Raw genomic sequence first — 57671 nt, 5'->3', positions numbered from 1 at the left:
GGGACAGCAGGATATTTACACCGCCGCCGTGAGCCGGGATCAGGCGCGTATTGTGTTTGATGATGCCCGCCAGATGTGCCTGTTATCCAAACCCCTCAAGAAACGGGTCGCTATCCAGCAACACAAAGTGACTTATGCAAAGAGTAACAGCCTGCTAAAGCCACTGGCAGCCAAAGCCTCAACGATTGAAGGAACCAACCCCAGTCTGGCTATTGTCGATGAGTACCATTTGCACCCGGATAATGCGGTTTACTCTGCCCTTGAGCTGGGGATGGGCGCACGTCCCGAAGGTATTCTGTTTGCCATTACTACGGCAGGCAGTAACGTGATATCCGCCTGTAAGCAGCACTATGATTATTGCTGTCAGATACTGGCAGGCGAAGAGCAAAACGCTTCCCTGTTCGCCCTGATATACGAACTGGACGACGAGAACGAGATTGATGATGAATCACTCTGGATAAAAGCCAATCCGAATCTCAATGTGTCAGTCGATAGCGCTGCGCTGCATGACACCATTCAGAAAGCACGGGGCATCCCGTCACAATGGACAGAGATGTTAACCAAACGCTTTAATATCTGGTGTCAGGGTGAAACGCCGTGGATGGGCGACGGCGCATGGAAAGCCTGCCAGACAGAATACGATGAAAGCGACCTCAAAGGTTTGGAGTGTTACGCTGGGTTAGATTTGTCCTCAACAGGCGATATCACCAGCATTTGTTACACGTTCCCCGTGGACAATAAGCTGTTATTACTGACCCGCCACTACCTGCCCGAAGCACAGTTACAGAATCCGGCCAACAAGAATCGGGCAATCTATCGGCAATGGGCACAAATGGGCTGGATACGCATAACACCGGGCGATTGCATAGATTATGACCGTATCCGTGATGATATTCTCAGCGACAGCCAGCACTTTGATATCAAACTGGTGGGCTTCGACACATGGAACGCCACACACTTACGCACTCAGCTACAGGGCGCAGGGCTGGACGTTGAGCCGTTCCCGCAAACCTATATGCGGTTTAGCCCGGTAGCGAAATCCGCTGAGGTGTTCGTGAATCGCAAAGTCATTCGTCACAACGGCGATCCGGTGCTGGCATGGGCGCTGTCTAATGTGGTGATGGAAACCGATGCTAACGCCAATATCAAGCCGAACAAAAAGAAGTCTGCGAATAAGATAGACCCGGCAATTGCATTCTTGATGAGTTTTGGTACATGGCAAGCCGAGCATGAAGACTTTGCATTTACCTTAAGTGATGAACAGCAGCAGCGACTGGCTAACTTTGATGGGATATAACGTAAAAAGGTAAGCGCTTTTACTGATTCGCATATTGAACCCGATAAACCAATCAGTTAAAGTAGCCATGCCATTAGCAAAATCTAATGGTCAAGGCGTCGCGGCCTTGTTAAGAACCATCCACTGGTAGGAAGTTTCTGCCAGTGTGCTTGCTATCGCCCTTTCAATGGCGGTTCAGGTAGGGAAGGCTAACGCCTTGCCGGAAGATGGTTCCCGGTCCGCGAACCCTGCCTTGAATCGCCACCATCAATATTAATTAATGGAAGGGGTAGCAGGAATGAATAACAACATCAGAAATGACTGGCATCAAGCCGATATTATTGCTGCATTACGTAAACGTGGTACAACCTTAGCGGCTGTTTCTCGTGAAGCGGGACTCAGTTCATCTACACTGGCAAATACGCTTAGCCGTCCGTGGCCTAAAGGCGAATGGATTATTGCTAACTATCTCGAAATACATCCCTCTGAAATATGGCCTAGTCGATATTTTGATATGGACGGTCAGCTTATTGAGCGTAAGGTTCGAGACAAATCATAAAAATAGTCAGTTCTCACTTGCAAATCACCGGGAAGATAGCCGTAACGGGGTATCTTCTCACTGGCAGTAACATTCTCTCCTGTCACCTCGATAGCTCCCGCCGAAGTGCGTTGCAATCTCTCACAAGGCCAGAACTCTTAGTTTATTGCTCCAGTTTTATTGATCACAAATTCACTTTCATTCTTTCTTTTCTTTCACAGTGTTTTTATCTTATGCTTTGTTTATAGGTTTGTTCAGTGTTCTATGTATAAACAATTATATAAACAAACGAAAACAAACGCGTTATAAAATGAGGATTATTTATTCAATATCAATCAGTTGTGTTTTAATTACAAGTATAGACTATATATAATTACTCAAGGCTGTTTTCATGGCGTATACTGATGCGCTATTTCGTTTTTTGTTTAGTGGATTGACGCGGTATACATGGCTGGAAAAAAACCAACTAACAACAGTATGGCTGAACCAAAAGATCGCCAAATGGAAGGGCTGAAACTTCCACCACACTCTTTGGAAGCAGAGCAATCCGTGTTGGGCGGTTTGATGCTGGATAATGAACGTTGGGACAATGTTTCTGAGCGGGTTACCAGCAATGACTTTTTCAGCCGACCACACAGGCGTATTTTTTCTGAAATGCAGCGTTTACTCGAAACGGGTAAACCTATCGACCTGATTACGTTATCGGAATCTCTTGAACAGAATGGCGAGCTTGATAAGGTAGGTGGATTCGCCTATCTGGCAGAGTTGTCAAAAAATACCCCAAGTGCTGCGAATATCAACGCTTATGCCGATATTGTCCGCGAACGTGCGGTGGTGCGCGATATGATCGCGGTGGCAAATGAAATTGCAGATGCGGGTTACGATCCGCAGGGGCGGACTAGCGAAGAGCTCTTGGATCTGGCTGAATCACGGGTATTCCAGATTGCAGAAAACCGGGCAAGTAAAGATGAAGGCCCGAAAGGTATTGAACAGATCCTTGAAGAAACCGTTGAGCGAATTGAACAACTCTATCAGCGTCCGCATGATGGTGTGACAGGCGTTTCTACAGGCTATCAGGATCTGGATAAAAAAACGGCTGGTTTACAAAAATCAGATCTCGTTATTGTGGCAGCGCGTCCTTCAATGGGTAAAACTACCTTTGCGATGAACCTGTGTGAGAACGCAGCGATGATGCAGGATAAGCCAGTCCTGATTTTCAGCCTTGAGATGCCCGGTAATCAGATCATGATGCGTATGTTGGCATCCCTTTCTCGCGTGGATCAAACGCGCATTCGTACCGGTCAACTTGATGATGAAGATTGGGCACGGATTTCCAGTACCATGGGGATTTTGCTGGAAAAACGTAATATGTATATCGATGATTCATCCGGTTTGACGCCGACAGAAGTACGTTCCCGTGCGCGACGGGTTTTCCGTGAGCATGGCGGGCTTAGTTTGATTATGATCGATTACCTGCAATTGATGCGAGTCCCCTCTTTATCTGATAACCGGACACTGGAAATTGCCGAAATATCACGCTCATTGAAAGCATTGGCAAAAGAACTCCAAGTGCCGGTTGTTGCTCTCTCCCAGCTTAACCGTAGTTTGGAACAGCGAGCTGATAAACGTCCGGTTAACTCCGACCTGCGTGAATCAGGCTCTATCGAACAGGATGCTGACTTGATCATGTTTATCTATCGTGACGAAGTTTATCACGACAACAGTGAACTGAAAGGCGTAGCAGAAATCATTCTTGGTAAACAGCGTAACGGTCCGATAGGGACGGTAAGGCTGACGTTTAATGGCCAATGGTCACGGTTCGATAACTATGCAGGGCCAAACTATAGCGACGAATAATTCTGGTGCCTATCGTTCATATTCAAATGACCTGAAATAAGCAGCGTCCAAAATAATGGGGATAGGCTTTTAATTACCACTCTTGATCGGAAAATCATAAAAAGGGGACGAAATGAAAGCGGCAACTGCTGTTATCGACCGCCGCGCTCTGCGACATAATCTGCAACAGGTTAGAGTACAAGCTCCTGACAGTAAACTGATTGCAGTTGTGAAAGCAAACGCCTATGGACATGGTTTATTAGAAACTGCGTACACAATGGAAGACGCTGATTGTTTCGGCGTTGCCCGGATTGGGGAAGCTCTCGCGCTGCGTAGTGGCGGGATCGGCAAGCCGATTTTGCTATTGGAGGGTTTTTTTGAGGCGGCAGATTTGCCCGTTCTGGTCGTCAACCACATTGAAACTATAGTCCACAGCATTGAGCAGCTCGAAGCATTAGAGCAGGCGGATTTGCCCCATCCGATTAAAGTGTGGATGAAACTGGATACAGGCATGCACCGTCTGGGCATCAGGATTGATGAAGCAGAAGAATTTTATCAACGCCTGAGCCGTTGCCATAACGTCGAACAACCCGTGAATATCATCAGTCATTTCAGCCGTGCAGATGAACCTACCGTAGAAACTACCCAACATCAAATTGATTGCTTTATGACATTTATTGCGGATAAATCTGGTGAAAAATCCATAGCCGCATCAGGTGGAATTTTATTGTGGCCACAAGCCCATTTGGATTGGGTTCGCCCTGGTATCATGATGTACGGAGCTTCGCCGATAGAGGGTAAAACAGCGGCTGATTTCAATTTAATTCCTGCTATGACACTAAAATCCAATTTGATTGCCGTGCGTAAACATAAAGCGGGTGAATCAGTGGGATATGGTGGTACGTGGAATAGTGAACGCGATACTTATCTTGGTGTCGTGGCGATGGGATATGGTGATGGTTATCCCCGTAGCGCACCCGCGGGTACGCCAGTATTCATTAATGGCCGGGAAGTACCACTTGTTGGGCGTGTTTCCATGGATATGATTACCGTAGACTTAGGGCCAGAGTGTCAGGATAAAGTAGGCGATGAAGTTACCCTTTGGGGGAATGCCCTGTTAGTTGAAAAAATAGCCCAACATTCAGGGACTAGCGCTTATGAGTTGATTACGAAACTGACTTCACGTGTTGCGATGGAATATCTAGACGAATAATTCGGTAAGTTATATTGTCTGTCAGTACATTTTCTTATATATACCCACTGTATTTTAAGATGTAGCGCGACGGCGAGGGAATGAATCCCCAGGCACATAGCTAACTGTGTGGTTGAGGTGAATAATCCAGCTCAATAAAACTGCAACTTGGAAGACGACGGGTATATTCAATAACAGGGAGTATGAAAAGTGTTCCAGAATGTTGATGCGTATGCAGGCGATCCTATCCTGTCGTTGATGGAAAAATTTAATAGCGATTCCCGTGCAGAAAAAATTAATTTGAGCATTGGGCTTTACTACGATGAACAAGGCATAACCCCACAATTGCAGGCTGTTGCAGTTGCTGAAGAGCAAATGTGTGCTCTGCCATCATCTGCTTCTCTTTATCTCCCAATGGAAGGATTACTTGCCTATCGTGCGGCAATTCAGGAATTGTTGTTCGGTAAAGATCACCCCTTATTAAATCAGAAACGTGTCGCGACCATTCAAACCGTGGGTGGTTCAGGCGCATTAAAAGTGGGGGCTGATTTTTTACACCGTTATTTCCCTGATTCTGAAGTGTGGTGTAGTGATCCAACATGGGAAAACCATGCCGCTATTTTTGCTGGTGCAGGGATCAAAGTGAATTATTACCCCTATTTTGATGATAAAACTAAAGGGGTAAAATTTGATGAAATGTTGGCAACATTTAAACAATTGCCGGCAAAAAGCATTATTTTGATGCATCCTTGCTGCCATAATCCAACGGGGTCTGATTTAAACAATGACCAATGGGATCAGGTAGTGCAAGTTGCCAAAGAGAAGGCATTGATTCCCTTCCTCGATATTGCTTATCAGGGATTTGCAGATGGCATGGAGGAAGATGCTTATGCAATCCGGGCAATGGCAAATGCCGAATTACCTTGTTTGGTCAGTAATTCATTCTCAAAAATATTTTCACTGTATGGTGAGCGTGTTGGTGGTCTATCCGTTATTGGTGATGATGCAAAAGTAACTGAACGTATCTTGGGCCAATTAAAGGCGAGTGTGCGACGCATTTACTCCAGCCCGCCAAATTTTGGTGCTCAGGTTGTAGCAAGAGTATTAAGTACCCCTGAATTAAAAACTCAGTGGCTGGAAGAAGTTGAACAGATGCGCTTGCGTATTCGGGAAATGCGGACAGTGTTGGTCGACGCATTGAAAAAATCCTTGCCAGAGAAAAACTTTGATCATTTGCTGAAACAGCGCGGTATGTTCAGTTATACCGGATTCAGCCAGGAACAGGTCGATCGACTGCGTGAAGAGTTTGGTGTCTATCTGGTCGGTTCTGGTCGTGTTTGCATGGCGGGCGTGAATCATCATAACGTACAGCGCATCGCAGAGGCGTTTGCTGCGGTGAGTTAGTCATTTTATCGTCTGTAAGATTTATAAATTTCCCTTGTTCTAATGATGGGCAGGGGAAATTTCACCAAGTACGCGAATCAAGCAGGTACTACTTGTATACCCTTCGTCTTTCAAGTTGCCTCTTTGTTGGCTGCACTCACTCACCCCAGTCACATAGTTATCTATGCTCCTGGGGATTCGTTCCCTTGCCGCCGCGACGCAACTTGAAATCCATTGGGTATAGAAGGTAAAGAATATCCCGCATAACGATAGAAAATGAGTTTCTATATTACAGATATCTCTGTTATAGCCTAAAATAGAAGATTTTTATTGGTTATTTTTGCTTGAAGTTTGTTCGCCATGTCAATTAATGATGGTTTACTATATAGTGATCAACTGAATTTTTAATACTTCCCTTTCACCTTAATACCTAATCCACTTGAATATTTAACTTAATCTTTTAAAGCCAAAAGATTAACTGAATGGAAATAAAGAAAATGTAATACCCACTCTTGAGCTCTTTCATCAGTTATTAGGATGAACATTAACCCGTAAAGACGCAATTGCGTTTTTATTGCGATAATTATTAAAAGAGTCAAAGCATTATGGATATGCAATCAAGAAAGTATGGTAGAACGTTCCATTACCCGTTCTCGCCAGGCACGACCAGTGACGATCGTATTAATCATCATTGGTGGCAGGATATACAAAACATTAAGCAGCTTGTTCACACAGAAAAGCTGGACGGTGAAAATAATTGCCTGAATAAATATGGTGTATTTGCCCGTTCGCATGCTGCACCAACGCAATCGGCATGGACTCAACAAATTCGCCAGCGTTGGCAGTTGCTGAAAGGTGACTTAGGTGATATTGAGATCTTTGGCGAAAACCTTTATGCCATTCACTCCATTGAATATCGCTATCTTGAAGAATACTTCTTCGTATTTGCTGGGCGCATTAAAGATATCTGGCTCAGTTGGGAAGAAGTAAAATTTTATGCAACATTATTTGATTTTCCGACTGTGCCTGAAATCAACATTCCTGAAATAAGGAATGAATCAGTATTTATGCAAAACATTATTGAAATGGCAAAGCAGGGAAGTTGTTTTTCTTCATGGGATACACAGAACAAAAAATCATGTTCAATGGAAGGCATTGTTAGCCGCGATGCGGGGGAATATTTGGTTACTGATTTTCCACATCATGTCTTTAAATATGTGCGAAAAAATCATGTCAAAACAGATACCCATTGGAAAAGGAACTGGCAAAGAGCACCTCTATATTTTGAATATCTTTCTAATTCGAATAAATGCAGTACGGAAGGAGGAAGGAAATGAGTGGGTTATTCAGCCACAATAAATCGTGGGAAGACTTATCCTCTGCTTTCTCTTTTATCGCTGATATGGATGGGGTTCAGCAAGATCCCATCCATCATGCGGAAGGTGATGTCGCGATCCATACCCAAATGGTATTGTCTGCATTGGAACAATTGCCGGAATATTCCTTACTGACGGCGGAAGAACAGGAAATTCTCTGGACGGCAGCACTGTTACACGATGTAGAGAAACGCAGCACTACACGGGTGGATTGGGACGGACGCATTATTTCTCCGGGGCATGCCCGTAAAGGGGAGCTGTCGACCAGACAAATTTTGTTTCAGCAAATACCTACACCATTTGTAATACGGGAACAAATTGCCGCGCTTGTACGTTTTCATGGGTTACCATTGTGGTTAATGGAAAAACCCAACCCACAAAAGGCATTATTGGCAGCTTCATTGCGTGTTGATACTTATTTGCTGACTTTACTGGCAAAAGCTGATGTATTGGGGCGCATATGTCACGATCCGCAAGAGTTACTCGAGCGTATTGAACTGTTTGAACTTTATTGCCGTGAGCAAGGTTGCTGGCGTAAGCCCCGGGCATTTTCTTCTGGTGAAGCACGATTTCATTACTTTTCCTCTGACAGCGAACAGCCAGACTATCAACCTTATGATGACTACGGTAGCCAAGTGACATTGTTGTGCGGATTGCCGGGTATGGGTAAAGACCACTTTATTCAGCAGTATGGTAAAGGGATATCAGTGATCAGTCTGGACGCGATTCGTCGAGCGCATCAAATTAATCCGGAAGATAAAAATGCCAATGGTTGGGTCGTACAGCAAGCGAAACAGCAAGCCAGAGAAAAACTACGTAGCAGGCAAGATTTTATCTGGAATGCGACTAACTTAACGGGACAAATGCGTCAGCAATTGATCAAGTTGTTTGTGAGTTATAACGCCAGAGTGCGGATTGTTTATATTGAGCAAGATTATAAGCGCTGGCGTCAGCAGAACAATAATCGCCAATATGCGGTACCGGATAAGGTGATGGATAGGATGCTTGATAAACTGGAGGTTCCTGTGCCTGAAGAAGCACATGAAGTCTGCTATTTTATCGATTCTGTGATGTTGAGCTGATAACTTCGAAAAGTATTTCTGAGAGTTTTGTCGAAATTAGAAGGCTGCTGGAATACCGCAGCCTTACTATTCTTATGGCTTTAATATGCAAGGATTATTTTTGCAGTAATTGATAGAACGTTGGGTTGTCATCACATTGTCCGCCGCCACATTCCAATATGGTAGAAACCAGATTAGCCGCGATTAACAATGCGAACAAACCCATGGCAATTTTGCCTAATGTTGGTGGGGTGTATCTTGCCATATCAGTATTGCCGGATTTCAGCGGCATGATAACTGCGATGGCAATAATGGTCAGAATAGATAGGATTGCAGCCCAGGTATAAAAATGTAATCCGAAGAACGTTGAACCATATCCCGTATCTCCCGGCAGGATATGAAGGGAAACCTGACGCATAGCAACGAACCCAGTCACAATACAGCCAAGTATTGAAAGGCTATAATGACCATTTTTTATGCCAAAATAAATATTAAATAAAAATCCGAAACCAATCATGATGATGCCCGCGCGTTGCAATAAGCATAATGGGCAAGGGAGTTCAAAACGTGCTAATTGGTAATAAAATGCGACTATTAAAACTACACTGATACCGAATAGACCAAGGATATTCAAGGCCATCGCTAGGTTAATATTACGTGGTGCTGACATTGTATTATTCATTGTGGCCTCCGATTCAGAAAGAAAGATTCAATGCATCAGTGGCATGATATTTAAACCAGAATACCATGATGATGAATAAAGCGAACCAAAGTACATACGTCAGCTTTTTTTTGCCTGTAATGACGGTGGCAATGATAACCAGTGCGACTAAGAACGGTAAAAACATATACATGTTTAATCTCCATTATGAATTTAAAGCATATGTTATGACATTATGGCATTAGTGCATGAAAAATGTGATTAGTAATAATATTAGATCAACAATAGGATGCTGATTCACGAAAGGTTATTTCGTACGGATTGACTGCCAAAAAATTTTGTTTGGCAGTCATGGGGGTTTTATTGGTTAACAATTTGGTTGAAGGCAGATAAAAACTCCCCACGGCGTGGGGAGGATAGTAAATTATTTTAATTAAGGAAGTAAACTAATCACGTTCAAGTATTGGCTTCAAAAAACGAGCAGTGTGAGATTTCTGACAATTAGCAACTTCTTCTGGTGTTCCCGATACCAGTATTTCACCACCCCCGCTGCCACCTTCAGGGCCAAGATCGACAATCCAGTCAGCGGTTTTGATTACATCCAGATTGTGCTCAATGACGACGATGGTGTTTCCCTGATCCCGCAGTTGATGCAAAACGGACAGTAACTGTTGAATATCTGCGAAATGCAAACCGGTTGTTGGCTCATCAAGGATATACAGCGTTTGGCCTGTACCTCTTTTAGATAATTCCCGTGCCAGTTTTACCCGCTGAGCTTCCCCGCCAGAAAGTGTTGTTGCGGATTGCCCCAGACGAATATAGGAAAGACCGACATCTATCAAGGTTTGCAGTTTACGGGCAAGTGCTGGAACCGCATCGAAAAACTCCCGTGCCTCTTCAATAGTCATACTCAGCACTTCATTAATATTCTTGCCTTTATATTTGACTTCCAGCGTTTCACGGTTGTAACGCTTGCCCTTACATTGATCGCAAGGCACATAAACATCAGGTAAGAAGTGCATCTCAACCTTAATTACACCATCACCTTGACAGGCTTCACAGCGTCCGCCCTTAACGTTGAAACTGAAACGTCCCGGAGTATAACCACGAGCACGGGATTCAGGAACGCCGGCAAATAACTCCCTTACCGGTGTAAATACACCAGTATAAGTAGCAGGGTTTGAACGAGGGGTTCTGCCGATCGGACTTTGGTCGATATCGATCACCTTGTCAAAATGCTCAAGCCCTTGAATATCGATATAAGGCGCTGGGCTAATGTTTGTAGCTCCGTTCAACTGACGCTGTGCGATAGGGAACAACGTATCGTTGATCAGCGTCGATTTACCTGAACCAGAAACGCCCGTAATACAGGTAAACAGGCCAACAGGCAATTTTAATGTCACTTTTTTCAGATTATTGCCTTTTGCACCAATCAATTTCAGCATCTTGTCTGGATCGGCTGGTACACGCTGTTCAGGGATCGCAATTTGGCGTTCACCGCTCAGGAATTTTCCTGTGAGGGATTTCCTGCTTTCCATGATATCGGTGATCGTTCCTTCGGCAACAATCTCGCCGCCATGTACACCCGCACCAGGCCCGATATCAATAATATGGTCAGCCGCACGGATGGCGTCTTCATCGTGTTCGACCACGATAACGGTATTACCCAGATTGCGCAGATGCAGCAAGGTTTCCAGCAAACGCTCATTATCCCGTTGGTGCAGACCAATGGAAGGCTCATCCAGCACATACATCACACCGACAAGGCCAGCGCCAATTTGGCTGGCTAAACGGATACGCTGGGCTTCGCCGCCCGAAAGGGTTTCTGCTGATCGGGAAAGAGTCAGATAATTCAACCCGACATTGACCAAAAATTTCAGGCGATCATGGATTTCTTTCAGGACTTTTTCAGCAATTTTCGCACGTTGTCCACTCAGTTTGATATTTTGGAAAAACTCCATCGCATGACCGATGCTGAAATCTGAAATCTGCGGCAGCGTAGTATTTTCGATAAAGACAAAACGTGCTTCTTTGCGCAATCGGGTTCCCTCACAGGAAACGCAAGAACGATTGCTGATATATTTTGCCAATTCTTCCCGTACTGCACTGGATTCAGTCTCTTTATAGCGGCGTTCCATATTATGCAGAACACCTTCGAAGGGATGATTACGAACGGTTACATCGCCACGATCATTGGTGTATTTAAATTCAACAGATTCTTTGTCTGAGCCGTATAAAACCACTTTCCGAATGGCTGGGCTTAACTGATTGAATGGTGCTTCAATATCGAATTTATAGTGTTCTGCCAGTGATCTCAGCATTTGGAAGTAATAGAAATTACGGCGATCCCAACCACGAATAGCGCCCCCTGCAAGGGAAATATCTTCATTCTGAACAACACGATCAGGATCGAAAAATTGCTGAACCCCTAAGCCGTCACACGTTGGGCAAGCCCCGGCGGGATTGTTGAAAGAAAACAGGCGTGGTTCCAGTTCGCTCATGCTATAGCCACAAATTGAACAGGCAAAATTGGCAGAGAAAACCAATTCTTCGGCTTGCTCATCATCCATATTGGCAATCACAGCCGTGCCGCCGGAAAGCGCCAACGCAGTTTCGAATGATTCTGCCAGTCGCTGAACGAGGTCGGCACGTACTTTGAAGCGATCGATGACTACTTCAATAGTATGTTTTTTCTGCAATTCGAGTTTAGGTGGATCAGAAAGATCACACACTTCACCATCAATACGGGCACGGATATAGCCTTGTGCAGAGAGATTATCCAACAGTTTGGCGTGCTCACCTTTGCGCTCTTTGACAACAGGAGCCAGCAACATCAAGCGTTGGCCTTCCGGTAACGCCAGAACATTATCGACCATCTGACTGATAGTTTGGGCTGCCAGCGTGATATCGTGGTCGGGACAACGCGGCTCACCCACACGTGCAAACAGCAGACGGAGATAATCGTGGATTTCAGTAATCGTCCCGACCGTAGAACGCGGGTTATGGGAAGTAGACTTTTGCTCAATAGAAATGGCGGGGGATAGCCCCTCAATATGGTCGACATCGGGTTTTTCCATCAATGACAAAAACTGGCGGGCATACGCAGAGAGCGATTCAACATAGCGACGCTGACCTTCCGCATACAGGGTATCGAAAGCCAGCGATGACTTGCCAGAGCCAGATAGCCCGGTAATGACTATCAGCTTGTCACGGGGAATTATCAAATTGATATTTTTGAGATTATGGGTGCGGGCGCCCCGAACTTCGATGTTATCCATATACCATTTCCCAGATTATTGACAGTGCAAAATTTGTAAACGCGTTATTATTGCACAAACATTGCTGAATGGATATACAGTATTTAACGGGAAATCATGCTGAAACCAAGACAATGTAAAGTACGATACGCTTCGCAAAGTATAATATAACGATGCTATGTTTAAACTTAATCCTCGCATGGTAAACTACTTTGTTTATAATTAGAGAAGTTTGTTTTTAGCAAAATTCATTTCATCAGGAGTATTCCCAATGGCCAGCAGAGGCGTAAACAAAGTTATTTTAGTGGGTAATTTGGGGCAGGACCCGGAAGTTCGCTATATGCCGAATGGCGGTGCAGTCGCAAACATTACTCTGGCAACGTCTGAGAGCTGGCGTGACAAGCAAACCGGTGAGATGAGAGAGAAAACCGAATGGCACCGTGTGGTACTTTTCGGCAAACTGGCAGAAGTGGCGGGTGAATATCTGCGTAAAGGTTCTCAGGTTTATATCGAAGGTTCTTTGCAGACTCGTAAATGGCAGGATCAGAGCGGCCAAGACCGTTACACCACTGAAATCGTGGTAAACGTTGGCGGCACCATGCAGATGCTGGGCGGCCGTGGCAATGCAGGGCAAGAAGCGCCTATGCAGCAAAGCGGCGGTTGGGGACAACCACAGCAGCCACAAGCATCTCAGCAATTCAGCGGCGGCGCTCCATCTCGTCCGGCACAGTCTCCGTCTCCTGCGCCACAGAGTAATGAGCCACCAATGGATTTCGATGATGATATTCCGTTTTAAGGAAGATTTTAGAACAATACATAATATGTAAGAAGAGGCTCCTTGAATAAGGAGCTTTTTTTAAGACAATGTCCCATCCTAAATAAGGTTGACACTTTTTATTCCCGACGAATGACCATATTTCGTCAACTTTACAAACAAATTCAATTTCAACTTCCCCCAGTGGTAAGGTCGTTACACATCGTGGCTGGAGTTTTTTAAACACGTGGTTCATTACTAAACCCTATCCCAATCAATACTCCCCTCATAAAAACTCACTAAACTCATCAGCATTAGGCATCTTTATAGATTGTTTGACTCCATTAAATCTTATTTCCTGACGTGAAAGCTGGATATCTGATCCTTGCAGCACGGCATTACCGAAATTGTAAATAACGGACTCTTCACCGCGACAAATTGCCTGATCTTGCTCTTCACTTCTGCGTTTAACTATTTCATTGCGTTTGTAGTAGGTACTGATGGAAGCGCTGCCGTGTTTTTTATCCAGCATCTGCATGGTTTTTTGTGGAGATAAAACAACGGCGCTTGCGTTATTACCGCCGAATCCTTTTGCATTAAGAATGGTGGCTTTCATATCTTCACCACGTTCACCAACAAACTTATTCCGCATCAAGATGTTTAGATTGGAGGCATGCACATCCTCGGCAATGTGATCAATCGTCGTAATTCCCGGAATCCAGCCATATTGCCAAACACCTAAAGCGTTAGCTAATAGATCTCCTGCGGCGGCGGAAATGGAGTGTCCAAGATGCGCTTTAATGGCGGTGATATCCCAATTATTGAGTCCAAAAACCTTAGCAACTTCATTAATAATATGGCTTTCGGTAACTCTGTTTTGCGGTGTTCCGGTTCCATGTGCCTGCACGTAGGAATACTGCAATTTCCCATCCAATAAATGGTTAGCAAGAGAGGCAGCTTTCATCATGGTGATGTAATTGCCTATTCCCGGTGAAGAGATTGATTTTTTGTTCGCATCTGCATTAACAAAAACATCCGGCACAGAACCAAGGATATTCGCACCACATTGCAAGGCCAAATCATCACTCATCAGCAGCACAAATTGTGTTGATTCTGCAAGGGTAAACCCAACATTGGTTGAAAATGGGCGACTGGTACGACGATGGTTAACGATATCGGTTCCATCAAGCTTGCAGAGTTGATGATCTTCGGCAAGTGCCCCCATAGCCTTAAATCCTTCAATGACTTCGGGGATGATAGGCGCTTCCGCACACCCAATTAAACAAACCTTGGCCTTGCCCTGCTTAATGTCATTGATGCCCTGTTTGAGGTTATAGAGGAAACTTGCACAGGCCCCCAAACTTGCTGCGGTAGTACCAAGGTTGTTGATAATGTAACTATTAATGAAATCAGCCGGCATATCTGGCAGAGAAAGGGGAAGCATTTTGGAACTGGCACGTGAACCATTCAATGGATTGCCGATTAATCCTGCCATTGAAAATTGATCTATTTGACCTAGTGCACTGCTGGCATAAACCGAAATCTGATCAGGTTCTACCAACGCAGTAATATCTGACCATGGCATCCCTATCGAATTTAATAAATCCGAAGCGCCATAAACGGTTAAGCGTAAGCCACGTGGATGGTGGTTGGCGTTATATAAATCGCCAATTTCAAATCCTTCTGGTAATTGCCCTGCGCTAGTGACAAAAAGAGGTGTATATGTGGTCTTCAATAATCTTTCTGAGTTATTTTCAATATCAGTGATTATCCGGTTCTTCAGCATCTTTTGGGGGTCGAACTGAGTGATTCGTCTTATCAATGTTCCGTTTTTGGCGCGTTCAATATGGGCTGCTGTAATAGATTCTGAATCTTTGATAATCCCCATCCGATTGCATAAATCAGCCCATGTGTTTTGCATGGTTTCATCTTTGAGACTATCTGACACAATGCGTTTATAGCCGTGGAATCCAGAACTTCTTCCTGCTGCATTGATGCCACCCAAACCAACAATTACAGGTAATTTACTCATCATGAACTCCAAAAGGTTTTTATTGGAGTCTATCAGTTAGAATAATTTATGAACACTGACATTCATGTCATTAAAACTCAGAATATGGTCATCATATCTTTCATTTGGAAATGAAATAGGGGTATATAGACTGGCGCAATATGTGGAGGTAAGAATGAGAATAGCGTTTGTTTTATATGATAAGGCATTGCAAAGTGGGATAACTTTGGCATCGGATATGTTAAACAGTGCGAGTAATTTGAGAAGCCGAAAACAGCAGAGAGAAGAACCTCTCCATATGTCTGTTATTGGTGATTTAACAAAAAATAATGAACAGATTACTCTGCATTCTCATTATCGGTTTTCAGATCCGGTGAGTTTTGATTTAGTGTTTCTGCCACCCATGTGGGGAAATCCACTCGCTTCTATGGCGGGTAGAGAAGATATTCTGGAGTGGTTGCGTCGACAACAGGAAAATCAGGCTGTTATCGTTGCGACAGGAACGGGGGTATGTTGGTTGGCGAAAGCGGGGTTGCTTGAAGAAAAAACAGCGACGACTCATTGGTATTTTTATGACAAATTTGAACGTCATTTTCCAACGGTAGATGTGAACCGTAAAGCAAGTATCACCTATTGTGACAATATTTATTGTGTCAGGAGTATTAATTCCCAAACAGAACTGCTTGTTTATCTGATTGCCCAGCTTTTCGGTATTCCAATTGCTGAGGTTATTGAAAAACATTTTTTGCATGAAGTATCAAATTTCCAATCAGAACCGTTTTTTCAGATTGGAGGTAATACGCAATTTGATGAAATGGTATCGATAGCACAAGACTATATTAAGCAGCATATTGATTCACCTATCACTATTAAAGATATTGCCGCTTATGTTGGTGTATCGGAAAGTACCTTGCTGCGCAAGTTTAAAGGGCAAGTTGGCGTCTCACCACATAAATACATACTGAACCATCGTTTATTAACTGCCAAACAGTTGTTAACGGATAATAGCTTAAACTTACTGCATATTGCTCTATTAGTAGGATTCAAGGATGCTTATTACTTTAGTAAGGTATTTGAGCAACACTTCAAATTGACGCCGATTGCTTATCGTAAATTGGTAAGAGCGAAAATTTTCCATGCTTAAAATCTATTCTGGTTCTTAATGGGGAACAATAGGGTTTGAAACCTGACTACCCATGCTAAATGCTCCTTAAATTATAATAATAAAATCAAGTAAATAGCATGGGGAAAAGATATATCAAATCTATTTAACCAATCGTTTTACCCAGCGATTGGCGAATATAAGAACCTGCACCCAATAATCCTGGCTTATCATGAGTAATCAGGTATACAGGAATGTCCTGCACATAACCTGTAAACCGGCCTTTGTTTTCAAATCCTTGCCGGAATCCCGATTTTTGGAAGAAATCAAGGAAACGTGGGACGATGCCACCTGCAATGTAAACGCCGCCGAATGCACCAATATTCAGTGCCAGATTGCCGCCAAAACGCCCCAAAGCTGTACAGAAAAGTTCTAACGCCTGCTTGCAGGTAGGGCAGCTTCCACTTAGTGCGCGATCGGAAATCTCTCTGGGAGTCAGATCTTCCGCTGGCTGATCGTTAAGTTTCATCAGCGAACGATAAATATTTACCAACCCGGGCCCGGAAAGGATACGTTCAGCAGAAACATGACCATATTCTTCTCGTAATACACTCAACATATGATCTTCTTCCACGCTGTCCGGCGCAAAATCTACATGACCCCCTTCTCCCGGCAGGCTCATCCACTGAGTTCCGGTGTGAATAAGATGGGCGACACCCAGTCCGGTTCCAGCACCATAAACAGCAATAGGGCGTTTAGCCTGAGGTTGTTTTCCGCCAATTTGAATGACATCATCTGCACCTAAGACCGGAATCGCGAGGGAAACGGCGGTGAAATCGTTAATCACTTCAAAACGCTTCCATCCCAGAGACGCTTTCATTTGGCTGACGGAAAAACGCCAACTGTGATTGGTCATACTGATGACATCATCCGTCACTGGGCAGGCAATGGCGATGCAGCTATCATTGATTTCGCAGTTATGTTGTTCCAGATAATGGCGGATAACGATTTCAAGTGATGCATAATCCGCGCAAGGATATAATTCGACTGCGCTCAGTTGCCCGGTATCCACATCACATAATGCCAGACGTGCATTTGTGCCGCCGATATCGCCTACCAGAGCATAAGTTGTCATGGTGTATCTCCTTAAGTCTTACGAAATGGTCTATTCCTTTCATCTTTCAAGTTGCTTCTTTGTTAGCTGTGCTGCAATTTGAAATCTATAGGTATATGTTCTAATGAACCGATCAAAACTCAAATTGAGGGGATTTTACACAAGGTTGGGCATAAAGGCCGCATAAAAATATATCGATATTGTTGAGATACCTAACACCGACAACGGTGCCAGTGTTAGGTGAGTGGTTTATTCTAAACCGAGCCCACGCAGGCCAATCGAGTTTAAGTCAGCGGCAGTGAAGCGATTTTTCCAGTTTATTTCATAGTCTTCACGGGGAAAATCTGCCGGAGATGAGCCTTTCTCAAGTGATTCTGCAACTTTATGCGCATAAGCCAGATTTCTGTCACACAGAGGAGCAGCAGGGATATACATGACATTCCCCCAGCCTTGTTGATTTTCCACAGGAGCAACGGAATGGATGAGATCACAATGCCACCAAACAGAGTCACCGGCCTGTAATGATGGAATACTACATAGCCCACGGGCGAGGTGAGGGTGCCATTTTTCGGTAGTTGGCAGTGCTTTGCCGGGAGCAACGCCACAGAGTTCATCTTCGGGCACATCATGGAGCAGGGGCCGTAACAACAAATAGGCCATCGCTTCTGGCACGGGGACAACATGCAGAAGCCCCTGATTGAGCGTCATATCTGCCAGCGCTGTCCACCCCTGAAAAGTGCGAAAAACCGAACATCGGGTGACGTTATCCAGTTCGTATTCATTCATATCCGGACGATGCGCAGCATCCCAGGGATCGTATTCTGCAAATCGGTTATTGAAAATATTTCTGAATACTTTTTGATAAGTAGGATGTAGCCAACGCTCTAAAGCGCCGGAATCCGTATGAGCGCCAAGCCCTTTGGATGTCGTACCCGGTGGCCTGCGGCGAATACGGTCGGGATAGATCATGCTGATATCAGGTTCAAACCAACGTGTTCCGGCAGATTCATATTTCCACAGGTGATTGAGAAAAGATTGTACCTTTGCAATTTCTTCACTTTGTCGGGCCTGCATCTGTGCCTGCGACCAGTAAATTGGATAAATTTCCGGGCGAGAGGCTTTCAGGTTGCTGAAATAATTATCGCCGGTGCCTTGATAAACAGTATCGAAATGGTTTCCTTCAAGGTAATCAAGCATGGATTTATCCCATGCAAGCGCGGTATCACGGGGAAAATTTTGTCTGACAATCAAACACCCACGGCGTTTAATTTTTTGTATGGTTTCTATCGGGATTTGGTTTTCGGCCAAATCACGGCAGTGGATTTCAGGCCAGGCACTCCCTGTGGTTTTTTCATCTTCCCGCGCAGCGATGAGTTCTTTTTCTATTTTGTCACAGACTTGATTGAATAGACTTTCAACATCGCCTATTTGATTGCGCATGGCCTGTTTCATCTGGCGGATTTTTTGGCGGTAATCATCTGGAAAGATTGTAGAAGTAAAAGATATATTCATCGTATACCCCGTTCGTTCAGCATGATTGGCTTATTGTTTTTATGAGCAGATAGCAGTAAATTTGTCTGTATTTACCTCCAAATCTGATGTCTTTTATAGCAGATCATTTTTGCTGATAACAATCAGGCGATGGCGGTGTACTTCGGCATCATGTCCCCAACAGAATGCTTCCCACTTTCCAATAAGTTCATCCATTGATGAAATTTGTGTTAATGGACGATCTATCTCTGTTCCATCAGAGACATAGACGTGATATTTCGTTGAAATAGACCATGCAATCATTACTTGCCAAAAGCGTTTACCATCGCCTGTTTGTTCTTCATCAGTGACAATAATGCTGTAGTTTTCTAATAGGTATTTGAAGAACTGCCTTGGGAAACCACTTACAGCATCTTGGTGTTCAGCGGAAAAAGTACGCCATACCATGATTTGAGTACATGTTTCTTTATCGATGATAATATCTTTGCGGAATGTAAGCATAACTGCGTAAACGGTTTCCGGATTATCACCTGTAGTTATCATGCGAAATTGATCTTGTTTGAGAGATTTTACAAAACGGTATCCATAAGGGGCGATGAACCCTGGAAAAGTGAAATCTTTTGCGCCATTTTCCAGAAAAGTTTTGGTATGTTCCCTATTTCTCTCAGAAGTATGTAACTTACGATTGAATTCTGCATCAGGAATCAAATAAGGCATTATTGGTTCCCCTGTTGTGTTGTTATAACTCGACATATTTTGCCCCCAATCAGTAGGACCACCAGAAAATTGTGTAGAAACGGTTTCAAGTTCATTATACATATTCTCGTAATAATTGAGTAAATATTCGTCAATTTTAACAAGTTATCCCGTAAATATACAGAGCATAAATTTTCAGTTATATTCATCTTTGATCAATATATTGATTATGACGAAAGGTTAAATATTTATTTAAGCCCAACTTTTATCCTAATAACTAATAATAAGCTGTTACCAGATAAAGTTGATGGTGTGGCAATTGCATTTAAAATCAATCGATCAAAGTGAATAGTTCCAGGGTAAAAAAAATTTATACAAATATAAGTTGTTAGATTGACAAATAGGATGGTCTTTTTGTCACCTATTTCTTCTATCAATAAAAATATCTAATCTTGAATTAGATAAATAAAAAACTGTACAAACAAACAGAATTTCCACCACAAAATTTATGATTATCGCTTGATTCTTATCCCCGATTCACTGGATAATCATTCGCCTCAAATTTTCTCACTATTTTTTTGCCTTAAAAGCCAAACGATTGCGCAAACGAATGGCTGAACCGATGAGTACAGCACGGATTTTTTTATCCGGTGACGTAATCGTTTTCGTTGGCGTTCCGTAAGGCAGGGTAGGGAGAAATGACGATAGATTTTTTAGCGAAATAGTCAACAGAAAGCAGGGGAAAAACATGTCTGGTACGCAGGCACCAACTCAATGCAAACTCGATAAGTATTTTAAGATTACTGAACGCGGATCGACGGTACGTCAGGAAGTTCTCGCTGGATTAACAACATTTTTGGCGATGGTGTATTCCGTTATTGTAGTACCGGGTATGCTTGGACAAGCCGGATTTCCCCATACTGCCGTATTTATTTCTGTCTGTTTGGTGACGGGCTTTGGTTCATTATTGATGGGGTTGTGGGTTAATTTGCCGATGGCGATTGGCTGTGCAATCTCGTTGACTGCATTTACTGCGTTCAGCTTGGTATTAGGTCAACAGGTGAGTGTTCCTGTGGCGCTGGGAGCTGTTTTCCTGATGGGATGTTTGTTTACGATCATTTCAGTAACAGGGATACGTTCATGGATTTTGCGCAATATACCAATGGGAATTGCGCATGGGGCAGGTATTGGTATCGGGCTATTTCTGTTGTTGATTGCAGCAAATGGGGTTGGGCTGGTCATTAAGAATCCACATGCAGGTTTACCCGTTGCGTTCGGATCGCTGACGGCTTTTCCTGTGCTGATGACGTTATTGGGGTTAGCGGGTATTATTGCTCTGGAGCGAAAAAAAATTCCCGGTGGTATTTTGCTGGTAATTATTGCAATCTCAATTATCGGCTTGATTTTTGATCCTGCCGTAAAATATCAAGGGATTTTTAAATTTCCTACGTTGGGGGAAGATGGCTTATCCCTGATGTTTAGTATGGATATAATGGGTGCCTTACAGCCTGTAGTGCTACCGAGCGTTCTGGCGTTGATAATGACTGCGATATTTGATGCGACAGGAACGATTCGGGCTGTAGCCGGGCAGGCGAATTTATTGGACAAGGGCGGCCAGATTATCAGTGGCGGTAAGGCATTGACCGCTGATTCTGTCAGCAGTATCTTCGCCGGTGCGGTTGGTTCCTCTCCTGCCGCAGTTTATATCGAATCTGCGGCGGGAACGGCGGCAGGTGGGAAAACCGGTTTAACTGCTTCCGTTGTAGGTATTTTATTCCTGCTGATTTTATTCCTGTCTCCATTATCGTATTTGGTTCCTTCCTATGCGACAGCTCCTGCTTTGATGTATGTCGGGTTACTGATGCTGAGTAATGTGCGGAAGCTGAACTTTGATGATTCTATTGATGCGATGTCAGGCTTGCTGTGTGCGGTGTTTATCGTGCTGACTTGCAATATTGTGACAGGAATTATGCTGGGCTTTAGTGTGCTGGTTGTTGGGCGTATTCTTTCTGGTGAATGGCGTAAGCTGAATATTGGCACGGTTATTCTTACTATCGCATTAGTGATATTTTATGCCGGAAACTGGGCTATCTGATTAAAAGAACGTGCGCAAACGATCGAAGTTTGCGCATTCCCTTCATCGTCGGACACATCTCAAAATGTGCTAATTTTTCAGCACACTCTCACCGATAAATATAAAATGAACAAATGGCTTATTGGTCATTGATTCATAATGTGATTGTTTTTTGATTTTCTTTAATAACTACAATATTTATGCTTATTAGCGCTGTTATTAAAAGTAAAAAACAGTCACAATCTTTTCACCGACGGATTTTTGGCAATTTGTAAGGGTAACATGGAAATATTCTTTACTATCTTGATTTTGATTTTGGTGGTGTCAGTTTCTGGTGTTCTTACTAAAATGATTCCGTTCCGTGTCCCCTTGCCTATAGTGCAAATAGCAATGGGAGCACTGCTCGCTTGGCCTCATTTTGGTTTACACGTTACTTTCGATCCAGAATTATTCCTCGTTTTACTTATCCCTCCTTTGTTATTTGTTGATGGCTGGAAAACACCGACTAGAGAGTTTTTCCAGCATGGACGTGAAATTGTTATTTTAGTTTTAGTATTGGTATTAGTGACGGTTGCCGGTATTGGCTATTTAATTCACTGGTTACTGCCGAGTATCTCACTTATTGCTGCTTTTGCACTGGCGGCAGTGTTATCACCTACTGATGCGGTTGCATTATCATCAATTGTTGGAAAAGGGCGTATTCCTAAAAATATGATGAGCATACTGGAAGGAGAAGCATTGATGAATGATGCTTCTGGTCTGGTGGCTCTGAAATTTGCTGTGGCAATTGCCATGGGAACAATGGCCTTTACCGTCACTGGTGCAACGATGAAGTTTTTCTTAGTTGCGCTTGGTGGACTGGCTTCTGGTATTGCTGTCACATTGCTATACAGTAAATCCCTCCGGCTGATGAGTCGCTGGAGTGGGGATGATCCTGCAACTCAAATCATGTTCATGATGTTGTTGCCATTCGCTTCCTACATGATTGCTGAACATATCGGTGTATCCGGTATTCTGGCAGCAGTGGCTGCTGGTATGACGATCAGTAAAGCAGGGGTGATCCGTAATGCACCACTGGATATGCGTCTGCGGGCTGATAGCGTATGGGGAATGCTGGCCTTCGTCTTCAATGGCCTTGTATTCATCATGCTGGGGCTGCAATTGCCGGGTATTTGGGAAACTTCTGTCGCTCAGGCTGAACTTGATCCGCAAGTTGAGACGTGGATGCTGTTCTCTGCCGTAGGTATCATTTACGTAGCGCTGCTATTACTGCGGTTCGCTTGGTTGTGGCTGATGAAAAATAGCAGCAAAGTATTAATGAAGAAGAAACCGCTGGAGTTTGCTTCTTACACAACCCGTGAATTGTGGCTGGCTTCGTTTGCTGGTGTTCGTGGTGCAATTACACTGGCGGGTGCGTTGTCTATCCCCCTCTTTTTGCCGGATGGTGATCCGTTCCCGGCTCGTTATCAGTTGATTTTCATTTCAGCAGGTGTGATTCTGCTCTCCCTGTTTATGGGGGTTATTGCTTTACCTTTGCTGCTTCGTGGCATGAAAGTGGGCGATAAATTGGCGGATCTCAATGAAATCAGAATGGCAAAAGCAGCAATGGCTGAAGTTGCGATTGTCAGTATGAATAAGATGGAAGAACGTTTATCTGCCAGTACGGAAGAGAAACTCGATGCAGAAGACATTAGTGAAATCGCTTCCCGAGTTATCGGTTATTTGCGGCGTCGAACTGCGGGTATGGATGAAATCGAACATAACTTGATGGTTGAAGAGCTGGAGCGTCGTTTCCGCTTAACGGCATTAAGGGCTGAACGAGGAGAACTGTACCATTTGCGTGCAACCCGTAAGATTAGTAATGAAACACTACAATCGCTGCTGCATGATCTGGATTTGCTTGAAGCGCTTTTAGTGGGAAATGATCAATAAATGTAGGTAAAGACCAATAAATTATGTGGCTGTTAACAATCACAACCTTTTTGTGGGCCGCTTCATTTAGCCTGATCGGTGTCTATCTCGCTGGTCAGGTTGATAGCTGGTTTTCAGTTCTTGTCAGGGTAGTGCTGGCGGCAATGGTGTTTTTGCCATTTTTGCGCTGGCGTGGTCTATCATTGAAAATTATTTCACTGTATATGGCCGTCGGTGCTTGTCAGCTTGGTGTGATGTACTTATTTGTGTTTCATGCTTATTACTACCTGACTGTGGCAGAGTTTTTGCTGTTTACCATCATGACTCCGCTTTATGTCACATTGATTTATGATTTGATGGGGCGCCAGCGGCTGCGTTGGGGATATGCTCTGAGTTCTTTGCTGGCTGTGGCTGGCGCAGCGATTATTCGTTATGACCGATTGAGTGAATCTTTTTGGATTGGTTTGGTGCTGGTGCAATTGGCGAATATTTTCTTTGCGATGGGGCAGGTTGGGTATAAGCGTTTGATGGAAGTCCATCCAATTCCACAGAAAGTGGCGTTTTCGTGGTTCTATCTGGGCGCTTGTGTTGTTGCCATCATTGGCTGGCTGATGTTTGGTGATCCGCAAAAATTACCGACAACTCAGATACAGTGGGGCGTCCTGATTTGGCTGGGAATTGGTGCATCAGGCATTGGTTACTTCATGTGGAACTATGGCGCAACCCAAGTGGATGCCGGAACACTGGCAATTATGAACAATATGCTGGTTCCGGCTGGGTTGTTGGTCAATTTTGCAATTTGGCAGCAGCATCCTGATTGGCTGAGTTTTACCATTGGAGGCAGCCTGATTGTTGCATCGCTTTGGGTGCATCACCGCTGGATGCTGAAACCCGCTTCACAAAAGGTAAATTGTCCACCGCGTGCTGGCGAGCAGAACGAATAAACGTATCAATGGCAGGTTGACGCTGTTCTCCTTCTCGGTTGGCAGCGTACAATCTGCTCCATAACCCTTCTCCTAACGTTTGGGTCACAACCAACCCCTGTCTTTCGAATGTTTCCACTGCCCAATGTGGTAATGCAGCAATACCCAAACGAGCCGCCACCATTTGGATCAGCAATAGCGTATTATCAACAGCTTTCAATGTCGGAGTGACACCGGCAGGTTCGAGAAAACGCCGCCAGATATCAAACCGTTGTCGTTGAACGGGATAAATCAATAGGAGCTCAGAAGCAAGATCTTGCGGATGGATATCTCGTTTATTTGCCAGAGGATGATCCGGTGCAATCACCAGTTTCACTTCATAATCAAACAGTGGTGTGTAATGTAGATTACTGTCCGCAATGATGTCTGATGTCAGAACAATATCCAACTCTCTCTTTTGCAGTGCAGGCTGAGGATCAAACGTCACACCGGATTTAAAATCCACGTTAACTTGTGGCCAGCTTTCACGAAAACGCTTAAGTGCGGGTGTCAGCCATTGAATACAACTATGGCATTCAATGGCAATGCGTAGATTCGCCTCTTCTGGTTCGTTACATTCACGCAGGGAAGCCGTAATCAAGGGTAATACTTGTTCCGCCAGCCTTAATAATACTTCTCCCTGAGGCGTTAATCGCAGAGGTTGGCTTTTACGAATGAATAGCTTAAAACCCAGCCGATGCTCTAATTCACTGAATTGATGAGAAAGGGCAGACTGCGTTTGATGAAGATAATTTGCAGCAGCAGCCAACGATCCACAATGGTTCAGTGCTTGTAGTGTTTTTAGGTGTTTTATTTCGATCATGAAAAACCTTCAAGTTGATAATGAATAATTTGCGCTTGTGGTTTATACACTACATGCTGATTATAGAAGTGTAAACATCTAGACGGCTAAAAATTTCACGGGTGATAACATGACGGTTTTGAATCATACATTAGGTTTTCCACGTATCGGCTTGAAAAGAGAGCTGAAAAAGGTGCAAGAAAATTATTGGGCGGGTAAGATTTCCCAACAGGAATTGCTGGAGACAGGCCGTGAATTACGCGCACGTCATTGGCAACAACAAAAAGAAGCGGGCGTTGATTTAGTCCCCGTTGGTGATTTTGCCTGGTATGATCAAGTATTGACCACAAGCTTGTTATTGGGCAATGTTCCACCGCGTCATCAAAACGAAGTTGGAAATATTGATCTGGATACCTTGTTCCGTATTGCTCGTGGTCGGGCACCGACAGGCACACCAGTAGCAGCTTCGGAAATGACTAAATGGTTCAACACAAATTACCACTATATCGTGCCTGAATTTCAGGAAGGGCAGGAATTCAAACTAGGCTGGAACCAGTTACTGGATGAAGTGGATGAAGCTCTGGCGTTGGGACATAAAATAAAACCTATCCTGTTGGGGCCGGTAACTTATTTATGGCTTGGTAAAGTGAAGGGCAAGGCTTTTGATCGCTTATCTTTACTGGCGGATATCCTGCCGATATACCAACAGGTGTTGGCAGAACTGGCGAAACGTGGCATTGAGTGGGTACAGATTGATGAGCCAGCGTTAGTGCTGGAACTGCCAGAAGAATGGCTCGCGGCGTTCCCAACGGCTTATCAGGCACTTGAGGGGCAGGTGAAATTACTGCTGACGACCTATTTCGATAGCATCGGCCATAATCTGGAGACAATCAAATCATTGCCAGTGCAGGGGCTGCATGTTGATTTAGTGGCAGGACAAGATTCCCTTGAGAGTTTGGATAACTCACTGCCGGATAATTGGTTGCTTTCATTGGGGGTTATTAATGGTCGCAATGTCTGGCGAGCAGATTTGAGTGAGAAATATCAGCTTGTTGCACCATTGGTCAGTAAGAGAAATGTGTGGATTGGTACTTCCTGTTCATTACTGCATAGCCCGATTGACCTGAATGATGAAACAGGATTAGACGAAGAAGTGAAGAGCTGGTTTGCCTTTGCATTGCAGAAATGTGCGGAGCTTTCTTTGTTGTCGCAAGCATTGAATGCACCAGAAGGCAGTAATCAGTCTGAACTGGATGCTTATAGTGCCCCAATTCGTGCCCGCCGCAGCTCCACAAGGGTAAATAATCCAGCGGTTACTGAGCGCATCGCTGCGATCAAGCCGCAAGATAGTGAACGCTATCAGGCATATCCTGAACGTGCCAAGCTTCAGCGTCAACGTTATAACTTACCGCTGTGGCCAACAACAACTATCGGTTCATTCCCGCAAACAACGGAAATTCGTGGCTTGCGTCTCGATTTCAAAAAGGGCCGGGTGGATAGTACGCATTACCGAACCAATATCAGTGAACATATTAAGCAGGCGATTCAAGAACAGGAACATTTGGGGCTGGATGTGCTGGTGCATGGGGAAGCTGAACGTAACGACATGGTGGAATATTTCGGTGAACACTTTGATGGTTATGTCTTCACGCAAAATGGTTGGGTGCAAAGCTACGGTTCCCGTTGCGTAAAACCACCAGTGATTATCGGCGATATCAGCCGCCCGGAAGCCATTACTGTAGATTGGGCGACTTATGCACAATCCTTGACTGATAAACCTGTGAAAGGGATGTTAACAGGGCCGGTGACGATTCTCTGTTGGTCATTCCCAAGGGAAGATGTCAGCCGGGAAACTATCGCTAAACAGATAGCGCTGGCTCTGCGTGATGAAGTTGATGATTTACAGAAAGCAGGCATTGGTATCATTCAGATTGATGAGCCTGCATTGCGTGAAGGGCTGCCACTTCGCAGAGAAGAATGGCAGGCATATTTGGAATGGGCGGTGGATGCCTTCAAACTGAGCGCAGCAATTGCGGAAGATGATACCCAAATTCACACCCATATGTGTTACTGCGAGTTCAATGACATCATGCCGTCTATTGCAGCACTGGATGCGGACGTGATCACCATTGAAACTTCCCGTTCAGATATGGAGTTGTTAGATTCATTCGAAGATTTCTCATATCCGAATGAAATTGGGCCTGGTGTATATGATATTCACTCACCAAACGTGCCAAGTGTTGAATGGATTGAAGCATTACTGCGTAAAGCGGCTGACCGTATCCCTGTTGAGCGCTTGTGGGTAAACCCGGATTGTGGTTTGAAAACCCGTGGTTGGACAGAAACCAGACAATCATTGGCGAACATGGTAGAAGCCGCAAAACGCCTGCGTGCTTCAGTGAATAATTATCTTTAAAATTAAGAGATAAGTTGAAAACGCCCGCCACAGAGGATGTAATGTGGCGGGTTTAAAGAGATTATTTCCCTAGCAGTTTATTTTTCAAGAGATTTATGCCAGCCGATTTTAAATCCAGATTTTCCGGCACTTCACCGTTTGGGGTGACTTTATTTTCACCGGAACTAATCCATGAGTGAATCGTCCCATCCAGACCTTGCTGGGAAAACTTATCAATTAACCCACTTATTCCTCTCTGACCTTCAACCCAGTCCATCACATGCTGAAGCTGCTGGTTTTTACCACCACTCAACATATTAGCGATTTGATCGAAAAAGCCCATCGTAACACTCCCCTTTGTTGAGGTTTTGTCTGCTTGACCAGATAAAACACTTAGTTAGGTACGTTTACAGGAATAAAGTAGTAGAAATGTTATGAAATAAAGCTAAGTGACAGATTTAATTATTACAGTAGCACAATATTTCAAAATCACCTTATTTTAGGTGGAGATGGGAGGTTGGAGTATTGAGTAATTTTTCTTATGTTATTAACACGGATATGTGAAATAATTCTTTCGGTTGCTTTTAAAAATAATTAGTTAATTCAATCCATTAAATGGATTTCTTTCCTGCGGGAGATAAATTTTTAATGTGATATCCATCGTTTTTTTGTGAATGTAACTATGTGAAGATTAAAAAGGTAACAAATTGTCACACAACACCAGGGAACCTCATGAATAATTCAATACAAAAAATAGGGGTCATAGGGCTGGGAGCGATGGGAATGGGTATCGCACAGTCCTTAGTAAGAGCAGGTATTCCGACCTACGGCTTTGATCTAAATGTAAAAGCTTGTGAGCAGTTCAAACAGATAGGTGCAATGGGAGTTGCTGATAGTGCTGTTCAATGGGGACAGGAACTGGATATCCTTTTATTGGTCGTGGTTAACGGTGTGCAAATAGAGCACATTCTATTTGGTGGAGAAAAGCCATTAGTTAAGCAACTTAAGGCGGGTACAATTGTTGTTCTACACAGTACTGTATCCGCTGAACAGGCACGGGATTTTGCCAGCCGTTTACACGAATACCATATTAAAATGCTTGATGCGCCGATTTCAGGGGGATCTTTGAAGGCTGCACAGGGGCAATTAACAATTATGGTCTCTGGCTCTTCTGAATTGTTTGACCGACTTAGGTCGATTTTCGATGTAATTGCAGAACACCTTTACTACATTGGCAGTGAAATTGGTCAAGGATCAATCGTTAAAATGATCCATCAGTTATTGGCTGGTGTGCATATTGCCGTCGCAGCGGAAAGCATGGCCTTTGCTGCCAAGGCAGGTATCGCATTGGATTTAATGTATGACATAGTAACTCATGCTGCGGGAAATTCATGGATGTTTGAAAACCGTGTACCCCACATTTTGTCAGGGGATTATACGCCTAGGTCTTCCGTAGATGTGTTTGTGAAAGATTTGGGAATTGTGCTTGACGCTGGAAGGACGATGAAATTTCCTCTACCGATGGCAGCAACGGCACATCAAATGTTTTTAGCTGCCAGCAATGAGGGACTGGGACAATGGAATGACAGCGCAGTGATTAAGACATTCAAAGGAATAACATTACCATAGGGAAAATGATGTCCATCAAATTGGGAGTAATTGCGGATGATTTCACTGGAGCAACGGATATTGCCAGCTTTATGGTACAAAATGGGTGGCAGATCGTACAGTTGTTAGGGGGCCCAGATGAAAATACATTCGTACCATATGATGTAGATGCTGTCGTAATTAGTCTGAAAACTCGCTCTTGCTCTGTTGATGAAGCGGTTAAACAATCATTGGAATCTTGTCGGTGGCTCTGGAACAAAGCTGGCTGCCGACAACTATTTTTCAAATACTGTTCTACTTTCGATTCCACATCTGAAGGAAATATTGGCCCCGTTATAGATGCTTTAATGGATGAACTCCAAGTTGATATCAGCCTGATTTGCCCAGCTCTTCCAATTAATGGACGGACAGTAGTTCACGGGCATTTGTTTGTTAATGGACAGTTATTGAACGAAAGTGGAATGCAATATCATCCAGTCACTCCGATGAAAGATGCCAATTTACTGCGATTGATAGAACAGCAATCAAAAGGAAGGTCGGGATTGATTAATCTTGATTGTATCCGTCAGGGAAAACTGGCTATTCGTCGTCACTTGGAGCTATTGCGCCAAGGTGGTATTCGTTATGCTGTTGTTGATGCCATGATGATGGAGGATTTGTTGCTTATTGCTCAAGCTACATCAGACATGACTTTTGTAACTGGTGGTTCAGGTTTAGGAGCAGCACTTGCCAGCTATCATTCAGGGCAAAATCTGGCAGCTTCTGTAATTGGGTATACCCTGCCAGCTAAAGGTAGAAAGTCAGTTATTCTTTCTGGCAGTTGTTCTACCACGACAAACCGTCAGGTTCTTGAATATAAAAAAATTGCTCCTGCTATGGCATTGAATGTGGAGGAGTGTATTTACAATTCCAACTATTCCAGTTTGTTGGCAGATTGGGTCATGCAACAACCAACGGATGGCTTAGCACCAATTTTATATTCTACACAATCCCCTGAAATGTTAGGTTTGATTCAGCAGCGATATGGAGCTACAAAAACCAGTAATGCGGTTGAACAGGTTTTTGCTGAAGTTGTTAGGAAATTGAGGTATCAGGAGTTCAATACTTTTATTGTTGCTGGTGGAGAAACCTCCGCTCAGGTTGTACGGAGTTTGGGAATTAAGCAAGTGAGTATCGGGACTCTTATATCACCAGGGGTTCCTTGGGTACATGGCTTACATACAGATTGTTGGTTAGTGTTGAAATCAGGTAATTTTGGTGGGAAGGATTTCTTTCTGGACGCACAAAAGGTTTTTCATGGATAGGAAAGGGAGCAGGTGTAGTATTAGTGGAATAAATATTTGTCTGTAATTATATCTTTCTCACTAAGGGTGGCTAAATTAATTAATATTTAATGTAGAAAAGCTGAAATATATTATCTCAGAGCAATAATTATTAAGAGCCAGTTATGACTAGATTCGCCGCAAATTTGAGCACGATGTTTAATGAGGTTCCATTTATTGAGCGTTTTTTATTGGCAGCAAATGCTGGCTTCAAAGGTATTGAATGTTTATTTCCTTATGAGGCATCAGCCACAGAACTCGCAGCCTTATTGAAAAAATATCAACTTACACAAGTGCTATTTAATATGCCGGCAGGAGATTGGAGTTCAGGTGATAGAGGCATTGCTTGTTTACCGGGTCATGAAAAAGCTTTTGCAGAAGGAGTGGATAAGGCTCTGGAATATGCTTTGGCATTAGGTTGTAAACAAATTCACGTAATGGCTGGAAAATGGGATAAAAAATTTACGCATGATCAGCAACGTGTATGCTATATCACTAATATTCAGTATGCTGCGGATGTGATGGCTGAATATGGCATCAATATTTTAATTGAACCGATCAATACCCGAGATATGCCAGACTATTTTTTGACAACACAAAATCAAGCTGAAGCACTGTTAAAGGTTATAGATCGTAAAAATGTATTTATCCAACTGGATCTTTACCACTGTCAAATTATGGAAGGGAATTTACTACGGACTATAGAGCGGTTGTGGGGAAAATTCAGCCATATTCAAATTGCCTCAGTGCCGGAACGGCACGAACCAGATAGAGGTGAGGTCAATTATTTCTGGCTGTTTAGACAATTGGATGAAATGGGATATCAAGGATGGATTGGATGTGAGTATTATCCGGTAGGACATACAGAAGAAGGGCTTGGGTGGTTGAGAAAAGCCAAACAATAATCGTGTGGTACGTAGTAGGAGTGCTAATGAGCCCCCCAGAGCGCAGAGATTTTATTTACCGTCACTTACATGAACATCGGACGGTTTCTATTAGTGAATTAGTTGAGTTATTGAACGTTTCTCATATGACCGTGAGACGGGATATTCGCATTTTGGAAGATGAAGGGAAAGTTATTAGTATCACGGGAGGTGTTCAGCTAAACGACGCTTTGCGACAAGAATTACCTTGGAGTGAGAAAGCACTCATAAATCACCGTAATAAGCGTGCGCTCGGAAAATATGCTGCATCATTAGTGAAAGATGGACAGGTTGTGTATTTGGATGCAGGAACTACGACATTTGAAATTGCTCAAGTACTGGCGGAGCGCTTCAATCTGACAATTGTTACGAATGATTTTTCGATTACTCATTATTTGATGAATAAACCTCAACTTAACTTGTTCCACACAGGAGGGCAGGTAGATAAACGCAATTATTCCTGTGTTGGAAATACTGCAGCCATGGTGTTGCGTACGTTGAATGTAGATATTGCATTTATCAGTACCAGCTCATGGGATCTTGAACATGGGATTTCGACTCCCCATGAGGAGAAAGTTTTTGTAAAACAGATGTTGTTGGAAATTGCGCGTAGAAAAATATTAATTTCTGATAGTAGCAAATACGGTAAATACGGCATGTTCCGGGTTTGTCCATTGTCAGATCTGAATGACATAGTATGTGATGGGCAGTTACCGATGTCAGAACAGAAACAATTACGCGAAACAGGTCTGAAACTGCATATTGTCGATGTATAAGTATCTATAGGAAGTCAGTGTTACTTATACAATAACCCCAAAGGATTATATGGAAAGAAAAGATAGTTATAATTATTGATGATGCATATTTTATGGAATATTAATTATATTTTATGTTACTTAAAAACATTCGCAGATTTAATTGAAGCCAATTGGTGTTAATTAATATTCAGAGCCTAATTTTTCTGGTCTACGGCTATTTATTTAATGATGGAATTCGGGAAATTATCGCCAACAATTCACATGAAAATGGAACTTGATAATGACATTTTATATTCCAATTATTGGATTGGGGGTAGCAGTATTTACACTGATTTTTCTGGTGTTGCGCACTCGCGTTCATGTACTGCTTGCTATGCTGATTGCTGCGATAATTGCTGGGATAACTGGTGGTTTCACGATAAGTAATGTTGTTGAAGTGATTACCAAAGGATTTGGTTCGACACTGGGCAGTATTGGCATTGTGATTGGGTTGGGAATCATGATGGGACGGATATTGGAAGTGTCCGGTGCAACTGAACAAATCGCTTATAGCTTAATTAAATGGCTGGGAAAAAAACGCGAAGAATGGGCTCTGGCAGTTACCGGTTATATTGTTAGTATTCCCATATTTGTGAATTCAGCCTTTGTGATTCTTTATCCGTTGGCAAAGGCATTAGCAAAGAAAGGCAAACGGAGTGTATTGACGATGGGGGTTGCATTAGCAGGAGGGCTGGTGGTTACTCATCATATTGTTCCACCAACGCCAGGCCCGCTTGGTGTGGCTGGGATATTCGGAGTAAGTGTAGGTACAATGATGCTGGCAGGTGCAATATTGGCTGTTCCATGTGTTATTGGTATTACCTTTTATGCAAAGTGGTTGGAAACTAAATATTCTGATTATCAGATAATTGATACACAAGAAGACTCAGTAAATCTGCAACAGACTCATCGAAATTATATGGAGGCAAAATCTAATAAGCCTCTACCGAGCTTATTTTTTTCCCTTTTACCTATCGTTGTGCCAATAGTTCTGATTCTTATCAATGTGGTTAATGGGTTGTTACTGAAAATTGATGTGTTTATTGGGAAGGAAAACCATTTCTATTTTCAATCTTTTGATTTTCTTGGTTCACCTATTATCGCTCTGGCAATCAGCGTATTGCTGGCAATTTATACTTTAATGCCAAAAGTCAGCAAACAAGAAGTGATCGAACATTTGGAAACAGGGTTACAAGCAGTAGGAGGAATCTTATTAGTAACAGGAGCTGGGGGAGCGTTGGGAGCTGTATTAAACGAAAGTGTTACGGGAACGATACTAGCACAATATATTGCCAGCCTGCCAATAATACCAGTTTTGATTCCATTCGTCATTTCGACGCTAGTTCGCTTGATTCAAGGTTCTGGAACAGTGGCAATGATTACTTCAGCCTCTATTTCAGCACCTATTCTCAATCAGATACCAGATATTAATATGTTGGTGGCTGCTCAGGCTGCGACAGTAGGTACACTGTTTTTCGGTTACTTCAATGACAGTCTGTTCTGGATGGTTAACCGAATGATGGGCATTAAAGATGCCAAACAACAGATGATTATCTGGTCAATCCCTACCACAATTGCATGGGGGATTGGGCTGTGTGGTGTACTGCTTCTCAACCTTGTCATGTAACATATTAAAATGGCGCTCTGTAACGGGCGCTTTTCTATTTTCAAGCTTTTCGAATACTATTCTCACTTCTGCATTACTTTCTCTTTACATTGTGATCTTAATTGCAATTAAATGCGTTACGTCATTTTAAAAACTAGAGATGACGTAACACATCTTAAGCCAGATGATATCCACTCATATTATTGTTTTTAAAATAATTTTTAGTCTTAAGGTTAGGGATTTCACTCCTTTGCAAAGATAATCCTAAGGTTATTAAGAGTAATTTCTAAGAAAAATTATTACTATTTGGCATTTTTTTAGATTTAACTGTTATTTTTTCAGGCGATGCCATCCGTGCATTTATCGCTAATCATACAGATTGAAATAGGGTTTTATGATGGAGTTTTACATTCCAATTATTGGATTGGGAGTGGCAGTATTTACGCTGATTTTTCTGGTTTTGCGTACTCGTATTCATGTCCTTATTGCCATGCTAATTGCTGCAATAATCGCTGGAATATCAGGCGGCTTAACGATAAGCAATGTCGTCGAGGTGATCGGTAAAGGATTTGGTTCGACATTGGGCAGTATTGGCATTGTGATTGGGTTGGGGAGCATGATGGGGCGGATATTGGAGGTTTCTGGCGCAACAGAACGGATCGCCTATAGTTTGGTTAAATGGCTGGGCCAAAAACGCGAAGAATGGGCCTTAGCGATTACCGGTTATATTGTCAGTATTCCCATATTTGTGAATTCAGCCTTTGTGATCCTTTATCCACTGGTGAAAGCCTTAGCAAAGAAAGGTAATCGGAATGTATTGACTCTGGGAGTATCGTTGGCAGGCGGTCTGGTGGTGACTCACCATATTGTTCCGCCAACGCCGGGGCCTCTTGGTGTCGCAGGGATATTTGGTGTAAGTATAGGCTCAATGATGTTGGCAGGCGCGATATTGGCTATTCCATGTGTAATTGGCATTACCCTTTATGCAAAATGGCTGGGGACTAAATACCCTGAATATCAGATTACTGATGCAGAAGAAAATTCAGAAAATCTGCAACAAGTTCATCAACGTTATCTGGAAGAAAAAGCCAATAAGCCCCTACCAAGCTTGTTTCTTTCCCTTTTGCCGATTGTCGTGCCGATTGTTCTGATTTTTATGGGCGTAATTAATGGCGTAGTATTAAAAACCGATGAATTTGCCGGAAAAGAAAACAATTTATATTTTCAACTCTTTGATTTCCTTGGTTCACCCATTATCGCTTTGGCAATCAGTGTGTTGCTGGCGGTTTATACACTTATGCCAAAAGTCAGTAAACAGGAAGTGATTGAACATTTGGAGGCCGGGTTAAAGACTGTGGGGATTATCTTGCTGGTGTCGGGGGCTGGAGGGGCATTGGGGGCTGTATTAAATGAAAGTTCGACGGGAACGATGCTGGCTCACTATATTGCTGCCCTGCCAATAACACCGGTTCTGATTCCGTTTATTATCGCGACCTTAATACGCATCATCCAAGGTTCTGGCACGGTAGCCATGATTACCGCAGCGTCTATTTCAGCGCCGGTTATCAGACAGATACCGGATATTAATATGTTGGTAGCGGCTCAGGCTGCGGTGATGGGAACACTGTTTTTCAGCTATTTTAATGACTGTTTTTTCTGGGTGGTTAACCGGATGATGGGGATTAAGAATGTGAAGCAGCAAATTATTGTCTGGTCAATTCCTACTACAATTGCATGGGGAATTGGGCTGTGTGGTGTACTGCTTCTCAATTTTGTCATGTAAATATACCCGTCGTCTTTCAGGTTGCCGTTTTGTTGGCTGTGTTCATTCCCTTGCCGTCGCACTGCATCTTGAAATCCATTGGATATAATCCAGAAGGCGCTCTGTGAGGGCGCTTTTCTGTTTTCAGGGTTTGTGATTGTTCTTCGAATATTGTTTCCATTCCAGCATTATACTCACGACATTGCTTTCTCTATTATTTGTGATTTAAATCACAAATGTATGTATGTGTTTCTTTTTTATATTCATTAAAGGTGATTTTAATCACTAAAAAATGTCAGAGTATTGACTAAATTTAGGTATCCATATTTTGAGCTATATCCGTTGAGGAATCTGATATGTCTGATGTATTTCATTTAGGTATCACCAAAAGTGACCTGCAAGGCGCGACTTTAGCGATTGTCCCAGGCGATCCTAATCGTGTTGAGAAAATTGCGCGTTTGATGGATAACCCAGTGCATCTGGCTTCCCATCGTGAATTTACAACATGGCGTGCAGAAATTGACGGTAAAGCCGTTGTTGTCTGCTCTACGGGTATCGGTGGCCCCTCAACGTCGATTGCTGTAGAAGAGCTGGCGCAATTGGGAGTACGTACTTTCCTACGTATCGGTACAACCGGAGCGATCCAACCACACATCAATGTTGGGGATGTATTGGTAACAACAGCCGCAGTCCGTTTGGATGGTGCCAGCTTGCACTTTGCACCAATGGAATTCCCGGCGGTTGCTGATTTTGAATGTACCAACGCATTGTATGAAGCGGCGAAATCATCCGGATCTGTCACTCATGTTGGTGTCACGGCTTCTTCTGATACCTTCTATCCAGGACAGGAGCGTTATGATACTTATTCCGGTCGGGTTGTTCGTCGCTTCCAAGGCTCTATGAAAGAGTGGCAGGAAATGGGCGTAATGAACTTTGAGATGGAATCTGCAACATTGCTGACTATGTGCGCAAGTCAGGGACTGCGTGCCGGTATGGTGGCTGGTGTTATTGTTAACCGTACCCAACAGGAAATTCCTGATGTTGAGCTGTTGAAGAAAACAGAAAGTAACGCGTTAGGAATTGTTGTTGAGGCCGCCCGCCGTCTGCTGTAACGCTTTTCATCAAGGGCTGGAATATTCTGGCCCTATCATTTGTGTGATCTTCTCTTCCTTTCATTCTAAAATCTGATAATGTCATAACGTTTTACGCTAATAACTATTTACCATCATTAACGTAATGCGTTGAAAATAAGGTATGTTTTAATCAAAATAAGAGTAACTATGACCACAACATTAATCTCTCATCCTTCAATTCTTCCTTTGAATGGCGGCATTAACTTTCGTGATTTAGGCAATAAAACGCTAAATAATGGCGCTAAGATCAAGTCAGGGCTGCTATTTCGTTCCGGATCACTGGATAAGCTGACAGAAAATGATCAGGCTTATTTAGTGGATCAAAACCTTTTTCAGATCATCGATTATCGTGATAGTAGCGAAATCATGGATAAACCGGATCAGATATGGCATGGCGCCCATTATCACCATGCTCCGGCAAATCCGCTTTCCAAAGAAGTGGACGCTAATCTGGATAAGATAGATAAAGAAATACTGGAGCAATTCGATGCAAAAGGGTTTATGTCACGTCTGTATGAATTGTTGCCTATCAATAATCCGGCTTATAAGAAATTAGCTACGCTATTGTTGCAACCAGAAAAAGGCGGGATTGTACAACATTGTGCGGTTGGCAAAGACAGAACAGGAGTGGGTTCTGCTCTGGTTTTGCTGGCGCTGGGTGCTGATTGGGATACGGTAATGGAAGATTATTTGCTGACCGATATCACGTTGGCTCCTTACCGAGACTATTTATTGAATGAACATGCAAAAGTCATGAGTGAAAATATAGTGGAAAAATTTGCTTATGTTTATTCTGTCAGGGAAGCGTTTTTACTGACTGCGCTGAATAGTATTAACCAACATTACGGCAGTGTGGATATTTGGCTGGAAAAAGATATTGGACTCGATATTGCGTCCCGAGAAAAACTGCAGGCTTACTTTCTTGAATAAAAATATCAGGTTAGCTTTGGTTTAATTATACAGTGCTAACCTATGACATCCCACTGACTAACACAGGAAAGACTAATTTGAGCCTGCATGAAATCATCGAACTGGTCACGAATTTTGTAAGAGCTCATGAAGCTTGGGCAATTCCCATCATTTTCCTCCTTGCATTTGGTGAATCACTGGCATTTATCTCCCTATTGTTGCCAGCGACGATCATTTTATTGGGGTTAGGCGCATTAATTGGCGAAAGTGGGTTAAATTTCTGGCCAATATGGATAGCCGCAGCAGCAGGAGCCTTTTTTGGCGATTGGGTTTCTTACTGGTTTGGTTTCCACTATAAAGAGAATGTCGGCAAAATGTGGCCGCTTTCCCGCCACCCTAAAACGTTGGCGCGTGGGCATCGATTCTTTGAGCGCTGGGGAGTCTGGGGCGTTTTTATTGGGCGATTTTTTGGCCCATTAAGAGCCGTAGTCCCGCTGGTAGCCGGAATTTGTGCCATGCCAAAACGTCATTTTCAGCTTGCTAATTTCGCTTCTGCATTGATCTGGGCATTCGGTATCTTAGCGCCGGGCGCTTTTGGCTTGCGATGGTTGGCCGAGTGGATGGGGTAATGTGGATAGGGTAATTGCGAGCCGCTTTGCAAACTGAAAGAAAGCTATTAAATAATCTGGACATCTATACAGCCTCTATTTAACTTACATTGAGGCCAATGAGCCAAAAAGTTAAACAAAACTTAACTACGATGGTGTTAGTGAGGGTGTATAGGTGGATATCCAGTGGTTATATATGTTGATTGGCGGCTTAAGTGGATTGCTGGGCGGGGGGATCTTCGTCTGGCTTTCTGTTCGTCAGAGAATCCAACAAAAAGAGCAGGCGCTGCGCGAATTATATAGTCAACTGGCTGTCAGCCATGAAAAGCTAGCACAGTCTCATTATTGGCGTACTGAGTGCGATCAATTAAACCAAGAGCTACTGGCTCAGCGCGAAGTGAATAGTGTGCAGGAAGCTGAATTGCGGGAACTGAGCACGCGGCTTGAAGAAAGCAGGTTAGCGGCGGAGGAAAAACAACGCCTGTTGATCAATAGTGAACAGCGCCTGAATACCCAATTTGAAAATCTTGCCAATCGTATTTTTGAGCAAAATCGGCTCCGTACCGATGAATATAATCGCCAAAACCTCAATAATCTCCTGACGCCATTTCGTGAGCAACTTGAAGGTTTTCGCCGTCAGGTTCAGGACAGTTTTGGGCAGGAAGCGCGGGAACGTCATACCTTAACCCATGAGATTCGCAATCTTCAGCAATTGAATGCCCAGATGGCAAAAGAGGCGCTCAATCTCACTAATGCATTGAAAGGAGATAATAAAATGCAGGGAAATTGGGGGGAAATGGTGTTGGCTCAGGTTTTGGAAGCTTCTGGATTGCGTGAAGGGTATGAATTCGACACACAAGTTAATATTAAATCCGAAAACAACGGGCGTTTTCAGCCCGATGTGATTGTGCATTTGCCGCAGGGAAAAGATGTCGTTATTGATGCCAAAATGTCGCTGGTTGCTTATGAACGTTATTTCAACAGTAATGATGAACAACAGCAGATACAGGCATTACAGGAGCATATCAACTCCATAAAAGGACATATTCGTAGCCTGAGCCGAAAAGATTATCAGCAATTGCCCGGTTTGCGCTCTCTGGATTATGTTCTGATGTTTATCCCTGTGGAACCGGCTTATTTGGTGGCACTTAATCAGGCTCCTGAATTACTGGATGAAGCGTTGAAACACAATATTATGCTGGTTAGCCCATCCACATTACTGGTTGCGGTTCGTACTATCAATAATCTTTGGCGTTATGAATATCAGAGTCAGAATGCCCGTCTGATTGCTGATAAAGCTGCCAGAATGTATGACAAAATGCGTTTGTTTGTGGATGATATGCAAGGGTTAGGGCAAAGCTTAGATAAAGCACAGGCAAGTTATCATTTCGCGATGAAAAAGCTGGCCGAGGGGCGAGGTAATCTGATTAGTCAGGCTGAAGGCTTTCGAGACTTAGGTGTGGATTTGAAGCGTCCTATTGATTCACACTTGGTTGATAAATCCTTACAATCGTTACAAATTAACGAGTGAAGTCTGGATAGGGTTTTATCGGAAAGGCTGGTACACTTGCTATAAATTTTTTGAATAAAAAGCGGACAAATAACATGGCAAATCAATCGAAAGAAACCACTGATTTTGGTTTCCGCACTGTAGCCAAAGAAGAAAAAAAAGACATGGTGGCAGAGGTATTCCACTCGGTAGCGGCAAAATATGATTTGATGAATGATTTGATGTCATTTGGTATTCATCGTATCTGGAAGCGTTTCACTATTGAAGCAAGTGGCGTCCGACGCGGTCATAAAGTGCTTGATCTCGCTGGTGGAACCGGTGATTTGACAGCAAAATTTTCCCGCATTGTGGGTGAAAAAGGTCAGGTTGTTCTGGCAGACATCAACGATTCGATGTTGAAAGTCGGGCGTGAAAAGTTGCGTGATATCGGGATCGTCGGCAATGTCAGTTATGTTCAGGCGAATGCTGAAGAACTGCCTTTCCCAGATAATTATTTTGACTGTATTACGATTTCTTTCGGCCTGCGTAATGTGACTGATAAAGAAAAAGCCTTACGTTCCATGTGTCGGGTGCTTAAGCCGGGCGGTCGTTTATTGGTGCTGGAGTTCTCCAAACCTGTACTGGCACCACTGAGCAAAGTTTATGATGCTTATTCGTTCCATGTTTTACCTCGAATTGGTCAGATGGTTGTTAAGGACGCGGACAGTTACCGTTACCTGACAGAATCCATCCGTATGCACCCTGATCAGGAAACCTTAAAAGGTATGATGGAAGAAGCTGGTTTTGACCAAGTTTCTTATACCAATATGACCGGGGGAGTCGTTGCTCTGCACAAAGGGTTTAAATTCTGAAATGGAAACACCCTCACCAAGCCATAGTGTGAATTCTGCGGTATTGAACTCCCCTGAATTGAGCCCTGCCGCATTGAATTACCGAGTATTATTTCCGGTTCTGACTGCTTTTCTGGAAACAACGCTGAATTATTTGTTGTATCGGGAAACCGTATTGAAACCAACCCGTTTGAGGTTAGTAGGCAAGACACTGTCCATCAAACTGAAGGAAATTGAAACACCATTGGTATTGATATTCAGTGAGAAGCAAGTGGATGTTTTGAGCCAGTGGTCAGAATCTGCGGATTGCTCAATGAAAACGACGATACCCGCATTACTCAAATTGCGAGATCGCCAGTGCCTTTCGGCGTTGATTAACAGTGGCGAGATTGTCATTGAAGGGGATATGCAGATCATTCAGCAATGGTCAGCTTTGTTGGACATGTCAGAGTGGGACCCCGCCCATTATCTTTCCCCTTATGTCGGTGATATTGTTGCAGAAGGCATTAGCCGGATAGTGCAAAAAGGCGTTAAATTTGCCAATAATACCATCGAAAGGAAGAAAACGTACTTCATCGAATCACTGACGGAAGAATGGAAAATGGCCCCCAGCGCACTGGAAGCCGCCTATTTCAGTGAGGAAGTTGATGCGGTTGCCATTAAAATGACTCAAATAGAGAAACGGTTGGCTGTGCTGGAGGGGAAACATGACGCCCAGTGAAATCAAACGGCTTTATTTCATTATTCGAGTCTTTCTTTCCTATGGGCTGGATGAACTGATCCCTAATATTCGTCTGACTTGGCCACTGCGTTTCGGGCGTTATTTCCTGTTTTGGATAACCAATCGGCATAAAGACAAACCACTTGGTGAGCGTTTACGTTTGGCACTGCAAGAGCTTGGGCCTGTATGGATCAAATTTGGTCAAATGCTTTCCACTCGTCGCGATCTGTTTCCGCCTGCGATCGCTGATCAACTTTCGATGTTGCAAGATAGGGTGGTTTCCTTTGATGGTGGTGTGGCGAGAAAATCGATTGAAACCGCATTAGAGGGGCCTTTGGAAACGTGGTTTGAGAATTTTGATCCACAGCCACTGGCTTCAGCGTCTATTGCTCAGGTGCACACCGCTCGGCTGAAAGAGAATGGTAAAGAAGTTGTCCTGAAAGTGATTCGTCCGGATATTCTGCCTGTCATCAAAGCGGATGTGCGATTGATGTATCGTTTGGCTAATCTGGTGCCCCTTTTGCCCGATGGGAGCCGCCTTCGTCCACGTGAAGTTGTGCGCGAATACGAGAAAACTTTGCTTGATGAGCTGAATTTGTTGCGTGAAACTGCAAATGCAATTCAATTGCGCCGAAATTTTGAAGACAGCCCGATACTTTACGTACCAGAAGTTTACCCTGATTATTGTCGGGAGAATGTTTTGGTTATGGAACGCATTTATGGTATTCCTGTGTCTGACATTTCTGCTTTAGAAGCGCAGAACACCAATATGAAATTGTTGGCTGAGCGCGGAGTTCAGGTCTTTTTTACCCAAGTGTTTCGTGACAGTTTTTTCCATGCGGACATGCACCCCGGCAATATTTTTGTCAGTTATGAGAATCCGGAAGATCCCACCTATATCGGCATTGATTACGGTATTGTTGGTTCTTTGAATAAAGACGATAAACGCTATCTGGCTGAAAATTTCATTGCTTTCTTCAATCGTGATTACCGCCGGGTAGCTGAACTGCATGTCGATTCTGGTTGGATCCCTGCTGATACGAATGTAGAAGATTTCGAGTTTGCCATCCGTACTGTTTGTGAACCGATTTTTGAAAAACCACTGGCTGATATTTCGTTCGGGCATGTTTTATTAAATCTCTTCAATACCGCCCGCCGTTTTAATATGGCTGTTCAACCTCAGTTGGTTCTGTTGCAAAAAACGCTATTGTATGTTGAAGGCTTAGGACGTCAGCTTTATCCTCAGCTTGATCTATGGAAAACTGCAAAACCTTTTCTGGAAGATTGGCTGCATGATCAGGTTGGGATACCCGCTATTGTACGTGCCTTTAAGGAAAAAGCCCCCTATTGGGCGGAAAAGTTACCGGAGCTTCCTGAATTAGTGTATGGCACGCTTCAACAACACAGGCGTTTACAGACCAGTATTGATCAGATATCACAACAATTCAGAGATCAACAGATTAAGCAACGCAAGTCTCTTTATTTACTGGGGATCGGAGCAACGTTATTTATCTGTGGAAGCCTGTTTTTCATCATAGACCAGAAACATTTGTCGTGGGGATTGATGGGTGTCGGAATTGTATCGTGGGGGTTAGGTTGGCGCAATTTAAGCAAGCGTCAGTGACAATAAAAAGTAAGTGAAGATTGCTTTACCGTGTGTTTGGTATGATTGTGTTATTTTCGAACATAAAGTTCGTAGTTTATAATGGAATCATTAGTGGTATTCCGATGAATGTGGTATTCCAATCAATAGAGGTAACTCAGTATGGGTGGTATAAGTATTTGGCAATTGCTCATTATTGCGCTCATTGTCGTATTGCTGTTCGGTACTAACAAACTTCGTACCTTGGGCTCAGATTTGGGGGAGTCGTTTAAAGGCTTCAAAAAAGCGATAAGTGACGACGAAAAACCGGAGCAACCTGAAAAAACGAACCATGACGCTGATTTCGAAACTAAAAATCTTGCTGAAAAATCTACTGTTACACAATCTGAAAAATCAGAGAGCAAAAACAAAGAGCAGGTATAAACCGTGTTTGACATTGGTTTTAGTGAACTGTTGTTAGTGATGGTCATTGGCTTGGTTGTTCTGGGGCCTGAGCGTTTGCCTATTGCAGTTAAAACAGTAGCCGGATGGATTCGGGTATTACGCTCGCTGGCGGCAAATGTTCAGAATGAACTTGCTCAAGAATTGAAATTGCAAGAGCTCCAGAACAGCCTGAAAAAAATGGAAGAAAAAGCAGATATGCAATCACTATCTCCAGAATTGAAGGCATCAATGGAAGAGCTAAGGGAGGCGGCTGAGTCGTTGAAAAACGTGTATCAGCTCAAGCCCGATGAAATGAGGGAATTGGAGGAGGATGAAACGCATTACCACTCCTCTGCATCCCAGTCGGCTGCAAAAAGCTCAATTCCAGAGCAATTAGTCTCAGAGCAATTAGCCTCAGAAGAATCAGTCTCAGAGCAATCGGGCGTGAAACCAGAACAGCAGAAAAATAAATCTCCTGAACAAGCAAATGGCGAACACTAAAACATGTCTGTGGATGATACCCAACCGCTTATTAGTCATCTGATTGAATTACGTAAGCGGATTTTAAATAGCTTAATTACTGTATTGGCCGTTTTCTTGGCATTGGTGTATTTTTCCAATGACATTTATCGGCTTATTGCTGCACCTTTAATGGAACAATTACCTCAAGGTGCAAATATGATTGCAACAGATGTGGCATCGCCTTTTTTTACACCGATAAAACTAACCGGTATGGTGTCTGTCTTCGTTTCGGCCCCGATGATCCTCTATCAGGTTTGGGCATTTATTGCTCCAGCGCTATATAAGCATGAACGCCGTTTGATAATGCCTCTGTTGTTTTCCAGCAGTGTATTATTTTATCTGGGAATGGCATTCGCCTATTTTGTAGTTTTTCCCATTGCATTTGGTTTCTTTATCAAGACGGTTCCCGCAGGTGTTGTGATCTCGACAGATATCAGTAATTACCTGAGCTTTGTGATGGCGCTGTTTATGGCCTTTGGTGTTTCATTTGAAGTACCGATCGCCATTATTTTGCTGTGCTGGAGCGGAGTGGTGACGCCGGAATCGTTGAAAAGGAAACGCCCTTATATTTTGGTAGGCGCTTTTGTGGTTGGCATGTTGTTAACACCGCCTGATGTTTTTTCGCAAACTTTGTTAGCTATTCCCATGTATTTACTATTTGAATTAGGAATTTTACTTTCTCAGTTCTATATCGGTAAATCAGGTAAACACAAAACAGTCAATTCAGAAAATGAATAAAGTCGTGATCGTGATATCGGTGACAATCTGAAAAAATAATTTGATTCTGGTCATTCACGATTATCGCTAACAACCCAGCCTTGGCGCTGGGTTTTACATTAGGAGAGAAGTATGAGCTATGTATTTCCGGGAGCATTTCCCGGTCGTCGTATGCGTCGTGTGCGCCGCCATGATTTTTCCCGCCGCTTATTTGCTGAAAATCAAGTTACTGTCAATGATCTAATCTATCCCGTCTTTGTTATGGAAGGCACTAATCAGCGCCAGGAAGTGCCTTCAATGCCAGGAGTGTATCGTCTGACAATTGATCTTTTGCTGAAAGAAGCCGAAGAGATTGCCCGACTGGGTATTCCTGTTCTGTCTCTGTTTCCCGTCATTGAAGCAGACAAGAAATCATTAGATGCGAAAGAAGCTTATAACCCAGACGGTTTGATTCAGCGTTCTGTTCGTGCTCTGAAAGGTGCTGTACCTGAATTGGGTCTTTTGACGGATGTGGCCCTCGATCCATTCACTACCCATGGGCAAGACGGTGTTATTGATCAGGATGGTTATGTTATCAATGATGTGACTAAAGAGATTCTGGTCAGGCAGGCACTCTCCCATGCTGAAGCAGGAGCTGAGATTGTTGCTCCGAGCGATATGATGGATGGCCGCATTGGTGCTATCCGTGAGCAGCTTGAAATGGATGGTCATATCAATACCCAGATTATGGCTTATTCTGCGAAATATGCCTCTTGTTATTATGGGCCATTCAGAGATGCAATTGGTTCCAGTAGTAATTTGAAAGGTGGCAATAAGATGACCTATCAAATGGACCCGGCAAACAGTGATGAAGCGTTACAGGAAATTGCACAGGATTTGCAGGAAGGCGCTGATAGTGTCATGGTGAAACCCGGTATGCCCTATTTGGATGTGATCCGCCGGGTAAAAGATACGTTTGGCGTACCAACATTTGCTTATCAAGTTTCTGGTGAGTATGCGATGCACATGGCTGCCATTCAAAATGGTTGGCTGAAAGAACAGCCTGCAATTATGGAATCACTGCTGTGTTTCAAACGTGCTGGAGCTGATGGCATCCTGACTTATTTTGCTAAACGAGCAGCACAGTGGTTGCATGAGCAGAAATAACGGTCTTCTTGCGTAAAGGCAGGTTCTGGCTTACTGGAACAGATATAATAAAAACGGGCAATGTTGCCCGTTTTCTGATTAGACTTTGATAAATTGTTTATTATCTACTACCTTCGACACTTCTTTGTTGAGAATATTTAGCAGGAGAATGGAACGAGTTTCTCCATCTGGTTCGTTATAAATTGCTTGAATACCTTCGAAAATTCCCTCAGTGATCAATACAGTATCACCAGCAATTGGTGTTTCAGGTGCAACATATTCTTGCTCAGTGACAGACATCAATTCATCAATTAATGTTTGCGGAACAATGGCGGGATAAGTACTGAACCGAATAAAATGATTCACACCACGAGTTGAGTTAACGGTAGTGGTATGAATAACTTCGGGATCAAAGTGTACGAAAAGATAATTGGGAAACAGTGGTTCAGTAACGGTGGTTCGCTTACCCCGAATAATTTTTTCAATTTTGGCTGTAGGTGTCAGGCAAATAACATCTTGTCTCTCCAGGTTTTCTATCGCCCGAGAGATTTGCCCACGTTTACAGTAAAGAAGATACCAATTTCCCATAATATTCCGACTCCATTACTTAGAATGTTTAGCATAACAAAACCAGTACTAAGGGGTCATCAATAAAGCCAAAAGTTATTTGAGATGTGGTCCATGTATTATAGTCATAATCACGCGTATTTATTTCCAGTAAAAATTTATGTATGACATTTATTGATGCAGTAGAAATAGTTCCTATGGAAAATCATATATATGATAAAGGGTACCGATAATTTCATCTTATTTTTCATAGAGGAAACGAAAAATGGAAGTTTTTTGCTAAGTAATGGGAAAAACCTGCGATGAACGAATCGCCGAATTTTGTGCCATTAATCCAGAGAAACTCGTGATTGGGTATCATTCCATTACATCTAGGAAACCCACCCCACAAGATTACGCTAAATCCATTGATTTTTAGTAAGTTATGAGTTTACCTTGTAACCCTCAAGGGAGGGCTTATAATGTCCTTCCCTCCTTACAAATCGGCACGAATGAACAATATGAAATACCGCGATCTAAGAGATTTTCTTTCCTTATTGGAGCAATCAGGTGAATTAAAACGAATTCGTATGGAAGTTGATCCTTATTTGGAAATGACTGAAATCGCAGATCGTACTCTTCGTGCCGGTGGCCCTGCTTTATTATTTGAAAATCCTAAAGGATATTCGATGCCAGTGTTGTGCAATTTGTTTGGAACACCAAAACGGGTTGCTATGGGAATGGGGCAGGATGATGTTCAGGCGTTGCATGATGTTGGTAAGTTATTAGCCTTCCTTAAGGAGCCTGAGCCACCAAAAGGATTCCGTGATCTGGTAGATAAATTGCCTAAATTCAAACAGGTACTGAATATGCCAACCAAACGCCTTAGTTCTGCACCTTGTCAGGAGCAGATTTGGGCTGGAGATGAGGTGGATCTTACCCGCATTCCGGTTATGCATTGTTGGCCGGAAGATGCAGCCCCATTGATCACATGGGGGCTGACGGTGACTAGAGGGCCGAATAAAGAGCGCCAGAATCTGGGCATCTACCGTCAGCAGGTGTTGGGTAAAAATAAACTGATTATGCGCTGGTTATCTCATCGTGGCGGCGCTCTCGATTTTCAGGAGTGGTGTCAGGCACATCCGGGAGAACGTTTTCCTGTGTCGGTTGCCTTGGGGGCTGATCCAGCTACAATATTAGGCGCAGTGACGCCAATCCCTGATACGTTGTCTGAATATGCTTTTGCTGGTTTGTTGCGTGGGCATAAAACGGAAGTCGTTAAATGTATATCCAATGACTTGGAAGTCCCCGCAAGCGCTGAGATTATCCTTGAAGGTTACATTGAACCCGGTGAAATGGCACCGGAAGGGCCGTATGGTGATCATACTGGTTATTACAATGAAGTTGACATGTTCCCGGTATTCACGATAACTCATATTACCCAGCGCCGTGATGCCATCTATCATTCCACTTATACTGGACGTCCGCCGGATGAACCTGCGGTGTTAGGTGTTGCGTTGAATGAAGTTCTGGTGCCAATACTACAAAAGCAATTTCCTGAAATTGTCGATTTTTACCTGCCGCCAGAAGGGTGCTCTTATCGGCTCGCCGTCGTTACGATGAAAAAACAGTATGCAGGTCATGCCAAGCGAGTCATGATGGGCGTCTGGTCATATCTGCGGCAATTTATGTACACAAAATTTGTTATCGTCTGTGATGATGATATTAATGCGCGAGATTGGAATGATGTCATCTGGGCGATAACAACGCGAATGGACCCGCAGAGAGATACTGTCTTAATGGAAAATACACCAATCGACTATCTCGATTTTGCCTCCCCTATTTCAGGGTTAGGATCAAAAATGGGGCTAGATGCAACAAATAAATGGCCAGGAGAGACACAAAGGGAATGGGGGCGTCCGATAGTGATGAGTGATGAGATTCGGGCCCGTGTCGATGAAATTTGGGATCAATTAGATATTTTGAAGCGATAAGAGGGAACGCATGACAACACTAAGCTGTAAAGTAACATCGGTTGACTCCATTACAGATACAGTTTATCGGGTTCGTTTATTACCTGATTCGCCTTTTTCTTTTCGTGCAGGGCAATATTTGATGGTGGTTATGGATGAAAGAGACAAACGTCCTTTTTCTATGGCATCACCACCATCAGAAAAACAGAGCATTGAGCTGCATATTGGAGCTTCTGAGTTGAACCTGTATGCAATGGCGGTGATGGACAGAATACTCGATCAGAAAGTTATTGATATTGATATTCCACATGGTCAGGCATGGTTTCGTGAAGATAGCGAAAATCCGATGCTATTGATTGCGGGCGGAACAGGGTTTTCCTATACCCGTTCTATCTTATTGGCAGCATTAGAAGCAAACCCTAACCGTGAAATCTCAATTTATTGGGGAGGGCGTGAACTGCATCACCTTTATGATTTGGGTGAGTTACAGGCACTGAGTGAGCGTTATCTTAACTTGACGGTTGTTCCTGTGGTTGAGCAGGTTGATGAGCACTGGAGAGGAAGGAGCGGAACAGTTCTGAGTGCAGTTTTGGAAGATTTTGGCAGCTTGGCAAATCATGATATTTATATCGCCGGTCGCTTTGAAATGGCCAAAATTGCCCGTGAGCGGTTTTGTAGTGAACGTGATGCATCGATTGATCGCATGTATGGCGATGCGTTTGAGTTTATCTAATCCGTTTTCCCGATAAAAAATAAAACGATAAAAATAAAAAACCCGCCCCTGACAGGCGGGAAACTACGGCAACAACTTATTAGAGTGATGCAATAGACAAGACAGACAAGGGAAAAATACGTATAAATTTCAATCGTCAGATACTCTTGATAACTAAATCTGGTAACTACACTCTTTCAATAATCGTGGCGATACCTTGACCTAAACCAATACACATGGTTGCCAGACCAAACTGTACATCTCTGCGCTCCATTAGGTTAAGCAGAGTGGTAGTAATACGAGTGCCAGAACAGCCTAATGGGTGTCCGAGCGCAATTGCGCCACCGTTTAGATTGATTCTGTCATCCATACTATCCAGCAGATTCAATCCTTTAATACAGGCCAAAGATTGCGCAGCAAATGCTTCGTTCAATTCCATCAGGCCAATATCAGAAAGGCTTAAACCCGCTTTTTTCAATGCCATCTGTGTTGCTGGCACAGGGCCATAACCCATGATAGAAGGATCGCAACCGACAACTGCCATTGAGCGGATACGAGCACGAGGCTTCAATCCTAATTCTTTGGCTTTGCTTTCGCTCATGATTAGCATTGCAGATGCGCCATCAGACAGCGCTGAAGAGTTACCCGCAGTAACACTTCCGGTGACAGGGTCAAAAACAGGGCGCAGAGCCGCGAGATCTTTTAGATTAGTGTCAGGACGGATGACTTCATCAAAATCGACAAGCTTCATGTTGCCATCTGCATCGTGCCCATAAATAGGGACTATCTCGCTGGCGAAGGCTTTGGATTCTGTCGCTTGTGCTGCACGTTGATGAGAACGCAGCGCGAATTCATCTTGCATTTCGCGGCTAATATTATGCATCTTAGCCAGCATTTCTGCTGTCAAGCCCATAACGCCCGCTGCTTTTGCAACGTTGCGGCTCAATTTAGGATGAAAATCGACACCGTGTGTCATGGGTACATGCCCCATATGTTCAACGCCGCCAACCATCGCGATATTGGCATCACCCGTCATAATCATGCGGGCACCATCATGCAGTGACTGCATTGAAGAACCACATAGACGGTTAACGGTGACTGCGGGAACCGAATGGGGAATGCCTGCCAGTAATGCAGCATTACGTGCGATGTTAAACCCTTGCTCCAGCGTTTGTTGTACACATCCCCAAGAGATATCATCGATATGCTCTGGCTGAACGGCAGGATTGCGCTTGAGTATTGATTTCATCAGGTGTGCGGAGAGATCTTCGGCACGGACCTGACGGAATGCACCACCTTTTGAGCGCCCCATCGGGGTACGGATACCATCAATAATAACTACGTTTTCCATATTTTCAGACCTCACTCTTTTTCACCTGGATTAACAGCAAGTTCTGCTGGGGCAGGGTAGTAACTTTCATTGCTTTCGGATTTTTCCTTCAGGCCCGCTGGTACGTGATAAAGCGCACCCAAGTGAGCATAACTCTCGGCCATTCTCACGTAGGCTGCGGTTCCCATGATATCCAGATAACGGAAAACACCACCGTGGAATGGAGGGAATCCGAGGCCGTAAACCAGAGCCATATCAGCTTCTGCCGGGCTGGCAATGATACCTTCTTCTAAACAGCGAACGACTTCGTTAATCATTGGGATCATGGTACGAGCAATGATCTCTTCGCCAGAGAAAGTATGTTTTGGTTTGCTGATGCCTGCCAGTAACTGGTCAGCAGCCTCATCTTGCGCTTTTTTCGGTTTGCCTTTTTTATCTTGAGTGTATTGGTAGAAACCAACGCCATTTTTCTGGCCGTAACGCTGATTTTCGAATAATACATCGATGGCATCCCGGTAATTACGGCTCATGCGATCAGGGAAACCTTGTGCCATAACAGCCTGTGCATGGTGAGCTGTATCAATACCAACAACGTCAATGAGATAAGCAGGGCCCATTGGCCAGCCAAATTCTTTTTCCATGATTTTGTCGATTTGGCGGAAATCACCACCATCTCGCAGTAACATGCCGAAACCTGCCAGATAAGGGAATAAAACGCGGTTTACGAAGAAACCAGGGCAGTCATTGACGACAATCGGCGTTTTACCCATTTTGCTGGCATAAGCTACAACGGTTGAAATGGTTTTATCCGATGTTTTTTCACCACGAATAATTTCAACCAGTGGCATACGATGTACTGGATTGAAGAAATGCATACCGCAGAAGTTTTCTGGGCGTTTCAGGGATTTTGCCAAATCTGTGATTGGGATCGTGGAGGTGTTAGAAGCCAGAATGCAATCATCGCTGATATGTGCTTCTGTTTCTGTCAGAACCGCAGCTTTAATTTTGGGGTTCTCAACCACAGCTTCGACAATAATCTGAGATTGTTCAATACCAGCATAAGTCAGGGTCGGTTGGATAGAAGACAGGATCTTGGCCATCTTCATAGCATCTAAGCGTCCGCGTTCAAATTGCTTATTCAGCAATTTGGCAGCTTCATTGATACCTAAATCCAGCGCTTTTTGATTAATGTCTTTCATCAGGACAGGAATGCCTTTACGCGCTGACTGATAGGCAATGCCTCCACCCATGATCCCAGCACCGAGTACAGCCGCATGTTCAGGTGTAGTGACTGCTTGCAGATGTTTTTTCGCTAATCCTTTGACGTACTGGTCATTCAGGAAAATACCGACCAGAGCACGGGCAACGGTGGTGTGTGCCAGTTTAACAAAGCTATCGGATTCTAACGCCAGGGCACCATCACGGCCCAGTGTAGCGGCTTTTTCAATCGTTTTTACCGCAGTGATTGGTGCAGAATAATGAGGGCCTGCGACTTTCATCACCATGCCTTTTGCCACGGTAAAACTCATGGTACGTTCGATCTCATTGAGATTCAAAGGTATCAGTTTAGGCTGGCGGGCGGCTTTCCAATCTAAATCACCCTTAATAGCTTGTTCCAGAATTGAAACGGCAGATTCAACCAGTTTTGCAGCAGGAACTACGGCATCAACCAGACCATTTTTCAGCGCTTCTTCAGCACTAATATCTTTTCCTGCGGAAATAATTTCGAGAGCATTGTCCGTACCAATTAAGCGTGGCAGACGGACGGAACCCCCAAAGCCCGGCATTATACCTAATTTCGTTTCTGGCAATCCGATGCGAAGATCAGGAGATGCAACCCGAAAATCAGTGGAAAGTACGACTTCACAACCACCGCCAAGCGCATAACCATTGATAGCGGAGACAGTAGGAACAGGGAGATCTTCAATACGGTTAAGAATATTGTTGGCGCGGTTCAGTAGTTCATGAAGTTTTTCTGCTGGCGCATTAAATAATGATAAAAATTCTGTAATATCTGCGCCAACAATAAAGGCTTGTTTTTCAGAACGTAATAACAATCCTTTTAGTTCAGTTTGTTGCTCAAGGGTGGCAACGGCTTTATCCAATGAAGTAACAGTGTTTGTGTCTAATTTATTGATTGCAGCTGGTGCATTGAAGATCAGTTCTGCAATGCCGTCTTTCAGCCATTTTACTTGAATAGTTTCACTTAGGTAGAGCATGTCATTCTCCTCAATGAGTGCATACCATCTGGTATGACCAGATGGTATTGATTGTGATTAGTGTGTTAATTGAATGCAAACCAATGATTAATTTTTTGTAGGACGGATCACAGGTAAGATTTATGACAAGGAGTGATATTTTTTGTTAGTGTTTTGAAAAATATAAATATTGTCGTTTTATTCCAGATAAGCTGTTTTTCATCAGATAGCTCCCCAAATAATGAATTGTGGTAATATTTAAGCTCCCGCCAGAAAATCAAAAGGCTAATTAAGATGGAAAAGTTGGCACCTCTGTACCACGAACATATTAAAACATTACAAAAACGCGCACGTGAAATATTGGCACGAACTCAGCTTGATGCCTTACTTATTCACTCCGGTGAATCATTGCGAGTTTTTCTTGATGATCACCATTATCCTTTCAAGTCAAACGCACACTTTAAAGCTTGGGTTCCTGTGACCAAAGTCCCGAATTGCTGGTTATGGATTGATGGAGTCAATAAACCGAAGCTCTGGTTTTATTCCCCGGTAGATTATTGGCATAGTGTAGAACGATTACCTAATAGTCACTGGACTGAAGAAGTAGAAATGATTCATTTGGCAAAAGCCGATGATATCAGTATGCAACTGAATGGATTACCAAAACAGAATGTCGCTTATATTGGTGAGCAAACTGAACGAGCTAAGTCTTTGGGCATTCTTGCGCACAATATCAACCCGGAAACGGTCTTGAATTATTTGAGTTACCATCGCTCATATAAAACAGATTACGAATTGGCGTGTATGCGTGAAGCCCAGAAAACAGCGGTGAATGGTCATCAGGCGGCGTACGAGGCATTTTTGTCTGGTGTGAGCGAATTTGAAATCAATATGTTCTATCTGATGGCAACGGGACACCGTGATACGGACGTTCCTTATGATAATATTGTTGCCCTGAATGAAAATGCAGCCGTTTTGCATTACACCAAATTACAGCAGACAGTACCTTCTGAAATTCGCAGTTTCTTGATTGATGCTGGGGCGGAATATAATGGCTATGTTGCCGATATTACGAGAACCTATGCTGCAAAACCCAATAACGATTTTGCCTCATTGATTAAAGATCTCAATGAAGAACAGCAAGCGATTATTGGCACGATTAAAGCGGGGGTTCGGTATACTGACTACCATATCAATATGCATCATCGTATAGCCAAGTTGCTGAGAAAACATGACATTATTCATGGCGTCAGCGAAGAGAGCATGGTTGAGAACGGGCTCACAACTCCATTTTTCCCACATGGACTCGGGCATCCACTTGGTTTGCAGGTACATGATGCCGCTGGATTTATGCAAGATGATAATGGAACCCACTTGGCTGCTCCAGAAATGTATCCTTATTTACGTTGTACCCGTATCTTGGAGCCGGGAATGGTTTTGACCATTGAGCCGGGTTTCTATTTTATTGAAACCTTATTAGCGCAGTGGCGTGAAAGTGAATACCGTCAGCATTTTAATTGGAAGAAAATCGATATGCTGAAACCTTATGGTGGTATTCGCATTGAAGACAACATCGTTATTCACGATGGAAAAATTGAAAATATGACCAGAGATTTACAATTATCGTAATGAAGCCTTATTTAATTCCTGCGGCTTCAGTCAGTTTTACTGAAGAAATCAAAAAGAGTCGTTTCATTACCCTGCTGGAACACACCAGCGGGGTGGATGAGGCAAAATCATTTATCCAAAGCATTAAGGAACAATATCCTGACGCCAGACATCATTGCTGGGCTTTTGTGGCAGGTGCGCCGGATGATTCCCAGCAATTGGGTTTTTCGGATGATGGAGAACCGACCGGAACCGCGGGTAAACCCATGATCGCCCAATTAATAGGAAGTGGATTAGGGGAAATCACCGCTGTATCTGTCCGCTATTTTGGCGGCATAAAGCTTGGTACAGGCGGATTGGTGAGAGCCTATGGCAGTGGTGTGCAGCAAGCACTCAAATTATTGGAAACTGAATACAAGGTGCCGCAGAAGTTGTACCAATTACAGTGTGAGTATTCGCACATTTCTATGGTTGAACAGTTATTGCAACAATTTTCTGGGCAAGTGATTGCCAGCGACTATGCTGAAAATGTCACGCTACAGTTATCACTGCCAGCTACCCTTGCGGGAGAAATAGGTGATAAATTACGGGATCTAAGCCGTGGTGCTCTGTCTTTAACGCCAAAATCATAATTATGTTGTCATACCGGATTTCTAAGGAACTAGCCGAATGCATTTTCGCGCCATAACCCGTATTGTCGGGCTACTTGTCATTCTTTTCTCTGTCACAATGATCATTCCGGGGTTGGTGGCATTGATTTATCGCGATGGCGCAGGCAGGGCATTTAGTCAGACATTCATTTTTGCCCTCGTGATTGGTTTAATGTTATGGGTGCCTAATCGGGAACAGAAACACGAGCTTAAACCAAAGGAGGGGTTTTTGATTGTTGTCCTATTTTGGACAGTATTGGGCAGTGTCGGGGCATTACCGTTTATTTTCTCTGAAAAACCTAATCTTTCAGTTACTGATGCTTTTTTTGAGTCATTCTCAGGTTTAACAACAACAGGGGCAACTACACTTGTTGGCCTTGATTCTCTTCCCAAAGCCATTCTTTTCTACCGACAAATGCTGCAATGGTTGGGCGGTATGGGGATTATCGTTCTGGCTGTTGCTATTTTGCCATTACTTGGTGTTGGTGGAATGCAGCTTTATCGTGCTGAAATGCCGGGGCCATTGAAAGATAATAAAATGCGTCCTCGTATTGCAGAAACAGCAAAAACACTCTGGTTGATTTATGTTTTGCTGACCATTGCTTGCGCGATAGCTCTATGGGCTGCGGGAATGTCGGTGTTCGATGCGATCTCACATAGCTTTTCAACCATTGCTATTGGCGGCTTCTCCACTCATGATGCCAGTGTTGGTTTTTTCAATAGCCCGACCATTAATACAATTATTGCCATTTTCTTGCTGATATCGGGTTGTAATTTTGGCCTGCATTTTGCTGTTCTTTCGGGCCGAAGTTTGAAAGTGTATTGGCGTGACCCCGAATTTCGTATGTTCATTACTATTCAATTCGCATTGCTGGCGGTCTGTGTGCTGATATTGTGGCAGCATTCCGTTTATGAATCAGAATTGGAAGCACTTAATCATGCTTTCTTTCAAGTTGTTTCAATGGCGACAACGGCGGGATTTACAACGGATAGTTTTGCCAACTGGCCTCTGTTTCTGCCTTTCTTACTATTATGTTCTGCATTTATTGGGGGATGTGCGGGTTCGACGGGAGGCGGCCTGAAAGTCATTCGTATTTTGTTGTTGTTTTTGCAAGGTTCCCGTGAATTAAAACGCTTGGTTCATCCGAATGCGGTATACACCATTAAATTAGGGCATAGGGCATTACCAGAACGCATTATTGAAGCAGTATGGGGATTCTTTTCTGCTTATGCCTTAGTCTTCATCATTAGTATGTTGTTATTGATTGCAACAGGGGTTGATGAGTTTTCCGCTTTTTCTGCTATTGCTGCAACACTGAATAACTTGGGGCCAGGGTTGGGCGTAGTGGCTGATAACTTTACAACCATGAATCCAATGGCTAAATGGATATTAGTCGTCACTATGTTATTTGGACGTTTGGAAGTATTTACACTATTAGTGTTGTTCACACCAACTTTTTGGCGTGATTAGGTGAGAAATATTTGTATTTGAATCGCTGTATAATAAGGGCGTATCTATGAGCTATTTGTTGCTTTATTCCACTCAGGATGGTCAGACTAAGAAAATCCTCACTCGTATCGCAGAAAATCTCCGCCGTACTGGTATTAAGTGTGATTTAAGAGATTTGGCTACGTTGAAGCAGGTTAATTTGACGCCTTATCATAAAGTAATGATAGGTGCATCGATACGCTATGGTCACTTCAATTCTGTATTGGATAAGTTTGTTATTCGCCATCAAAAACAATTGAACCAAATGCCAACCGCTTTCTTCGGTGTCAATTTAACGGCGAGAAAACCAGAAAAGAGAACACCAGAAACGAATGCTTATGTACGTAAGTTCTTAACTAAAAGCCCGTGGCGGCCTGATTTATGTGAGGTTTTTGCCGGAGCGTTGCTTTATCCACGTTACCGCTGGTTAGATCGCATCATGATTCAACTCATCATGCGAATGACTGGGGGAGAAACAGATACTAAAAAAGAGATTGAATATACGGATTGGGAACAGGTAGATCGTTTTTCTGAGGCATTTTTGCAAATGCCATGTAATAAAGCGTCTTAAAAATAGTCTTTTTGATGGTTGTTTCCTCGTTTTGAAGAAAAAAAACGCGAACGGAAAAAAAATTCAAAAAAACTATTGTCAGCGCCGGAAAACTCCCTATAATGCGCCACCACTGACCGACGCTGAGCTGAGACACGCCGCCGAGGGAAGTCGGAGAAAAGCGAAAATAAACGCTTGACTCCGGAGGCAAAAAGCGTAAGATACGCAGCCTCGCAACCGGGCAGAGAACTGCCGGTTGCCAACGCTCTTTAACAATTTAATCAGACAATCTGTGTGGGCACTCGCAAGACACTATCCACGCCGAAAGGCGAAAAAGATAACAAGTCTTGAAGAGTGACTGAACAGTTAATTCATTACGAACTAACAACAGTTTAATTCTTTGAGCATCAAACCTTTAATTGAAGAGTTTGATCATGGCTCAGATTGAACGCTGGCGGCAGGCCTAACACATGCAAGTCGAGCGGCAGCGGGAAGAAGCTTGCTTCTTTGCCGGCGAGCGGCGGACGGGTGAGTAATGTCTGGGGATCTGCCCGATGGAGGGGGATAACCACTGGAAACGGTGGCTAATACCGCATAACCTCTT

At 43.5% G+C, this 57671-nt stretch carries 48 protein-coding genes, 1 rRNA gene and 1 pseudogene (1 of these 50 running past the window's edge); 37 read left to right on the top strand and 13 right to left on the bottom strand.

Features of this window, described 5'->3' with window-relative positions; genetic code table 11:
• The 7 genes from AB204_RS02945 to AB204_RS02915 all read left to right on the top strand — a co-directional run.
• On the top strand, nucleotides 1–1297 hold the 3' portion of the coding sequence (locus tag AB204_RS02945; RefSeq protein WP_047961889.1) for a terminase large subunit. 365 nt of this gene lie to the left of the window's left edge; 1297 of the gene's 1662 nt are visible here — the last part of the coding sequence; its start codon lies off the left edge, out of view; its stop codon occupies nucleotides 1295–1297.
• Nucleotides 1298–1574: 277 nt separating this feature from the next.
• Nucleotides 1575–1835, top strand: a complete 261-nt coding sequence (locus AB204_RS02940; RefSeq protein WP_047961888.1) for a helix-turn-helix domain-containing protein — start codon at nucleotides 1575–1577, stop codon at nucleotides 1833–1835.
• A 426-nt stretch (nucleotides 1836–2261) separates the two neighbouring features.
• Nucleotides 2262–3671, top strand: coding sequence for a replicative DNA helicase (dnaB, locus tag AB204_RS02935; RefSeq protein ID WP_047961887.1), 1410 nt, complete (start codon nucleotides 2262–2264; stop codon nucleotides 3669–3671).
• A gap of 112 nt (nucleotides 3672–3783) precedes the next feature.
• Nucleotides 3784–4863 carry an alanine racemase gene (alr, locus tag AB204_RS02930; protein WP_047961886.1) on the top strand — a complete coding sequence of 360 codons (1080 nt, stop codon included), beginning with the start codon at nucleotides 3784–3786 and terminating at the stop codon, nucleotides 4861–4863.
• Between the two features lie 189 nt (nucleotides 4864–5052).
• Complete coding sequence (locus tag AB204_RS02925; protein ID WP_047961885.1) at nucleotides 5053–6246, top strand: amino acid aminotransferase; 1194 nt, start codon at nucleotides 5053–5055, stop codon at nucleotides 6244–6246.
• A gap of 584 nt (nucleotides 6247–6830) precedes the next feature.
• The gene (locus tag AB204_RS02920; RefSeq protein ID WP_047961884.1) at nucleotides 6831–7562 is read left to right on the top strand and encodes an RNA ligase family protein; all 732 of its coding nucleotides are present in this window, start codon (nucleotides 6831–6833) and stop codon (nucleotides 7560–7562) included.
• Entirely contained in the window at nucleotides 7559–8683 is a 1125-nt protein-coding gene (locus tag AB204_RS02915) for an AAA family ATPase (protein ID WP_047961883.1), read from the top strand. The genes AB204_RS02920 and AB204_RS02915 overlap by 4 nt, the downstream gene beginning before the upstream one ends.
• A 94-nt stretch (nucleotides 8684–8777) precedes the next feature.
• Here AB204_RS02915 and AB204_RS02910 read toward each other — a convergent pair whose 3' ends face one another.
• The 3 genes from AB204_RS02910 to uvrA form a co-directional block, all read right to left on the bottom strand.
• Entirely contained in the window at nucleotides 8778–9344 is a 567-nt protein-coding gene (locus AB204_RS02910; RefSeq protein ID WP_047961882.1) for a disulfide bond formation protein B, read from the bottom strand.
• Between the two features lie 13 nt (nucleotides 9345–9357).
• Nucleotides 9358–9516, bottom strand: a complete 159-nt coding sequence (locus tag AB204_RS22990) for a DUF5993 family protein (RefSeq protein WP_167336737.1) — start codon at nucleotides 9514–9516, stop codon at nucleotides 9358–9360.
• 253 nt (nucleotides 9517–9769) lie between these two features.
• Nucleotides 9770–12601 carry an excinuclease ABC subunit UvrA gene (uvrA, locus tag AB204_RS02900; protein WP_047961881.1) on the bottom strand — a complete coding sequence of 944 codons (2832 nt, stop codon included), beginning with the start codon at nucleotides 12599–12601 and terminating at the stop codon, nucleotides 9770–9772.
• Nucleotides 12602–12851: 250 nt separating this feature from the next.
• On the opposite strand from uvrA, the gene ssb1 reads away from it, so the two are divergent.
• Nucleotides 12852–13376, top strand: coding sequence for a single-stranded DNA-binding protein SSB1 (gene ssb1, locus AB204_RS02895; RefSeq protein ID WP_047961880.1), 525 nt, complete (start codon nucleotides 12852–12854; stop codon nucleotides 13374–13376).
• A gap of 55 nt (nucleotides 13377–13431) precedes the next feature.
• Here ssb1 and AB204_RS23365 read toward each other — a convergent pair.
• Both AB204_RS23365 and AB204_RS02890 read right to left on the bottom strand, forming a co-directional pair.
• A pseudogene (locus AB204_RS23365) lies at nucleotides 13432–13575 on the bottom strand (IS1 family transposase); the annotation flags it as partial.
• A gap of 45 nt (nucleotides 13576–13620) precedes the next feature.
• On the bottom strand, nucleotides 13621–15369 hold the full coding sequence (locus AB204_RS02890) for a beta-ketoacyl synthase (RefSeq protein ID WP_235428015.1): 1749 nt from the start codon (nucleotides 15367–15369) through the stop codon (nucleotides 13621–13623).
• 151 nt (nucleotides 15370–15520) lie between these two features.
• On the opposite strand from AB204_RS02890, the gene AB204_RS02885 reads away from it, so the two are divergent.
• Nucleotides 15521–16489 (top strand): GlxA family transcriptional regulator, encoded by a 969-nt coding sequence (locus AB204_RS02885; RefSeq protein WP_047961878.1) that lies wholly within the window; start codon nucleotides 15521–15523, stop codon nucleotides 16487–16489.
• A gap of 124 nt (nucleotides 16490–16613) precedes the next feature.
• On the opposite strand, the gene glk is transcribed toward AB204_RS02885, so the two are convergent.
• The 3 genes from glk to AB204_RS02870 form a co-directional block, all read right to left on the bottom strand.
• Nucleotides 16614–17582, bottom strand: a complete 969-nt coding sequence (gene glk, locus AB204_RS02880; RefSeq protein WP_047961877.1) for a glucokinase — start codon at nucleotides 17580–17582, stop codon at nucleotides 16614–16616.
• Nucleotides 17583–17810: 228 nt separating this feature from the next.
• The gene (locus AB204_RS02875) at nucleotides 17811–19073 is read right to left on the bottom strand and encodes a DUF1479 domain-containing protein (RefSeq protein ID WP_047961876.1); all 1263 of its coding nucleotides are present in this window, start codon (nucleotides 19071–19073) and stop codon (nucleotides 17811–17813) included.
• A gap of 93 nt (nucleotides 19074–19166) precedes the next feature.
• Nucleotides 19167–19871: a hypothetical protein gene (locus tag AB204_RS02870; protein WP_324292605.1), complete on the bottom strand. Its 705-nt coding sequence runs from the start codon at nucleotides 19869–19871 to the stop codon at nucleotides 19167–19169.
• A gap of 625 nt (nucleotides 19872–20496) precedes the next feature.
• Here AB204_RS02870 and AB204_RS02865 point away from each other — a divergent pair.
• From AB204_RS02865 to AB204_RS21135, 3 genes are all read left to right on the top strand, one after another.
• Nucleotides 20497–21843 carry an NCS2 family permease gene (locus tag AB204_RS02865; RefSeq protein ID WP_047961874.1) on the top strand — a complete coding sequence of 449 codons (1347 nt, stop codon included), beginning with the start codon at nucleotides 20497–20499 and terminating at the stop codon, nucleotides 21841–21843.
• Between the two features lie 261 nt (nucleotides 21844–22104).
• A complete protein-coding gene (locus AB204_RS02860) occupies nucleotides 22105–23754 on the top strand; it encodes a Na+/H+ antiporter (protein ID WP_047961873.1) in 1650 nt (549 codons plus the stop codon).
• Between the two features lie 23 nt (nucleotides 23755–23777).
• Complete coding sequence (locus tag AB204_RS21135; RefSeq protein ID WP_072061382.1) at nucleotides 23778–24677, top strand: carboxylate/amino acid/amine transporter; 900 nt, start codon at nucleotides 23778–23780, stop codon at nucleotides 24675–24677.
• On the opposite strand, the gene metR is transcribed toward AB204_RS21135, so the two are convergent.
• A complete protein-coding gene (gene metR, locus AB204_RS02855) occupies nucleotides 24562–25518 on the bottom strand; it encodes an HTH-type transcriptional regulator MetR (RefSeq protein ID WP_047961872.1) in 957 nt (318 codons plus the stop codon). The genes AB204_RS21135 and metR overlap by 116 nt on opposite strands.
• Nucleotides 25519–25627: 109 nt before the next feature.
• On the opposite strand from metR, the gene metE reads away from it, so the two are divergent.
• Nucleotides 25628–27913: a 5-methyltetrahydropteroyltriglutamate--homocysteine S-methyltransferase gene (metE, locus tag AB204_RS02850; RefSeq protein WP_047961871.1), complete on the top strand. Its 2286-nt coding sequence runs from the start codon at nucleotides 25628–25630 to the stop codon at nucleotides 27911–27913.
• 61 nt (nucleotides 27914–27974) lie between these two features.
• Here metE and AB204_RS02845 read toward each other — a convergent pair whose 3' ends face one another.
• The gene (locus AB204_RS02845; RefSeq protein ID WP_047961870.1) at nucleotides 27975–28235 is read right to left on the bottom strand and encodes a YidB family protein; all 261 of its coding nucleotides are present in this window, start codon (nucleotides 28233–28235) and stop codon (nucleotides 27975–27977) included.
• 389 nt (nucleotides 28236–28624) lie between these two features.
• On the opposite strand from AB204_RS02845, the gene ltnD reads away from it, so the two are divergent.
• The 17 genes from ltnD (at nucleotide 28625) to hemB (ending at nucleotide 46032) form a co-directional block, all read left to right on the top strand.
• Nucleotides 28625–29521: an L-threonate dehydrogenase gene (gene ltnD, locus AB204_RS02840; protein WP_047961869.1), complete on the top strand. Its 897-nt coding sequence runs from the start codon at nucleotides 28625–28627 to the stop codon at nucleotides 29519–29521.
• 8 nt (nucleotides 29522–29529) lie between these two features.
• Nucleotides 29530–30804 (top strand): 3-oxo-tetronate kinase, encoded by a 1275-nt coding sequence (otnK, locus tag AB204_RS02835; protein WP_047961868.1) that lies wholly within the window; start codon nucleotides 29530–29532, stop codon nucleotides 30802–30804.
• Between the two features lie 143 nt (nucleotides 30805–30947).
• Entirely contained in the window at nucleotides 30948–31727 is a 780-nt protein-coding gene (otnI, locus tag AB204_RS02830; protein ID WP_047961867.1) for a 2-oxo-tetronate isomerase, read from the top strand.
• Between the two features lie 26 nt (nucleotides 31728–31753).
• Entirely contained in the window at nucleotides 31754–32521 is a 768-nt protein-coding gene (locus AB204_RS02825) for a DeoR/GlpR family DNA-binding transcription regulator (RefSeq protein WP_047961866.1), read from the top strand.
• A gap of 262 nt (nucleotides 32522–32783) precedes the next feature.
• Complete coding sequence (locus AB204_RS02820) at nucleotides 32784–34169, top strand: GntP family permease (protein WP_047961865.1); 1386 nt, start codon at nucleotides 32784–32786, stop codon at nucleotides 34167–34169.
• Nucleotides 34170–34545: 376 nt separating this feature from the next.
• A complete protein-coding gene (locus tag AB204_RS02815; protein WP_053067825.1) occupies nucleotides 34546–35931 on the top strand; it encodes a GntP family permease in 1386 nt (461 codons plus the stop codon).
• Between the two features lie 335 nt (nucleotides 35932–36266).
• Nucleotides 36267–37022: a uridine phosphorylase gene (udp, locus tag AB204_RS02810; RefSeq protein WP_047961863.1), complete on the top strand. Its 756-nt coding sequence runs from the start codon at nucleotides 36267–36269 to the stop codon at nucleotides 37020–37022.
• Nucleotides 37023–37190: 168 nt separating this feature from the next.
• Nucleotides 37191–37973, top strand: a complete 783-nt coding sequence (locus AB204_RS02805; RefSeq protein WP_047961862.1) for a tyrosine-protein phosphatase — start codon at nucleotides 37191–37193, stop codon at nucleotides 37971–37973.
• 77 nt (nucleotides 37974–38050) lie between these two features.
• Entirely contained in the window at nucleotides 38051–38581 is a 531-nt protein-coding gene (locus AB204_RS02800) for a DedA family protein (RefSeq protein WP_047961861.1), read from the top strand.
• 154 nt (nucleotides 38582–38735) lie between these two features.
• Nucleotides 38736–40091 carry a DNA recombination protein RmuC gene (gene rmuC / locus AB204_RS02795; protein WP_047961860.1) on the top strand — a complete coding sequence of 452 codons (1356 nt, stop codon included), beginning with the start codon at nucleotides 38736–38738 and terminating at the stop codon, nucleotides 40089–40091.
• Nucleotides 40092–40165: 74 nt separating this feature from the next.
• Nucleotides 40166–40921: a bifunctional demethylmenaquinone methyltransferase/2-methoxy-6-polyprenyl-1,4-benzoquinol methylase UbiE gene (gene ubiE, locus AB204_RS02790; protein WP_047961859.1), complete on the top strand. Its 756-nt coding sequence runs from the start codon at nucleotides 40166–40168 to the stop codon at nucleotides 40919–40921.
• 1 nt (nucleotide 40922) lies between these two features.
• On the top strand, nucleotides 40923–41621 hold the full coding sequence (gene ubiJ / locus AB204_RS02785) for a ubiquinone biosynthesis protein UbiJ (protein WP_084728515.1): 699 nt from the start codon (nucleotides 40923–40925) through the stop codon (nucleotides 41619–41621).
• Entirely contained in the window at nucleotides 41608–43245 is a 1638-nt protein-coding gene (gene ubiB, locus AB204_RS02780) for a ubiquinone biosynthesis regulatory protein kinase UbiB (protein WP_047961858.1), read from the top strand. Before ubiJ ends, ubiB begins: the two co-directional genes overlap by 14 nt.
• Before the next feature lie 141 nt (nucleotides 43246–43386).
• Nucleotides 43387–43647 (top strand): Sec-independent protein translocase subunit TatA, encoded by a 261-nt coding sequence (gene tatA / locus AB204_RS02775; RefSeq protein ID WP_047961857.1) that lies wholly within the window; start codon nucleotides 43387–43389, stop codon nucleotides 43645–43647.
• 3 nt (nucleotides 43648–43650) lie between these two features.
• A complete protein-coding gene (gene tatB / locus AB204_RS02770) occupies nucleotides 43651–44148 on the top strand; it encodes a Sec-independent protein translocase protein TatB (protein ID WP_047961856.1) in 498 nt (165 codons plus the stop codon).
• 3 nt (nucleotides 44149–44151) lie between these two features.
• Nucleotides 44152–44907: a Sec-independent protein translocase subunit TatC gene (gene tatC, locus AB204_RS02765; RefSeq protein WP_047961855.1), complete on the top strand. Its 756-nt coding sequence runs from the start codon at nucleotides 44152–44154 to the stop codon at nucleotides 44905–44907.
• Nucleotides 44908–45018: 111 nt separating this feature from the next.
• A complete protein-coding gene (gene hemB, locus AB204_RS02760) occupies nucleotides 45019–46032 on the top strand; it encodes a porphobilinogen synthase (protein WP_047961854.1) in 1014 nt (337 codons plus the stop codon).
• A gap of 78 nt (nucleotides 46033–46110) precedes the next feature.
• On the opposite strand, the gene rfaH is transcribed toward hemB, so the two are convergent.
• On the bottom strand, nucleotides 46111–46599 hold the full coding sequence (gene rfaH, locus AB204_RS02755) for a transcription/translation regulatory transformer protein RfaH (protein ID WP_047961853.1): 489 nt from the start codon (nucleotides 46597–46599) through the stop codon (nucleotides 46111–46113).
• Between the two features lie 479 nt (nucleotides 46600–47078).
• Here rfaH and ubiD point away from each other — a divergent pair, with 479 nt between their 5' ends.
• Both ubiD and fre read left to right on the top strand, forming a co-directional pair.
• The gene (gene ubiD, locus AB204_RS02750; RefSeq protein WP_047961894.1) at nucleotides 47079–48551 is read left to right on the top strand and encodes a 4-hydroxy-3-polyprenylbenzoate decarboxylase; all 1473 of its coding nucleotides are present in this window, start codon (nucleotides 47079–47081) and stop codon (nucleotides 48549–48551) included.
• A gap of 10 nt (nucleotides 48552–48561) precedes the next feature.
• Complete coding sequence (gene fre / locus AB204_RS02745; RefSeq protein WP_047961852.1) at nucleotides 48562–49263, top strand: NAD(P)H-flavin reductase; 702 nt, start codon at nucleotides 48562–48564, stop codon at nucleotides 49261–49263.
• A gap of 166 nt (nucleotides 49264–49429) precedes the next feature.
• On the opposite strand, the gene fadA is transcribed toward fre, so the two are convergent.
• Together fadA and fadB are read right to left on the bottom strand one after the other, a co-directional pair.
• Nucleotides 49430–50593 (bottom strand): acetyl-CoA C-acyltransferase FadA, encoded by a 1164-nt coding sequence (fadA, locus tag AB204_RS02740; RefSeq protein WP_047961893.1) that lies wholly within the window; start codon nucleotides 50591–50593, stop codon nucleotides 49430–49432.
• Nucleotides 50594–50604: 11 nt separating this feature from the next.
• A complete protein-coding gene (fadB, locus tag AB204_RS02735) occupies nucleotides 50605–52791 on the bottom strand; it encodes a fatty acid oxidation complex subunit alpha FadB (protein ID WP_047961851.1) in 2187 nt (728 codons plus the stop codon).
• Nucleotides 52792–53064: 273 nt separating this feature from the next.
• Between fadB and pepQ the strand changes: the two genes are divergently transcribed.
• The 5 genes from pepQ to AB204_RS02710 form a co-directional block, all read left to right on the top strand.
• Nucleotides 53065–54399 carry a Xaa-Pro dipeptidase gene (gene pepQ, locus AB204_RS02730; RefSeq protein WP_047961850.1) on the top strand — a complete coding sequence of 445 codons (1335 nt, stop codon included), beginning with the start codon at nucleotides 53065–53067 and terminating at the stop codon, nucleotides 54397–54399.
• Nucleotides 54399–55010: an IMPACT family protein gene (locus AB204_RS02725; protein ID WP_047961849.1), complete on the top strand. Its 612-nt coding sequence runs from the start codon at nucleotides 54399–54401 to the stop codon at nucleotides 55008–55010. Before pepQ ends, AB204_RS02725 begins: the two co-directional genes overlap by 1 nt.
• Nucleotides 55011–55047: 37 nt before the next feature.
• Nucleotides 55048–56499, top strand: a complete 1452-nt coding sequence (gene trkH, locus AB204_RS02720; RefSeq protein WP_047961848.1) for a Trk system potassium transporter TrkH — start codon at nucleotides 55048–55050, stop codon at nucleotides 56497–56499.
• 46 nt (nucleotides 56500–56545) lie between these two features.
• Entirely contained in the window at nucleotides 56546–57088 is a 543-nt protein-coding gene (hemG, locus tag AB204_RS02715) for a menaquinone-dependent protoporphyrinogen IX dehydrogenase (RefSeq protein ID WP_047961847.1), read from the top strand.
• 395 nt (nucleotides 57089–57483) lie between these two features.
• Nucleotides 57484–57671, top strand: a 16S ribosomal RNA gene (locus AB204_RS02710); the annotation flags it as partial.

Source organism: Xenorhabdus khoisanae (assembly GCF_001037465.1).
In the GTDB taxonomy this organism is placed as follows: domain Bacteria; phylum Pseudomonadota; class Gammaproteobacteria; order Enterobacterales; family Enterobacteriaceae; genus Xenorhabdus; species Xenorhabdus khoisanae.
This window is presented reverse-complemented; position numbering and strand designations above follow the sequence as displayed.

What these genes read in the sequence shown, in the direction of transcription:
- AB204_RS02910 (WP_047961882.1), bottom strand. Translation starts at nt 9,344, where the DNA reads ATGAATAATACAATGTCAGCACCACGTAATATTAACCTAGCGATGGCC.
- fadA (WP_047961893.1), bottom strand. Translation starts at nt 50,593, where the DNA reads ATGGAAAACGTAGTTATTATTGATGGTATCCGTACCCCGATGGGGCGC.
- ubiJ (WP_084728515.1), top strand. Translation starts at nt 40,923, where the DNA reads ATGGAAACACCCTCACCAAGCCATAGTGTGAATTCTGCGGTATTGAAC.
- pepQ (WP_047961850.1), top strand. Translation starts at nt 53,065, where the DNA reads ATGGAAAAGTTGGCACCTCTGTACCACGAACATATTAAAACATTACAA.
- AB204_RS02920 (WP_047961884.1), top strand. Translation starts at nt 6,831, where the DNA reads ATGGATATGCAATCAAGAAAGTATGGTAGAACGTTCCATTACCCGTTC.
- AB204_RS21135 (WP_072061382.1), top strand. Translation starts at nt 23,778, where the DNA reads ATGTGGCTGTTAACAATCACAACCTTTTTGTGGGCCGCTTCATTTAGC.
- metR (WP_047961872.1), bottom strand. Translation starts at nt 25,518, where the DNA reads ATGATCGAAATAAAACACCTAAAAACACTACAAGCACTGAACCATTGT.
- ubiD (WP_047961894.1), top strand. Translation starts at nt 47,079, where the DNA reads ATGAAATACCGCGATCTAAGAGATTTTCTTTCCTTATTGGAGCAATCA.
- alr (WP_047961886.1), top strand. Translation starts at nt 3,784, where the DNA reads ATGAAAGCGGCAACTGCTGTTATCGACCGCCGCGCTCTGCGACATAAT.
- AB204_RS02805 (WP_047961862.1), top strand. Translation starts at nt 37,191, where the DNA reads ATGACCACAACATTAATCTCTCATCCTTCAATTCTTCCTTTGAATGGC.
- AB204_RS02885 (WP_047961878.1), top strand. Translation starts at nt 15,521, where the DNA reads ATGAGAATAGCGTTTGTTTTATATGATAAGGCATTGCAAAGTGGGATA.
- AB204_RS02870 (WP_324292605.1), bottom strand. Translation starts at nt 19,871, where the DNA reads ATGTATAATGAACTTGAAACCGTTTCTACACAATTTTCTGGTGGTCCT.
- AB204_RS02915 (WP_047961883.1), top strand. Translation starts at nt 7,559, where the DNA reads ATGAGTGGGTTATTCAGCCACAATAAATCGTGGGAAGACTTATCCTCT.
- AB204_RS02865 (WP_047961874.1), top strand. Translation starts at nt 20,497, where the DNA reads ATGTCTGGTACGCAGGCACCAACTCAATGCAAACTCGATAAGTATTTT.
- AB204_RS02815 (WP_053067825.1), top strand. Translation starts at nt 34,546, where the DNA reads ATGGAGTTTTACATTCCAATTATTGGATTGGGAGTGGCAGTATTTACG.
- hemG (WP_047961847.1), top strand. Translation starts at nt 56,546, where the DNA reads ATGAGCTATTTGTTGCTTTATTCCACTCAGGATGGTCAGACTAAGAAA.
- AB204_RS02845 (WP_047961870.1), bottom strand. Translation starts at nt 28,235, where the DNA reads ATGGGCTTTTTCGATCAAATCGCTAATATGTTGAGTGGTGGTAAAAAC.
- ubiB (WP_047961858.1), top strand. Translation starts at nt 41,608, where the DNA reads ATGACGCCCAGTGAAATCAAACGGCTTTATTTCATTATTCGAGTCTTT.
- udp (WP_047961863.1), top strand. Translation starts at nt 36,267, where the DNA reads ATGTCTGATGTATTTCATTTAGGTATCACCAAAAGTGACCTGCAAGGC.
- ltnD (WP_047961869.1), top strand. Translation starts at nt 28,625, where the DNA reads ATGAATAATTCAATACAAAAAATAGGGGTCATAGGGCTGGGAGCGATG.
- trkH (WP_047961848.1), top strand. Translation starts at nt 55,048, where the DNA reads ATGCATTTTCGCGCCATAACCCGTATTGTCGGGCTACTTGTCATTCTT.
- metE (WP_047961871.1), top strand. Translation starts at nt 25,628, where the DNA reads ATGACGGTTTTGAATCATACATTAGGTTTTCCACGTATCGGCTTGAAA.
- tatC (WP_047961855.1), top strand. Translation starts at nt 44,152, where the DNA reads ATGTCTGTGGATGATACCCAACCGCTTATTAGTCATCTGATTGAATTA.
- uvrA (WP_047961881.1), bottom strand. Translation starts at nt 12,601, where the DNA reads ATGGATAACATCGAAGTTCGGGGCGCCCGCACCCATAATCTCAAAAAT.
- fadB (WP_047961851.1), bottom strand. Translation starts at nt 52,791, where the DNA reads ATGCTCTACCTAAGTGAAACTATTCAAGTAAAATGGCTGAAAGACGGC.
- AB204_RS02725 (WP_047961849.1), top strand. Translation starts at nt 54,399, where the DNA reads ATGAAGCCTTATTTAATTCCTGCGGCTTCAGTCAGTTTTACTGAAGAA.
- AB204_RS02890 (WP_235428015.1), bottom strand. Translation starts at nt 15,369, where the DNA reads ATGATGAGTAAATTACCTGTAATTGTTGGTTTGGGTGGCATCAATGCA.
- AB204_RS02875 (WP_047961876.1), bottom strand. Translation starts at nt 19,073, where the DNA reads ATGAATATATCTTTTACTTCTACAATCTTTCCAGATGATTACCGCCAA.
- tatA (WP_047961857.1), top strand. Translation starts at nt 43,387, where the DNA reads ATGGGTGGTATAAGTATTTGGCAATTGCTCATTATTGCGCTCATTGTC.
- AB204_RS02825 (WP_047961866.1), top strand. Translation starts at nt 31,754, where the DNA reads ATGAGCCCCCCAGAGCGCAGAGATTTTATTTACCGTCACTTACATGAA.
- hemB (WP_047961854.1), top strand. Translation starts at nt 45,019, where the DNA reads ATGAGCTATGTATTTCCGGGAGCATTTCCCGGTCGTCGTATGCGTCGT.
- AB204_RS22990 (WP_167336737.1), bottom strand. Translation starts at nt 9,516, where the DNA reads ATGTATATGTTTTTACCGTTCTTAGTCGCACTGGTTATCATTGCCACC.
- otnI (WP_047961867.1), top strand. Translation starts at nt 30,948, where the DNA reads ATGACTAGATTCGCCGCAAATTTGAGCACGATGTTTAATGAGGTTCCA.
- AB204_RS02940 (WP_047961888.1), top strand. Translation starts at nt 1,575, where the DNA reads ATGAATAACAACATCAGAAATGACTGGCATCAAGCCGATATTATTGCT.
- ubiE (WP_047961859.1), top strand. Translation starts at nt 40,166, where the DNA reads ATGGCAAATCAATCGAAAGAAACCACTGATTTTGGTTTCCGCACTGTA.
- fre (WP_047961852.1), top strand. Translation starts at nt 48,562, where the DNA reads ATGACAACACTAAGCTGTAAAGTAACATCGGTTGACTCCATTACAGAT.
- otnK (WP_047961868.1), top strand. Translation starts at nt 29,530, where the DNA reads ATGTCCATCAAATTGGGAGTAATTGCGGATGATTTCACTGGAGCAACG.
- rfaH (WP_047961853.1), bottom strand. Translation starts at nt 46,599, where the DNA reads ATGGGAAATTGGTATCTTCTTTACTGTAAACGTGGGCAAATCTCTCGG.
- glk (WP_047961877.1), bottom strand. Translation starts at nt 17,582, where the DNA reads ATGACAACTTATGCTCTGGTAGGCGATATCGGCGGCACAAATGCACGT.
- AB204_RS02860 (WP_047961873.1), top strand. Translation starts at nt 22,105, where the DNA reads ATGGAAATATTCTTTACTATCTTGATTTTGATTTTGGTGGTGTCAGTT.
- AB204_RS02820 (WP_047961865.1), top strand. Translation starts at nt 32,784, where the DNA reads ATGACATTTTATATTCCAATTATTGGATTGGGGGTAGCAGTATTTACA.
- ssb1 (WP_047961880.1), top strand. Translation starts at nt 12,852, where the DNA reads ATGGCCAGCAGAGGCGTAAACAAAGTTATTTTAGTGGGTAATTTGGGG.
- dnaB (WP_047961887.1), top strand. Translation starts at nt 2,262, where the DNA reads ATGGCTGGAAAAAAACCAACTAACAACAGTATGGCTGAACCAAAAGAT.